Genomic DNA, 57,671 nt, shown 5'->3' with positions numbered 1-57,671 from the left:
CGGTCCCAGATCGCCCCAGCCGTCGGGGCCGGGCGATAGAGGTGTCAGCGCCCCGTCGTTGGGGTCCGGCTCCACGAGCACGTTGTCGGCCAGCCCGCAGCCACCCACGAACGCCCGCACATTGGCCAGGCCGTTGGAGTAGGTCGGGTACTCGCGAATGACCCCGGCCACCATCGAGGCGACGAACACGCACACCATGAAGCCGGCCGCCACCGGAATGGGAGCGGCGGTCAGTGCCCGGGCTACCCGGCCCTCGCCGCGATCACGCGGTGCGAAGTGCAGCCAGGCCGCCCAACCGGCTGCCACGGCGAACATGGCGAACAGGATTGTGCTGACGGTGATTCCGCCGATGCGCGGCATGTCGGCGTTGAACGGTACGCCGTAGCTGGAGACGTACCACCAGCCGTTGGTGGTGGCGAAACACAACGCCAGGATGAACAGCACCGCCGCCGCGAAGGCCATCCGGTTTCTCGACCAGCGCACCACTTGTCGAGATACCAGCACCGTGGTCAACGCCGCCATCGCCCCGGCCACCGCGGCGAACAGCCCGAAGTGGTGCACCCACTTGGTGGGCGCGAACATCAGCGAGAACATGGTCGCCAGGATCACGCCCATCAGCCGCCATACCGGGCCGCTGGCGACACCGGGAACGCGCTTGCGGCGCAACATGATGAACATCGCCGTGAACAGGCACAGCGCGCAGATCAGGAAACCGAACCGCCGCGACAGCGAGCCGTCGACGGTCGGCAGGATCAGGTAGTAGTAGCGCAGGTTCTCGGTGTACCAGGCCTGGCTGGGGCCGATCGCGGTGCGAACCCGGGTGGCTTCCAGCACGGTGCGGATGGTCTGGTCGGAAAAGACGACGGTCAGGATCACCGCACCGGCGGCCAGCAGCGGTGCCACCAGCGGCCAGGTGCCGTGAATGCGGTGGCGACGCACCAGGATCCGCAGCAGCGGCCGGCCACCGGCCAGCAGCGCGGCCACCGCGATCAGGCCGGTGGGCTGAATACCCAGGGTGAAGGCCGCACAGATGATCGCCAGTGCCGCCGGGGTCAACCGGCTGGAGATGATCGCCCGCTCCACCAGCACGTAGGTGATCAGCGCACCGACCGCGATGATCCCCTCGGGGCGCAGGCCGTTGTTGAACGGCATCCATGCCGCCAGCAGCACCAGGCCGGCCGCCCACAGCGCGGGCTTGCTGGCCGCCACCGCTGGACCGAACCGGGGCAGCACCTCGCGGCTCAGCAGCAGCCAGCACACCAGCCCGGCGACCAGGTCCGGCAGCCGGATCCAGATGCTGGCGTCGGACACGTGCGTCATCAGTGCCAGCAGGTTGTAGTACCAGCCGAACGGGTCCTCCGGGCTGCCGAACCAACGGAAGTAGTTGCTCATATAGCCGGCGTGGTCGGCCACCCGGGCCATCCCCAGGATGTAGCCGTCGTCGGAGGAGTTCGCGCCGATCACGTACCAGAGCAGGAACCCGAACACCACCGCCACGTCGGCCAGTGAGAAGAACCGCCAACGGCTCGGGATCAGCCGGTGCATCCGGTGGCCGTCGAGCCGGTCCAGGCGCCACAGCGCCAGCACCGCGATCACGGTGGCCAGGATGGCCACATAGATCGCGGCCCGCTTCAAGGGGGTCGGCTTGGTGGAGAACCGGGTGTCGATGTCGGCGGTCAGCTCCAGGCCTGTCGGGGCGGGACCGGCCAGGTCGGTGAACACGCCGACGATCTGCGGGCGAAGGTTCGGGTCGGGCCAGCCGTAGCGCTGGGTGATCCCGCCGATGGTGGCGAACGTTCCGGCGTGCGACGACGTGACCTCGATGTCGGTACAGCCAGGCCCTTCCACCTTGGCCCGCGGTGCGGTGGCCAGCACCACATTGCGGTCGGTGACGTCCACCCGCTTCTCGGTGACGGTGATGAACAGCCCGTTGAGCGCGGCGTCCTTGCCCTTGGCCGGCGCGGTGGCCAGCAGCGTGCCGCCCTCGGCGGGCAACTGGCGCACCAGCGCGCACGGCGCCTTCACCGACATCGAGATCGGGGTCTGCGAGATCAGGGGGGCGGTCACGCTGCCCAGCTCGCCGTGCTGGGGCCAGTTCAGCGTGGCGGTGGTCTGCACCACCGGCAGCAGCGGAGTGGCCACCGACAGCAGGAAGCCCACGAGGCCGGCGACGACGGCCACCCAACGGGTCAGTTTGAGGTCACGGTCGGTCAGAGGCGGCGTCATGGCAGTGCTCGAATCGGTCCGGACCGGCTCCAGCCGGTAACAGTGACGGTGCCCTGCTCGATGACGGCGTCGGGCGCGTCCTTGGCGGGGATCAGGCGGTGATAGGCCTCGACCGCACCCCAGTCGCGATACCAGTCATTGCGCAGGTAGGTCGGGAGGGTGGTGGTCCACAGCATGGCCTGGGTGATCATGAACGGTCCACCGTCCTCGGCGGACTGCCACAGGTTGGACGACGCCGCGGTCTGCTTGTGATCGGGCATGATCCGGTACTCCGGCAACTCGGCGATGCCCAGGTGCTCGGCGAACGGCCGCTGGCACGGGAAGTTCGCCGCGACGGCGATGTCCATCAGCACCGGGGTCTGCGAGCCCATCAACTCGGTGATGGTCTTGACCACCGGCACCCGCGGCGGGGTGAAGGCGATCCACTGCTCGGTGGACAGGTTCGGGTCGTTGGCCACGATGCGCACCACGTCGGTGCCCGGCGGCGCCCAGGCCAGCGGGAAACGCAGGTTGCGCCAGGAGTTCTGCGGCCCGATGTCGATCGGTTCGGTCTGCCCGAGCGCCTTGAACGTGCCGTCGGGGTTGCTGGTGCCCCACTCCAGGTTCAGTGGCTGGCCGTAGTCGAGCTTGCCGTCCTCGCCGTGCGACCAGATGGCTCCCGCGGCGGTGACCACGACAATCGGGGCCCGGGTGGCGGTGCGGTCGGGTTCGGGCAGTCGGTACCAGACCGAGGTGGCGTGCGCGGCCACCTGTTCCTTGTAGGAGCCGAGCACCGGGGTGACGGCCGGGTCCAGGCCGAACGGCAGTGCCACCCGGGAACCGTTCACCCCGTCGGGGGCGTCGTCGGGGATCTTGCCGCCGGCGGTGCCCGCCGCGTCGCTCTGGTTGGCGCTGGGCTTGTTCGGGGAGGCGTCCGCGTTGGGCACCCCGGGCTTGGCGATCACGGCCAGCGAGGTGAGGTCCTCGTCGACGGCGTTGGGGTCGAAGCCGTACGGGTCGGAACCGCCGAGCGGGCCGAGCTCGGTGTATTTCTGGCCTGGCACCGGCTGCAGCAGACCCGCGTTGACGTCGGGTTCGGCCAACACGTCGTCGGCCATGGCACAACCGGCCAGGCCGGACGTGATGGCGTCGGCGTTGGCCTTGGCGGTGGTGTAGGCGGGGTAGCGCCCAGCGGCGGCCTTGGCCATCGAGCCGACCATCAGCAGCACCATCAGGCTCGCGACGATCAGCAGCGGGGTGGAGGCCAGAATCCGGTTACGCCGGTTGGGAGTCACCTCGGTGTGCCCGGTGTAGTCCAGCCGGAAGTGCTGCCAGCCGGCCAGCAGGCCGGTGGCGATGGACGCAGCCAGGAACATCGACGTCACCGGGCGGCTGGCGATCACCGGCGGGATGTCGAACCACGGCACCCCGTAGCCGCCGACGTAGAACCAGCCGTTCACCCCGGAGGTCGCCACGGCCACCAGGAACAGCAGCGCGGTCACGTACAGGGTCATGTTGCGTCGGCTGTGCAGCCCGACCCGGGCGAAGGTGAACGCGGTGAGCGCGGCCAGCGCACCGGCCAGCCCGGCGAACCCGCCGAACTGCACCGCCCACTTGGTGGGGGTGAACGTCAGCAGCAACAGGCCCACCGCGGTCGACCCGATAAGCCGCCAGGCCGGGCCGCTGGCCACCCCGTTGATCCGGCCGCGCCGCAGCAACACCACCAGCATGGCGAACATGCAGAAGAGCAGCACCAGCACGGCGAACCTGCGGGTCAGCGAGGCGTCGACGTTCTCCTCGACGGTCAGGAAGTAGTACCGCAGGAACTCCTGGTACCAGGCGATGGTCGGGCCGACTACGTACTTGATCCGGGCCGATTCGGCGACCGCGGCCAGGGTCTGAGACCGGCAGACCACCACGGCGATCACCGATGCGGCTGCGGCCAGCACGGCCAGCGGTGCGAGCAGGCCGTCGGTGGCCCGCCGCTTGCGGATCACCGCCTCGATGGCCCGGGAGCCGGTCAGCAGCGGGGCCAGTGCGATCAGTCCGTGCGGAGCCAGCGTGACGGTGAAGACCGCCACCACGATCGCCAGCGCGGTGGGCACCAGTCGGCGGGTGGCGATGGTGCGTTCCACCAGCACCCAGACCAGCAGAGTGCCCAGCGCGATCAGGGGCTCGGGGCGCAGGCCGTTGTTGAACGGCAGCCAGGCCGCCGCGAACATGGCCGCGGCGGTGAACACCGCCACCCGGTTGCCGGACAGCCGGCCCAGCCGGGGCAGGATCCGGCGGCTGATGATCAGCCAGCAGGCCATGCCGGCCAGTGTGGCGGGCAGGCGCATCCACACCCCGGCCGTGCTGATCGTGCTCAGCTGGCCGAGCAGCGACGGGTACCAGTCGAATGGGGCCTCGGTGGCGCCGAAGAATCGGTAGTAGTTGGCCACGTAGCCGGCGTGCGCGACGTTGCGGGCCATCGTGAGGTTGTAGCCGTCGTCGCTGGAGATGGCGCCGATGACGTGCCACAGCGCCAGGGCGGCCAGTACGCCGAGGTCGGCCAGCCAGGTGATCGGGTTGGCCCGCAGCCAGTGCCGCCAGCTGCGCGGGGTGCGGTGAGTTTGGCGGCGGTCCAGGACCGCCAGCGCCAGGATTGACGCCAGTGCTGCCAGCACCCCCAGCGCCATGACCGCGGTCTTGAGCGGGGTGGGTGCGGTGATGAACCGGGTGTCGACGTCGATGCGGGCGCTCAGGCCGGGCTGCGGGCCGATCTCCAGTTCGGTGAAGACGCCGCCGACCTGCGGTTTGTTCTCCGGCGGCAGGGTGCCGGCAGCGCCGGGGATCCCGACGAAATCCGCGCCGACCTCGCCGGCGTTGGCCCATAGGTGCAGTTGGCTGCAGTCGGCGATCTTGGCGCGGGGGGCAGCCGCGGCCACGTGGTCGCGGTAGGCGGCGAACACTGCCGTCTTGTTGGCCCGCACGAACAGGCCGTGCGCGGTGGCGTCGACGCCGCCGGCTGGCACGGTCGAGAGCACCAGGCCGCCCTTTTCGCCCAGGGTGGCTATCGCCGAGCAGGGAATCGTGATGTCCAGGCTGCGTGGCGCACCGGACACCAGGGGAGCGGTGACGTCGCTGACGTGGCCGTCGACGTTGAGCCCCTGCGGCCAGGCGATGGTGGCGGTGGTCTGTTTGACCGGGAGCAACGGGGTGATGCCGCACAGCAGCACGCCGGTGACGCCGGCCACCACCGCGATCAGCCGTGCGATCCGATAACGCTGCTTGGGCTGGTCGTAGGTGGAGGACACGAGCCCTGATGCTATGCGACGGGGCGGGCGCCTCGGCGGACCCCGTCCCGCCCGTCTCGGAACCGCGACATCGCCCATCCCGCGAGCGGGACATATGTGCTTGTTGCCCGCCTACGAGCGACAGGGTGCGTTATGTCAGGTTGGGGACGGGGGCTGGGGATGGCCGGGCGCAAAGCCCGCGGCCTGAGCGCGCAGCGCCATCACCCGCTGGTGAATCCGGTACTCGGTGCTGCGCGGCATCGACGCGGGCCCGTAGCGGCCCCGGCCGCGCCGGAACGCCCGGCCGCGTCCACGCTCCCAGCGCAGGGCATCCGAGATCGCCTTCGATGGCCGCCCCGGGACGCCGAAGCCCCGGGAGTCCAGCTCCGCGGCCAGTTCGCCGATGCTGCGCGTCCCGTGATGCAGCAGATAGTGGGTCAGTACGTAACGCAGCTCGATGCCGCGCAATGATCTCCGGTTCGTCATGCGGCGAACCCTGGCACCGCGGTCCGACACGGCCGGCAGTTGTCGCTCAAAGGCGGGCAACTGCCACATCCCTCCAGTCCGGTGACGGGTGGGGCGAGTGAGACGCGTGACGGAAATCAGTGCCGCAACGGCGCCGGGCTCCACAGCCCGGAACGCACGGCGGTCCCCAGATCCAGCTGCGCCGGTGTGGCCGCCGGGTAGTACGGCGTCAACTGCTGCAGGGCACCCCAGTCGCGGAACCAGTCGTGGTTCAGATAACTGGGCACCGTGGTCGCGCGCACCAGCAGCTCGGTGATGCCCAAGGGACCGCCACCGTTGTTGTCCATCACCGGGGAGTTCGCCTCGGCGCCGAACCGGTCCGGCAGGATCCGCCATTTCGGCACTTCGGTCACCCCGTTCTGGTGACCGAACGGCCGCTGGCAGGGGAACGCCAGGCCTACCAGCCAGTCCAGCAGTACCGGATCCGAGGAGCCGACCGCTTCCTGCAGGGTGCGCAGCTGCGGCACCCGCGGCGGCGTCACCGCGATCCAGTGCTGCGGGGCCAGGTCGTCGTCGCGGACCACCAACCGGATACGGGTGGCCTCAGGCGGGATCGCCGACATCGGCGCGCGCAGGTTGCGCCATGCCGGGACCGCGCCGATGTCACCGAACTCCACGGTGCCGCTGGCTTTATGCGACGGTCCCAGCTTCGCCTCTCCTTCGTCGAGGCTCGCTGAACCGCCGGGCTTATCGTTCGCGGCGCCGGACTCGGTGGCCCACTGCGCAGTGACCTCGCCGCGGTCGAAGCGGCCCGCGGCCGTCACCACCAGCAGCGGCCCGGCGTTGGCCCGGTCGGCGGGCAGCCGGTACCAGGCCGAACGCAGCAGCGCGGGGACCTGAATGCCGGGGCGCCAGCTGCCCAGCACCGGCACCCGGGCCGGGTCCAGCTTGTAGGGCAGCCGGGCTCGAGAGCCGTTCACACCCTCGGCAGCAGTGGTGCCACCTTCGGTACCGGCCTCGCCCCCGGCGGTCTGTGCGTCGTCGTCGGCCAGCCGGCCCAGCCCGGGCGGGCCGATCACCTGGTCGGCCGAGACGTCGGCGGGAATCCCGTTGGGGGTGAACCCGACCGAGAACGTCGCGCCGAGGGCGTCAGCGACCGGAGCATCGATCGGGGTGAGCATCCCGGCGGTGGGGTCCTGCTCCACCAGCACGTCGTCGGCCAGTCCGCAGGTCCTGCCGGAACCCAGCACCGGAATCGCGGCCAGGTTGGAGCGGCCCACCGTCCAGGCCGGGTATTGGCCGAGCATCGAGGCGGTCAGCGACACCACCTCGAACACGATCAGCACCCAGGAGGCGATGGCCAGCGGGTAGCCGGACAGCGCCGTCCAGCGCGGCGGCCGCTCGGCGCCATTGACGAAGTGGAACCAGGCCGCCACCAGCGCCGCCACTACCGTCAGTGCCACACCCATGGTCGCGAACGCCAGGTGCCACTTGGGGAAGGCGTTCGACCACGGCACCCCGAAGTTGGAGACGTACCACCAGCCGTTGACGCTGGCGAACGACAGCGCGGTGATGAACAGGACCACCGCGGTGAACAGTGTCCGGTTGCGCCGGGAGTGCATGGCCGCGGCACCCACCGCGACGGCGGCCAGCGCCCCCACCGACCCGGCCAGGCCGGCGAACACACCGAAGTGATGCGTCCACTTGGTGGGCGTGAACATCATCGCGATGAACGAGATGATGGTGATCCCGATGATGCGCCGGCTGGGTCCGGCCGCGGTGCCGGGAATCCGGCCCTTGCGCAGCGCCATCGCCACCGAGACCGCCAGCGCGACGCCCAGTGCCAGCACCGGGAATCGGCGCGCCACCGAGCCGTCGGGGGTGGCCAGGAACAGCCGTTCGTAGCGGACGTGCTCCTCGAACCAGGCCAGGCTGGGCCCGACCGCGGACTTCAGCGTGCTGGCTTCGATCTCGCCGGCCAGGGTCTGGTCGCGGAAGATCACGATCGCGGTGATGCTGACCGCCGCGGCGATCGGCGCCAGTAACGGCGTCAGCCCGAACTGCTTGGAGCGCCGATGCAAGATGGTGCGCAGCGGCCCGATCGCCACCAACAGCGCACCGATCGACGCGATCCCGGTCGGGCCGGAGAACAGCGTCATCGCGCCGATGATGCAGGCGATCGCCAGCGGCAGCAGCCGGCTGGTGGCCACCGCCCGCTCCACCGAGCACCAGGTCGCCAGGATGCCCAGCGCGATGATCGGCTCGGGGCGCAGGCCGTTGTTCAGCGGCAGCCAGAAGGCCAGGAACATGCCGGCCGCGGTCCAGGCCGCCGCCCGGCTGTGTTTGACGGCGTGGCCCAGGCGAGGGATCACCTCGCGGCTGATCAGCCACCAGCAGGCCAGCGCCATGCCCAGGGTGGGCAGCCGCATCCAGATGCTGGTGGTGGACACCTGCGACCACACCGCCAGCAGGTCGTAGTACCAGCCGAACGGCGCCTCCGGCGTACCGAACCAGCGGTAGAAGTTGGCCATATAGCCGGCGTGCTCGGAGATCCGGGCCATGGTCAGGATGTAGCCGTCGTCGCTGGTGTTGGCGCCGACGAAGTGCCACCAGACCAGCACCAGCGTGACCAGCGCGTCCAGCGGTGAGGCCGACCACCAGCGGGCCGGCAGGAAGCGCCGGTGCCGGGTGCCGTCGGCGGTGTCCAGGATGTGCAGGGCGATCAGCGCGACGATCGTCAGCGTTACCCCGAGGATCATCGCGGCCAGCTTGAGCGGGGTGGGTGCGCTGGAGAACCGGGTGTCGACGGTGGCGGTGAAGTCCAGGCCGGCCGGTGCCGGGCCGGCCAGGTCGGTGTAGACCCCGACGATCTGCGGGCGGAAGTCGTATCCGCTGCGGGTCCCGGTCAGCGGGGAGCCGGGCTTCTCGGCGTGCGGTCCGTATTTGAGGCCGACGAACTCGGCGGTGACCCGGTCGGCGTGTGCGGTGAAGGTCAGCTTCTGGCAGTCCGGGCCGAGTACCTGGGACAGCGGCGCCACCACCACCGGCACGTTGCGCACCACCAGAACCAGGTCGTCGTTGACGAGTTCGATGAGCAGTCCGCGGTCGACGGCCTTGGGGGCCTGTTTGGGCACCGTGGACAGCAGCACCGACTTGGCGGGGGTGAGGCCCGCCGCGGCCTGGCACGGCACGCTGATGTCCAGGTCGGTGGCGACGTAGCCGATCAGTGGTGCCTGCACACTGGCCAGGACACCGTTCTGCGGCCAGTTGAGTTCGGCAGTGGTCTGTTTGACCGGCAATAGCGGGGTGAGGATCGCCAGTAGGGTGCCCAGCACGCCGGCGACGACGGCGACGGCCCGAGCGATCCGGAAGTCGGCGCGCGTATCGGTCACGGACAGATGCTATCGGTGCGGCCGATGGCGTCCGTCAGGTGCGGATGGCAAGCACGAACGGGCCGATCTTCTGCACGTGGAATTGCGGCCCGGCGAACAGGGCCGCATCGAGCTCTACGGCGTAGCGCCGGACGTTGGGATGGTTGGGGTAAACGTCCTTGGCCAGCCGCAGCGTGTAGGTGTCTCCGGCGCCGGGGCGCATCAGAAACACCGTCGGCGCCGGCCATGCCAAGTCGTCGAGTGCGCGGGTGAACTGCTCCGAGGTCTCGAGCTTGGACCAGGCCTCGATCGCGGCGGCGCGCGCGGAGAACTGTGCCAGCGGGTTGGCGTAGTGCGGCGTCAGCCCCTGGAAGCCCCAGTAGGGGTAGTAGGACAGGAAGCTGTAGTCGGCGGTGAGCACCACCGTCTCGTTGCGAGCCTTGCCGGTGGCCCGCGTGATGGCTGCGTCGACGGCCTCGTAGTACTTCGCGGCGCCCGGAGCGCGCCGGTCGCCGCGGTCGCCGTGGCCGTCGGTGTCGGTGTAGGCGACGGTGATGTCGGGCCGCAGCACCTCGGGGATGTCCTGGCTGAACGCGAGCGCCCCGGCCAGCCCCACCGCGGTCGCGACCGGGTACACGATGGTGTGCCAGCCCTGCGCGGCCCGGCCGAGCGCCTGGGCGCCCTCGACGAAGCCGAACACTCCGGCGGTGGCCAGCAGCACCGTCAGCGTCGGCTGGAGCCGGAAGCTCAGCAGGGTGGTGAGGGCCAGGGTCGACAGCATCGACAGCAGCGACCACAGGTACACGCCGACGACGCCGACGGCCAGCGCCCCGGCACGGGTTGACTTGGTGGCCCGCGCCACCAGCCACACCGTGCCCAGCAGACACAGCGCGCCGAGCAGCGTGAACTGCAGCATCGGGAAGCTCAGCTCCGCGCCGTCGCCCGGCAGGTAGTGGAAGGCGCTGCGGGACTCGCCGGGCGGGCGGTACAGCGCCCGCCGCAGGTAGGGCGTCCAGGTGATCGACGCGATGGCAACGGCGATCACGCCGATCACCGCCAGCCGCCCCAGCGGGCCGAGACTTCTCCGGGCGACAGCTGCCACCAGGGCCATCAGGATCACGGTGAACGCGGTGTAAGCCACCAGCAAGGTGTAGAAGGTCGCGGCGAAGCCGAGGAAGATGCCGGCGCCGATGACCGCACCCCAGCCGCCGCCGCGCTGGCCGGCACGCAGGCCCGACCAGGTCAGGATCAGCACCGGGGGCAGCAGCACGGTGATCATCGCCGCATAGGGCTCCGGGGAGCTGTAGGCCAGCGTCACCGCGGCCCCGGCGATGGTGACCAGCAGTGCGTACTCGAAGCGGATCAGCTTGTTCCACAGCACCAGCGCTACCGCGACCGCCACGGCGATCGAGGTGATGGCCCACGGCTTGTACATCTCCCAGGCCGGCAGGCCGGTCCAGGCCGCGGCCCGCCCGCCGAGCCAGAACCAGCCCGGCGGGTAGAACGGCGGCAGCCCGAGGTAGGTCATGTCGGCCAATGCGGGACTGTCGGTCAGCCGGGTCAGGTATTCGGTGCGGAACTGCTGGTCCACCGAGATCCCGAACAGGTAGAGCTTGGTGGCCCCCAGCGGCATCGCCAGCGTGACCACCGAGAACGCGCTGGTGAACACCACCGCGGCCAGCCAGCCCAGCGCCTGCCGGCCGCGTCGCCACAGCACGGCGGCCGCGGCCAGCCCGGCCAGGCAGCAGACCTGCCCGACGGTGGTCAGCGCATGCAGTTGGTTCGATGACGGATACGCGGGCCACTGCACCCGGGCGATCGCCATCAGCGCGACCACCGCGACGACGACGGCCAGCGCGGCGGCCAGCATCATCTGGGCCACCGTGTTCAGCGCATTACGCACGGTCACCACTAGTCCCAACTGTTACCAGGAAACAGATATATGTCGATTGCCCGGCTTTGAGCGACAACCGTTGTCGCTCAAAGCCGGGCAACGCACCGCAGCCTTCCCCCGCGTGACGTGTGTGACGCACGAGACCGGCGCGGCTCATCGGCTAGATCGGCAGCCGGCGGAAGATCGCCCGCGGGACGTGCCGAAGCACCATCATGACGTAGCGGAACGCCCCTGGCGCCCAGACGATCTCCTTGCCCTTGGCGGCCGCGGCCACCGCCAGTTCGGCGACGTCTTCCTTATCGACGGTCAACGGGGCTTCCTTGACGTGCGCGGAGAACCGGGTGCGCACCTGGCCGGGCCGGATCACCAGCACCCGCACCCCGTCTTCGCGAAGCGCCTCGCCCAGGCCGAGATAGAAGCCGTCGAGCCCGGCCTTGGTGGAGCCGTAGACGAAGTTGGTCCGGCGAACCCGCTCACCGGCCACCGAGCTCATCGCGATGATCTGCCCGAAGCCCTGGGCGCCCATCTTGCCTGCAAGCAACACGCCCACCGAAACCGCTGCGGTGTAGTTGATCCCGGCGACCTGCACCGCCTTGGCCTGGTTGTGCCAGAGCTCCTCAGCGTCGGCGTCCATGCCGAACGCCACGATCGCCACATCTATATCGCCGTCCGAGAACGCGGAGTCGATCATCGCCGGGTGGCTTGCGGTGTCCAGCGCGTCGAAGTCGACGATCCGCACCGACTTGGCGCCGGCCGCCTCCATCGCCGCCACGGCGCCGTCGCGGCCGGGGTCACCGGGCAGGCAGGCCAGCACCACGCCGGCCGAGGCGTTGCGCAGATAGCGCGCACAGATCGCCAAACCGATCTCGGACGTGCCGCCCAGCAGCAGAATCGACTGGGGATTACCGGTCGCGTCGAACACCATCTAGAGCAGCTCCAAACGTCGGGCCATATCGGAGGCGAAGATCCCGTCGGGATCGACCTTGCGTCGCACCGCGATCCACTCGTCGATACGCGGGTACATGGCGTGGAAATTCTCCGCGGTGGTGCGGGAGTCCTTGGCGGTGTAGAGCCGGCCGCCGAACTCCAGCACCCGGCGGTCGAGGGAGTTGAGCAGCTCGTTGACGCCGGGTTTCATCGGGAAGTCCAGGCACACGTTCCAGCCGGGCATCGGGAAGCTCAGCGGCGCTTCATTCCCCGGTCCGAACAGCTTGAACACGTTGAGCGCCGAGTAGTGCCCGCTGGCCTGGATGTCGATGATGATGCTCTTGAACTCCTCGACGGCCTCGGTGGGCACCAGGAACTGGTACTGGGCGAAGCCGGCCGGACCGTAGCCGCGGTTCCACTCACCCAGCAGATCGAGCGGGTGATAGAACTGCGTCAGGTTCTGCACCTTGCCGCGATAGTGGCCGCCGCGGCGGTAGTACAGCTCGCCGATGGCGCTCAGGCTCAACTTGTTCATCAACCCGTTGGGGAAGATGTCGGGCACCGTCATCAACTGCGGTGCGTCGAACTTCAGTGGATTGCGGGCCAGCTTGGCCGGCAGCTCGTCGCGCAGGGCCAGGCGCCCGCGGGTGATGGTGGCGCGGCCCAGTTTGGGCAGCGGGCTGATCGCGTCGAACCACGCACTGGAATAGGTGTAGTTGGCTTCGCTGCCGTCGCTGTGAAAGGCGATGGTCTCATCAAGAGTGGCGGTGTTGTCGCCGTCGTTGATGAAGTACGCCGTCTCGGTCGGCGTCATGGCAATCGTGGCGCGCAGGATGATCCCGGTCAGGCCGTTGCCGCCGACGGTGGCCCAGAACAAGGCAGCCTCGGGGCCGTCGGGAGTCAGCTGGCGCACCGAACCGTCGGCGGTGAGCAGCTCCATGGACACCACGTGGTTGCCGAAGCTGCCCTCACTGTGGTGGTTCTTGCCGTGGATGTCGCAGGCGATCGCCCCACCGATGGTGACCTGGCGCGTCCCGGGCAGCACCGGCACCCACAACCCGAAGGGCAATGCCGCCTTCATCAACTGATCCAGGCTCACCCCACCGTCGACGTCGACGAGACCGCGGTCAGCGGAGATCGAGTGGATCCGGTTCAGCGCGGTCATATCGATCACCAGACCGCCGCCGTTTTGGGCGTTGTCGCCATAAGAACGGCCCAGGCCGCGGGCGATCACGCCGCGACTTCCGTCGTCGGCCGAGCGAGCCACCGCCTTGGCGATGATTTCGACATCCGGGGTCGACAACACCTGCGCCACGCTCGGCGCGGTGCGGCCCCAGCCGGTGAGGCGGCGCGTTGTGGTCTGCAACTCGGTGCTCAACATCGCACATGAGGGTACCGCCAACGCGCCGGATCCCGGTTCAGCGTGACTAATGCGATCTGTCCCGCTACGATCGCGCAATGCCTGAGACTTCTGCGAGCGAATCCTCCTCTGCCAAGCCCAAGACCGCGGGTTTTCCGCAATCTTCCACCTCGTCGTCGGCAATGTCGGTGCCCACGATCGCCGCGCTGGCGCTGGCCGTGATCGGCATCGTCTTGGCCATCTTCGGCTGGTTCCACCCGTCGACGAGCCAGAAGTTCTCGGACGACCAGCGTGCCGACGCCAAGGGCAAGATCTGCGAGGCGCAGGGCGTCGTGCGGCAGGGCACCCAGTTCAACACCAACCTGCAGAACCCGGTCCCGGGTGACCTGGCCGGTGACCTGGCGGTGGGCACCAACGCGCGGCTTTCGCTGTTCGCCGGTGGCGCCTTCCTGCACCAGAACCTCGAGGCCAACCCGGCCACCCCGGCCGACCTGTCGAAGGCCGTTGGCGACATGGCCGACACGCTCGAGGCACTGAGCATCAACTACCTGGCTGGGCACTCGCCCGAGGACGCCGTCCAGCAGCCGCTGCGCGACCAGCTGCGCGGTCAGATCGACGTCCTGGACAACCTCTGCCAGCAGCAGTAATTCAGCAGCAGTAAATCCGTTCGATCCGTAGGTGCGCTGGGCGATGTCAACGACAGAGCCCAGCGCATTTACGTTGGTGGACCTGCTTGCGCAGCAGGCCGGCCGCCACGACGACAAGGTCGCCTTCCGGTTCTGCCCGGAGGGCGACGACGAACACGACCGGCTGACCTATCGCGAGCTGGACCGTCGGGCCCGGGCCGTCGCCGCCGGTCTGCAGCAGCACGGCGCGGCGGGCCAGCGAGTATTGATCTTCTGCCGCCCGGGCCTGGACAGCATCGTCGCCTTCTTCGGTTGCCTGTATGCCCGCGCCATCGCGATTCCGGTGGACGCGCAGTGGAGCTCGGCGCGGATCGAGGCGATCGTGCCCGATGCGCGCGCCGAAATCGCTTTGGCCACCACGAAAACCCAGGAGGGGATCCGCGCCGCGGCGGACCGCGCAGCCCAGACGGCGGGCTTAGCGCCGCTGCAGTGGTTCGCCACCGAAGAATTGAGCGGCGACGAGTCCGCTGCCGACCGTTGGGCGCTGCCGCCGGTGACCGCGGCGACCGTTGCGGCGATTCAATACACCTCGGGAACCACCAAGGCGCCCAAGGGTGTGGTGCTGACCCACGGCAACTTCATGCACAACCTTCAGACCGTTCGCCAGGCCTGGAACCCCGCGCCGGACAACCCGGTGTTCCATCGCCCGGTGGGTTCGGTGACCTGGCTGCCGCAGTACCACGACCTGGGCCTCATCGGCGGTGTCCTGATGACGCTGTACGTCGGGACGACCACGGTGGTGATGTCGCCGGGCGCCTTCCTGATGCGCCCCATGCGCTGGCTGGAGGCGATGTCCCGGCACGGGGCCGTCATCTCCGGGGCACCCAATTTCGCCTACGACTGGTGTGTCAAGCGCAGCACGCCGGCCGAGCGCGCGGCGCTCGATCTGTCCAACTGGCAGGTCGCCCTGAATGGCGGCGAACCGGTGAACCCCGAATCGTTGCAGGCATTCTCGGAGGCGTTCGCGCCGGCCGGGTTCGCCCCCGAGACGTTTCTGCCGGTGTACGGACTGGCGGAGGCCACGCTGGGAGTGTCCGGCGGATCGGATTCGCCGCTGCCGGTGGTCGTGCACGTCGACCGCGGGGCACTCGGTGAAGACCGGGTCGTCGAAGCGGCCCCGGATGATCCGGTCGCAGCCGCGGTGGTCGGATGCGGGCAGCCGCGGGGCGGCCAGCGGGTCATCATCGTCGACCCGGAAACCCGAATCGAGTGCGACGCCGACGGAGTCGGGGAGATCTGGGTCGCCGGACCCAGCGTCGGGCAAGGATATTGGCGGCGCAGCGCGGAGACCGAGCAGACCTTCGCCGCACACCTAGCCGACACCGGAGTGGGTCCCTTCCTGCGCACCGGGGACCGCGGATTCCTGCACGACGATGAACTGTTCGTCACCGGTCGCTGTAAAGACCTGGTCGTGCTGGGCGACGTCGTTCACTACCCCAACGACATCGAGCGCACCGTGCAGGGCTGTGACTCGCTGTTGCTGCCCGGCCGCGGCGCCGTGTTCGCGATCACCGGCGAGCGCGGGGACCCGTTCGCCTGCGAACGGCTCGTGGTGGTCCAAGAGGTGCAGCGACACCGGATGACCGACACCGATACCGACGGTGTTCTGAGCGCGATCCGCGACGCGGTCCTGCGCCACCACCGGACCGAGGTGCACGACGTGCTGCTGGTCAGGCCGATGAGCATTCCCACCACCTCGAGCGGCAAGATCCAGCGGGCCGCATGCCGGGAGAAGTTCAGCGCGGGTGAGCTGGCGGTCCTCGCCCAGTGGAATGCACCGCGCCCGGTCGTCGACCCGGGAACGGCCGCCAAGCAGCAGATGGCGCTCGGCCTGGCCCGGTTCGTGGGCAGGCTGGCACGCCAGCGCCGCGAATCGGACTAAGCACCGGCGCATCGAGGGCCCCGCGGGGGGCAAGTTGACGGTACCGCGGGTACCGTCCAGCAAACCCGTCTTGCTTCGTCGGATCGACGAACACCTCCCGCGCCGTCGGTGACGGCAGCAAGCCCGACGAGCGGTGCCGGAACCGCGGCCCTCGGTGCCATGACGAACCTCAGGGTGCGCGCGGGCGTGGCGGAATGGTCAGTAACTCGTTGGCGGACAGTTGTCCACCGAGTTTCCCGTGGTGATGCCTGATCTCTCAGGTTGCCCTCAGTATTTATCGCTGGATAGGCAAGTGCGCATGTTGCCGGAATGTGCCCTGTTCGCCACCGCTCGGTTTGGGCGTTAGGGTGTCATCCACCCCCGACCCGCCAATTCTGACTGCAGGCGTTGTCAAAATATGACTACGCATGTTGTCGCCTTGAGCAGGCATGATGCCGCTATCAACAGGGCTGTTGTGAAATGCAATCACAAAATGTTGTCAATTCTCTGACTACGTCTGTTGTCGTTATTTTGACTACAAACGTTGTCTTTCGTCAATCGGGGAATTCCATCTGTGAGCCTGAGAGTTCCCTATTTGAAATGTGACGCTTCTCATGTACTGTCGCGAAAGTTTGATCCTCCGAGATGGAAGAAACTCCCGATGCAGCAGTTACTTCGTCCCTACGCCACGACGGGCGTCGCCCTGGTAGGTGCCGGTCTCGTCAGCGTCACTGCTGTGCCGATCCCGCAGGTGAGCTTGCATACCTCGCCGGCGCCACGGCCGGATCTCGCGCCGGTACAGCAACCGTCGAACCTGCGGTTGATGGCCAACACGTCCGACGTGCTGGTCACCTGGGATCAACTGTTCAGCAACACGGCCGCCAACCTGGCCAACCTGGGCCAGCACGTGGACTCCGGGATGCTGCCGTCGGAGCTCGGGCTGCTGTTGTCGTCGGTCGCACCGTTCGTCACGGTCGCCAACGCATGGAACGAGATCTGGGCCGCGATCGCCATCGACCCGGCGAACACGCTGAGCATCCTGTTCAACGCACCGGCCACCCTGCTCAACGCCTGGCTCAACGGCACCAACACCATCGAATTCTTCGGGATCACCGTCCCGGCGTTCAACGGCCTGCTGGCGGGTCCGCAGTCCTTCGATCTCGAGATCACGCTCAGCCAGGTGCTGGACACGGTGAACCTCGGCGAGAAGAGCCTGACCACGATCCTGTCCGGAATCGGGATCGGCGACCTGCCGATCGGGTCGATGCTCACCAGCCTGCTCGACGGGGTGGGGCTGGGCGATCAGACCCCGCTGGATCTGATCAACGCGATCGGTATCGGGTCGCAGTCCGCCGCGCAGCTCGCCACCGGACTGCTCGACGCCATGGGCCTGGGGCAGAAAAACCTGATCGACATCCTGGGCAACGTCGGCCTCAGCGACGAGTCGGTGGCGGATCTGGGCACGAAGGTGCTCGATGCGATCGGCATCGGCAATCCGACGCTCGGCGATCTGCTGGGCAACGTCGGCCTGGCCGACCAGTCGGTTTCGGGTGCGCTGTTGGCGGTGCTTGACGCGGCCGGCATCGGCGACCCGACGGTCACCGGCCTGCTCGACCAGCTCGGCTTTGCCGACCAGCCGGTCTCCGACCTGGCCGCCAGCCTGCTCGACGGTCTTGGCCTGGGTCAGCGGACCCCGGTCGACCTGCTCAACTCGCTGGGCCTGGCCGACCTGTCGATCGGCGACATCCTGCCCAAGGTGCTCGACGCGCTGGACCTGGGTCAGCGGACCCCGCTGGACCTCATCGACGCGATGGGCCTGGGCGACGTGAGCGTGGGCTCGCTGGCCGTCGACTTCCTCGGCGGCGCCGGCCTGGGCGACGCCACCGTCGGCGATCTGGTCAACGCCGCCGGCCTGGGCGGTCTGACCATGCAGAACATCGTCGACGCCGCCCACCTGGGCAACGTCTCGCTGGGCACCATCTTCAGCAACCTCGGCTTCGGCGGCCTGACCCTGAACAACCTGATCTGGGCCACCGGCGGTGACACCGTGGCCGACAAGATCGGCGGCCAGGGCATGATCGGCGGGCTCAACGCCACCACGATCAACAGCATCCTGGCGGACCAGGGCATGGCCGATCAGACCATCGCCCAGCTGCTCGGGCCGATGGCCGACCAGAAGCTCAGCGATCTGATCGAAGCCAACCTCTCGATGACCCTGAGCTCGGTGCTCACCGGTATGGGCATGAACACCCAGACGCTCGACGAGCTGGTCGCCAGCTTTGGTCTGGACAACTCCAGCCTGGGCCAGCTGCTCACCGACATGGGGCTGAACGACACCACCCTCAACGAGATGCTGGGCAACCTGCTGGGCACCGGCACCTTGGGCCAGCTGCTCAACGACGCGGGTATCGGCAACCAGCATCTGAGTGACCTGCTCGACGGCATCTTCAGCGGCCAGACCTTGGGCTCGTTGCTCGGTACCACCGACCTGGGCAACACCCACCTCGACGCGCTTCTGCACAGCCTGCTGGGTGACATGTCGCTGGGCTCAGTGCTGGGCGGTCTGGGATTCGCCACCACCGACTTGGACACGCTGGTCGGCGGCTTCCTGGGCGGACAGACCATCGCCGATCTGCTGAGCAGCTTCGAACTCGCCACCACCGAGCTGGACGAGCTGCTGGGCGACCTGTTCGGCGACGGAACGTTGAACTCGATGCTCACCAACATGGGCCTGGGCAGTGACACCCTCAACGACCTGCTGGACCAGTTCGGCCTGTCCGACATGGTGCTCATCAACACCCATCTCGGCGATTTCGGCGGATTCTTCGCCTCGCTGTTCGGCGGCGTGTAACCGCCCCCATCCACCGAATCGACTCGGAGAAACCTGATGCTGCAGACCCTTCGCCCCTACCTCACGCCCGGGATCGCCGTCGTCGGCGCCGGTCTGATCGCCGTGGTTCCGTCGGTTGCACCGATGCCCGCCGCCCCGACGTCCTTTGCTGCGCAGCAGCACTCGGTGACGCTGACCGCCGACCCGGCGAACGACGTCACCGGCCTGCTGACCAGCTGGGGACTGCTGCCGACGATCACCGTCAACGCGGTACCACTGCCGGCGCAGATCAACATCGAGCTGGGTTCGACGCTGCACAACCTGCTGGCGATGATCGGCCCGTTCATCACGCTGAACAACGCGTGGAACGACATCATGGATCAGCTCGCCGCCGACCCGGGCAACGCGTTCATGATCCTGCTCAACGCGCCGGGCACGCTGATCAACGCCTTCCTGTTCGGCACGGCGGGCATCGACGTAGCGGGAATGAACATCCCGCTGTTCAACGGGCTGTTCGTCGCACCACACACCGCGACCGTTGACCTGCAACTGGGCCAATTGGTGGACCTGGCCGGCGTCGGAAACACGACGCTCGGCGACGTGCTCGGCCAGTTCGGCATCGGCGACGAATCGGTGGAGGGCCTGCTGACCGGCCTGCTCGACAGCCTGGGCTTCGGGCACCTGAGCGTCACCGCGCTGCTGTCCGAATTCGGAATCGGCGACCAGCCGATCGCCGATCTGGCGGCCAACCTGCTGGACGTGATGGGCATCGGGAACCCGACGATCTCCGGCCTGGCTGACCAGGTGGGGCTGGGCGACAAGTCGATCGCCGAGGTGCTGACCGGCCTGCTCGGTCAGGCCGGCATCGGCAACCCGTCCCTGGCCGGCCTGCTCGACCAGTTCGGCCTCGGCGACCAGACGGTGGGCGAGTTGGCGACCGGACTGCTGCACTCCGCCGGGATGACGGACACCAGCATCACCGGACTGCTCGGCCAGCTCGGCGTCGGCGAACTCACCCTGGGCGACGCGCTCAAAGACCTCGTTCACACCACGGTGGGCGGCGACGCGACCATCACCGATCTGCTCAGTCAGTTCGGTGGTGCGGATATGACGCTCGGCAGCGTGATCAACCCGCTGCTGGACGCCTCCGGTTTCGGTGACCAGAGCCTCGCCGAGCTGATCGACAGCCTGCTGGGCGGCATGTTCGGTGGCGGCGGCGCCGGCAGTATGACCGTCGGCGACCTGGTGATCGAGATCCTGCAGGGCGCCGGCTACGACATGTCGCTGTCGGAGTTGCTGCAGAACGCGGAGATGGCCGACATGACGCTGGGTGACCTGCTCGAAGGCACCGAGATCGGCGACCAGAAATTCACCGACCTGCTGACCCAGGCCGGGATGGGTGACAAGACGTTGCTCGAACTCGCCGACGGCGCGATCCCCATCCCGGACGTCACCTGCCCCCTGCTGCCGGGGTTGTACAACGTGTCCTGCTACCAAACCCTCAACAGCTTGATGGGGCCCAACAGCCTGCTGGAGACTCTGCAGCGGCTGTACAGCGCCGGCGCCCCGAACCTAGGCGTGGCGCCCGGTACTCCACTGTCCGACATCACCATCGGTCAGTTGCTGGGGGCGACCGGCGTGGGCGGTGAGAAGCTCAGCGAGCTGCTCACCGGCCTGAATCTGAGCACCCCCTTCGACACCGTCATGCACAACCTCGGGCTGGACAACGTCACGCTCAGCGACCTTCTGAACAACGGCTTCTCGAGTCTGATGAACATCTCCGTGATGTCGATGCTCAGCTCCTGGGGTCTGAACAACCTGAACATCGACACTGTGATCGACCGGTTGGGCTTGGACGTCACGATCAACGGGCTGCTGACCAGCCTCGGCCTGAACAACGTCGACATCGGCGGCCTCCTCGATCACGTACTGGGTGGCATGACGCTGGGCTCGATCGCAAACGACTTGGGTCTGAACAACATTCACCTGGACGGGTTCTTGGAGAGCCTGCTGGGCGGCGCCAAGGTCGGGGACCTGCTCGACGACCTGAACCTGAACAGCGTCCACCTGGACGAGATTCTGCAGCGTCTGCTCGGCGGCGTCACCCTCAACGACATCGCCAGCTCGCTGGGCCTGGGCGCCGTCACCATCGACTCGTTGGTCGCCAGCCTGGGCCTCGACGGCCTGACGGTCAACGACGTGATCGACGACCTGGGCCTCGGCGGCCTGGACCTCGACGGCCTGCTGGCCAACATGGGCATCGCCGGCACCGATCTGATCTCCGTCAGCATCGGGCAACTCGGCGGGTTGTTCGGCTTCTAGGCCGGTCGCAGACGACCTCGGCAAAACCAACACTTCACGAAAAGCAAGGGCGGATAACAGCAATGGGTGGCAAGCGCGACGGTGTGGAACGGCGGACGGCGAACGCAGCCGGGGCGCGTCGGCGCAAACGCATCGCCGGTGCCGGAACCGCGGTAGGTGCATTCCTGGCATTCGGGATGACTCCGCTGTCCATCGCGCCGTCGGCCCATGCCGACGAGCTGGACTGGGTCTCAGACCTTTTCGGCGCCAGCCTGGGCGATGCCTTCGCCACCCTGGGCGACTCCTCGTCGTGGCAGACGATCTTCGATGCCGACTCCTGGGCGCCGCTGTTCACTCAGCTCGACACCGGCTGGGACGCCGCGCTGGTCCCGATGTCCGCAGCGGCCAGTGACCCGTTCGCGGACCTGTTCAACACCCTGTTCTACGAGCCGATGCACACCGGCATCGAGAACTGGATCGACAGCCCGCTCGGCCTGCAGGTCAACGGTGCGATCAACAGCATGTTCGGGGTGTACCTGATCGGTAACGGTGCCGACGGCACGGCCGACAACCCTGACGGCGGCGACGCCGGCCTGCTGTTGGGAGACGGCGGCAACGGCTTCGGCTACAGCGGTAGCGGCGGCAACGCCGGCTGGTTGTTCGGCAACGGCGGCAACGCCGGCAGCGCCGGTGACACCGGGGCCGGCGATTCCGGGGCCGGCGGGCCCGGCATGGTCACCTTCGCTGCGCTGGCCGGTGACCCGGCTCCGATCAACGGCGCGCCCGGAGTGGGCGGCGACGGCGGCGGCCTCTTCGGCCATGGCGGCAACGGAACCGACGGTACGGCCGGGCAGTTCGGTGGCGTCGGTGGCGCGGGCGGCGCGGGCGGCGCCGGCGGGTTCTTCTTCGGCAACGGCGGCAACGGTGGCAACGGCGGTGCCGGCGGTGACGGCACCGCTGTGCACCTCGACGGCGGGGCCGGGGGGGCCGGCGGCGTCGGGGGCCGGGGCGGGCTGTACTTCAGCAACGGCGGGGTCGGTGGCGCCGGTGGTGCCGGGGGTGACGGTTTCACCGGTAGCCGGGACGGCGGCAACGGTGGCGCCGGTGGCGCCGGCGGTGTTGGTGGCGGTGGCGGCACCTTCTTCGGCAACGGCGGGTCCGGCGGTACAGGCGGTCTCGGCGGCGACGGCGGGAGCGGCGCGGCGGGTACCGACGGCGCACAGGGCACCTTCACCGGCGCCGGCAACGGCAATGGTGGTGCCGGGACCAACGGCGGCGTCGGTGGCGTGGGTGGCAACGGCGGTGTGGGCGGCGACGCCGGGGCGGGTGGTCTTTTCGGCTCTGCGGGCCACAGCGGATCGGGTGGAGCCGGCGGTGATGGCGGCGCCAGTGGTGCCGGCGGCAACGGCGGCAACGGTGCGGCCGGAACCGCCGCACACGTGGGCGGCGGCAACGGCGGCCGCGGTGGCGAAGCCGGGATTGCCGGCGGCGCGGGCCGGGGCGGCGCGGCGGGCAGCGGCTCCGGCGGCGTTGCGGGCGCGGCGGGCAGTGCCGGCGAATCGGCCACCGTCAGCGGTAACGGCGGTAACGGTGGCGCCGGCTTCAGCGCGGTCAACCCGGGCCAGGCCGCCGGTAACGGTGGTCGGGGCGGTGACGGCGGGTCGACCGGCAACGGCGGCAACGGTGGCGTCGGCGGTAACGGCGCCACGGGTGCCCTGGGCGGCAACGACGTCAACGGCAACGGCTTGCAGGGCGGCGCCGGTGGTGTCGCCGGTAACGGTGGTGCCGGTGGTGCCGGTGGATCGGTCTCGGGTAACGGCGGCGCCGGAGGCGCGGGCGGTGTCGGTGGCGCCGGCGGCGCCGGCGGGACCGGAGAGACCGGCGATGCCGGGCAGAACGCGGCGGCCGGAAGCGGTGGTGTCGGCGGGACCGGCGAGAACGGTGGCAACGGCGGCAAGGGCGGGATCGGTGGTCTCGGCGGCAACGGTGGCGCCGGTGGTACTGCGGCGCACGGCAGCTCGGGTGCATTCGGTGCGGGCGGTGTCGGTGGTGCCGGTGGTGCCGGCGGTGACGCGGGCGACGGTGGTCAGGGCGGCACGGGTGCTGGTGGTGGCAAGGCCGCCGCGGCCGGCGCGGGTGGCCTCGGCGGTAACGGTGGTTCGGTGGGCGCCGGCGGTGCCGGTGGCGCCGGCGGTCTGGGTGCCGGCGGTGCGCATGCGGTTGGCGGCAAAGCGGGCGCGACGGGCACCGGTGGCGACGGCGGCGTGGGCGGTACCGGTGGTGCCGGGCAGCTGCTGGCCAATGGCACGGTCCAGGCCGGTGGCGTGGGCGGTCACGGCGGTAACGCGGGCGCGGTCGGCAACGGCGGTGCGGGCGGTACCGGTGGTGCCGGGGCGACGGGTGCTGCCGGGATCACCAGCGGTTCGGGTAACGGCACCAACGGTGCGACCGGCGGTGTCGGCGGTGCCGGTGGCGTGGGCGGTGCCGGCGGTTCGATCTCGGGCAACGGCGGCGTCGGCGGTGCCGGTGGCGTGGGTGGAACCGGCGGTGCCGGTGGCGCCGGCTCCAACGGAATCGACGGCGTGGATGCGGTCGCGGGAAGTGGCGGCAACGGCGGCGACGGCGGCAGCACCAGCAGCGTCGGCGGTAACGGCGGCAGCGGTGGTATCGGCGGCGCCGGCGGTGCGGGCGGCACCGCGGCGCACGGCTCCGCGGGCGGCCAGGGCGTCGGTGGCACCGGTGGTGCCGGCGGCGCGGCGGGCAACGGCGGCACCGGTGGTGCCGGCGGCGACGGTGCCGGTGGCGGCGCCAATGCAGTGGCCGGCCACGGCGGCAATGGCGGTAGCGGCGGCACGGCAGGTGGAGCCGGAAACGGCGGCGACGGCGGTATCGGTGCCGGCGGCCAGGCCGCCAGCGGAGCCGCGGGCGCGGCGGGCAGCGCGATCGGCGGCGTAGGCGGCAACGGCGGCAACGGCCAGGTGTTGGCCGATGGCACCGTCCAGGCCGGCGGTGCCGGCGGCAACGGCGGCAACGCGGGTGCGATCGGAACCGGTGGCGCGGGCGGCAACGGTGGTAGCGGCGCGGCCGGGGTGACCGGCGGCCGCGACGCGAGCGGCAACGGACTGACCGGCGGTAACGGCGCGTCGGGCGGCGTCGGCGGTCAGGGGGGCGCCGGCGGCACCCTCTCTGGCGACGGCGGTGCCGGCGGCCGCGGCGGCGCCGGTGGCGCGGGCGGCAACGGCGGGAGCGGCGGCTTCGTGACCCCCGGCAGCGGCGCGTCCGGCGCGGCCGGTGGCAACGGTGGCACCGGTGGCACCGGCGGAGCCGGGGGCCTCGGTGGTGCCGCGACCGACGGCAACGGTGGTGCCGGTGGTCAGGGCGGCACCGCGGGTGCTGCCGGCAACGGAGGCAACGGCGGTGTGGGCACCGGTGGGGGTACCGGTGCGACCGCCGGCAGCGGCGGCAATGGTGGCAGCGGCGGCGAGCGCGGCACCGCGGGTGCCGGTGGCGATGGCGGCACCGGCGCGGGATCCGGCCACAACGGCGCAGCCGGTGCGGTCGGCGGTATCGGCGGCGGCGGTAACGGTGGCGAAGGCGGCCGCGGCGGCGACGGTCGCGAACTGTCCGACGGCACCATGCAGGTCGGCGGCGCAGGCGGCCAGGGTGGCAGCGCCGGGTCGATCGGTAACGGTGGCCGCGGTGGTGATGGCGGCGCGGGCGCCAGCGGTGGGACCGGCTCGGTCAACAGCGTGAACGGCGCCAACGGTGCCATCGGTGGTGTCGGCGGCGCCGGCGGCAGCGGTGGCTCGATCGCCGGCAACGGCGGCGCCGGCGGCGTCGGCGGACATGGCGGCAACGGCGGTAACGGTGCCATCGGCCTGACCGGCACCGCGGGCACCGATGCCGCGGTCGGCAGCGGCGGCAACGGCGGCAACGGCGGCATTGGCCTCGACGGTGGCAACGGCGGGAACGGCGGCGTCGGCGGTCAGGGCGGTCTGGGCGGCAGCGCGGTCAACGGGGCAGCAGGCAAGGCCGGGATCGGCGGGATCGGCGGCAACGGCGGCAACGCCGGCCACGGCGGCGACGGTGGTGCCGGTGGCCGCGGCGCGGGCGGCGGCTTGAACCTGGTCGCCGGCAACGGCGGCGCCGGCGGAAGTGCTGGCAGCGCCGGCCAGGCTGGGGCCGCAGCGCAGGGCGGCCTCAGCGGCGACGGTGCCAGCCAGCGTGCCGGTGGTGTGGCGGGCGCGGCGGCGGTCGGCGGCGGCAACGGTGGTGCCGGTGGCGACGGTGGTGCCGGTGAGGTGCTGTCCAACGGTGCTTCCCAGGCCGGCGGTAACGGTGGTGCCGGCGGCAACGCGGGCGCGGTCGGAACCGGTGGCGTCGGTGGTGACGGTGGCGCGGGCGCGACCGGGAACGCGGGTGTCACGGACGCCGGTGGCGACGGAAGCAATGGCGGGGACGGCGCGGCCGGTGGAAACGGCGGGGTCGGCGGCGCAGGTGGCACTACCTCCGGCAACGGTGGCGCCGGCGGCAGCGGCGGTGCGGGCGGCAGCGGTGGTGCCGGCGGCAACGGACTCGTCGGCACCGCAGGGACCACCGATGCCGCGGGGCAGGGCACCGACGGCGGCGACGGTCGCGACGGCGGCAACGGCGGAGACGCGGCACACGGTGGTAACGGTGGTGCCGGCGGCACCGCGGTGAACGGTAACGCGGGTGCGGCCGGGGCCGGTGGGGTCGGTGGCACCGGTGGCGCGGCCGGTAACGGCGGGACAGGCGGTCGGGGTGGCGACGGGGCCGGCGGTGGCCTTGACTTCGAGGCGGGCACCGGTGGCAACGGCGGCGACGGCGGGGCGGTCGGGCAGGCCGGCCTCGGTGCCGCCGGTGGCACCGGCGCCGACGGCAGCCACGCCGCGGATGGTGCGGACGGCGCTGCGGGCCACTCCAACGGCGGCGCGGGCGGCAACGGTGGCGCCGGCCAGATCCTGTACGACGGCACCCTGCAGGTCGGTGGCCAGGGCGGTAACGGCGGCAACGCCGGGACGGTCGGCACCGGCGGTGCGGGCGGCAACGGCGGTGCCGGTGCTACCGGGGCGGCCGGGGTCACCGATGCCTCCGGCACTGGCACGCACGGTGGCAACGGTGGACTCGGTGGCAACGGCGGGACCGGTGGTGCCGGCGGCACCGTGGCCGGTGATGGCGGCGTCGGTGGTCAGGGCGGCGCGGGCGGCACAGGCGGTCTCGGTGGTGCCGGGCTCAATGCGTCTGTCGCCGGCCAGAACGGCGGCAACGCCGGTGACGCCGGCAACGGCGGTCAGGGCGGCGTGGGCGGTCAGGGCGGCACCGCCACCAACGGAACCGGTGGTGCCGGTGGGCGCGGCGGCGCCGCGGGTGACGCCGGCACCGGTGGCCAGGGTGGCCAGGGCGTCGGCGGTGGCGCCGCGGCAAACGCCAGTAACGGCGGCAACGGCGGCACCGGTGGGGAACGCGGCACGGCCGGGCAAGGCGGTGCGGGCGGGGCCGGTAGCGCGGGCGACGGCGCGCACGGCGGTGTCGGCGCGGTCGGTGGCGGCGGTAACGGCGGTAACGGTGGCGCGGGCGGCAACGGAATCGGCGTGATCAACAACGCCGGTCAATCCGGCGGCAACGGCGGCCTCGGTGGTGCGGCCGGTAGCAACGGCAACGGCGGAGACGGCGGCGCCGGCGGTAAGGGCGCGGTGGGCACCAACCCGGCCGCACCGACGGAAGGCGGCGCGAACCCGTTGGCCGGCAACGGCGCCGGCGGATCGGACTGCGGCAGCACCGCGGGCACCAGCTCCTGCACCGCCGGAGTCGGCGGCAACGGCACCGCGGGTAACAGCGCCAACAACGGCGGGCACATCCAGGACGGCGGCAACGGTGGCACCGGCGGCCGGGGCAACACCGGTGCGTGGTTGGGCCAGACGGCCACCGGCGGCAAGGGCGGCAACGGCGGTAGCGGCGGGGTTTCCGGTGACGGTGGCGACGGCGGTACCGGCGGCTACGGCTACGTCGGTGGCAGCTCCAGCAGCGCTCACGGTGGTACCGGCGGAAACGGTGGCGACGGTGGCAACGGTGTCAGCGGTGTGACCGGCGGCAACGGCGGTGCCGGCGGCGCCGGTGGTGCCGGCGGGTCGATGTCGGGTGTGGGCGGTAACGGTGGCGTCGGTGGCGCGGCCGGCAACGGCGGCGACGGCACCGTCGGCGGCGATGGTGGCGATGGCGGCAACGGCGGGCAGGCCTACATGTCGGCGCCGGTCGGCGGCACCTCCGCGGTCGGCGGCCAGGGCGGTAACGGCGGTAACGGCGGATACGGCGGGAACGGCGGATCCGGTGGCATCGGCGGCCAGGGCGGTGACGCGGGCGCGGCCGGTGCGGACGGTGCCGGTCAGGCCGGCGTTGGCGGTGCCGGCGGCAACGGTGGTTCCGGTGGTCAAGGCGGTAGCGGCGGCGACGGCGGCGACGGCGGCAACACCAGTCGCGGCACCTCCTTCGGCAGCCAGACGGCCGGCCAGGGCGGGACCGGTGGGACCGCCGAGGCCGGCGGAAGTGGCGGCGCGGCCGGCGGGGGCGGCGCGGGCGGCCAGAACGCCGACGGCTCGAGCGCATCCAGCGGTGCGGGGGGCACCGGCGGGACCGACGGCGACAACGGCGCCGCCGGCAGTGGCGGATCGACCGGCAGTACCGGCTAAGACGTCCGCGGCATTGGTCAACGAATCAACCATTCCTGCTTAAGTAATGAGGTACCCCCTGTGATTGGTAAGCGCCACAAGGCAACTCGGGCTACTCGTCGGCTATTGGGTGCGGGTTCGGCGGCGGCGGCATTTTTGGCGTTCGGTGTGACGCCGTTGGTGTCGGTGCCGGCGGCGCAGGCTGATGGTGAGTTTGATTGGCTGCTGGATGTTTTCGGTTCGGGGGCGTGGTCGGCTGCCGAGGAGGATGCCTCGGCGGGCTTTGACTGGGGGTCGTTGTTCGACCCGTCGTCGGCGGGGTTGGCTGGTGGTGATGCGTTTGATCTGTCGGCGTTGGTGCAGGCGTACATCTATACGCCGTTGCACGCGAGCATGGTCGATTGGCTTGAGAGCCCGTTGGGTGTTCAGGTCGGTTCGTTTGTCAATGACACGTTCGGGTTCGGCTCGATCATCATTGGTAATGGTGCTGCTGGTGTTGCCGGTGTTGATGGCGGCAATGGTGGTGCGGGCGGTTGGTTGTTCGGTGATGGTGGTGCTGGTGTCGCCGGTGGTGATGGTGGCGCGGCTGGGCTGTTCGGCAATGGCGGGGCCGGCGGCGCGGGTCTGGCGGGCTTAGCCGGCGGCGACGGTGGTGCCGGTGGTTCGTGGATGGGCGTCGGCGGTGTCGGCGGTGTCGGCGGTGACGGTGGTGGCGCCGGCGGTAATGGCGGCGACGGCGCAGGTTGGCTGTTCGGCTCCGGTGGCGCCGGCGGTGCCGGCGGGATCGGTGCGGCCGGTGCGGCGGGTCTGACTGGTGCTACCGGTGTCTGGGCTTCGGGTGGCAACGGCGCCGTCGGCGGCAACGGCCTCCTCGGCGGTAACGGTGGCAATGGTGGTGCCGGCGGTAAGGCATCGGGTTTCTTCGGTAACGGCGGCAGTGGTGGTGTCGGCGGTGTCGGTGGTGTGGGCGGTAACGGTGGCCGGGGTGGTGACGGTGCCGTTGGTGACTGGGATGTGGCTGCCAGCAATGGAAATGGTGGTGATGGTGCTGGTGGTGGTGACGGCGCCAACGGTGGCCAGGGCGGTCAGGGTGGTCTGGCAGGTGCGGGCACCAGCTGGGGTTCGTCGGGTGTCAACGGCCTGGGCGGTCAGGGTGGTGCCGGCGGCAACGCCGGGATCGCCGGCGATGGCGGCGCTGGTTTGGACGCGGACAGTGAGCACCCCGACGGCGGCGATGGTGGCAACGGTGGGGATCCCGGCGCGATCGGTCACGGCGGTCAGGGCGGCCTGAATGGGGGGTCGACCACCGAGCATGCGGCCAGTGGCGCCGATGGTGTGGCGGCCGGGCACGGCGGTAACGGTGGTAACGGCGGCGACGGGTTCGACGTGGCGGCCTACAACGCCGCCCACGCAGGCGAACTGGGCTTCAAGGCGCTGAGCATCGCCGGCGGCAACGGTGGCAACGCCGGCGACGCCGGACTGGTCGGCGACGGCGGCACCGGCGGCAACGGTGGCAATGGCGGCGCTGGCGGTCCCGGCGGCAACGGCGGCTGGTCGGGCGGCAAGGGCGGTACCGGCGGCGACGGTGGCAACGGCGGCAACGGCGGCGCTGCCGGCGCACTGAGTGGCAACGGCGGACTGGGTGGCAACGGCGGTCTGGGCGGCGACGGCGGGCACGGTGGAAACGGCACCGGCGCCAACAGCAATGCCGGCAGCGGCGGCGACGGCGGCAAGGGCGGCATCGGCGGCCAAGGCGGGGCCGGACAGACGGGTGAGACTGGCAGCTACCTGACCGGTGACGGCAACGGTGGCAACGGCACCAACGGCGGTGCCGGCGGAACCGGCGGCGACGGTGGCAAGGGAGGCGACGCGGGCACCGCCACCGGCACCGGCACTCTGGGTGCCAACGGCAACGGTGGCGACGGTGGCCAGGGCGGCACTGGTGGCGCGGCCGGCGACGGCGGCCGGGGATCGGACGGCGACGCTTCAAACATCGACGGCGGCAACGGCGGTAACGGCGGCAACGTTGGAATCGCGGGTGCCGGTGGCAACGGCGGCGCGGCCGGATCCGGTGGCCTGGGCGGCAACGCCGGCGCGCAGGGCGCGGAAGGCGACGCGCCGACTGTCGGGGGCAACGGCGGCGACGGCGGTAACGGCTTGGCCTCCTCGACCGAGGGCGTCGCCGGCGGCGCGGGCGGCGCGGGTGGCAACGGCGGCGACCACGGCAACGGCGGGAATGGCGGCGACGGCGGCAACGGCTTCACCGGTGCGGCCGGTGTGAGTGCCACCACCGCGGGCGGCTCCGGCACCAGCGGCGGCAACGGTACCGACGGTGGTGCGGGTGGTGCCGGCGGTCTGGGCGGCGCGATCAGCGGCGACGGTGGCAACGGCGGTCTGGGTGGTGCCGGTGGTTCCGGCGGCAACGGTGGGGACGGCCTAACCGGTGCACAGGCCACGGTGGCCGGGGCGAACGGCAACAACGGTGGCTCCGGTGGCAACGGTGGCAACGCCGGCTCCGGCGGCGCCGGCGGTAACGCCGGAGGCACGGCCGGCGGTTCAGGCAACACGGGCATCAACGGCAGTGGCGGGTCCGGTGGTTCCGGTGGCAACGCCGGCACGGCGGGTAACGGCTCGGACGGTGCAGCAGGCAACGCCTCAAACATCAACGGCGGCAAGGGCGGTAATGGCGGTGACGCCGGTGCTGCCGGAACGGCGGGTCAGGGCGGTGCGGTCGGGACCGGGGGAACCGGCGGCAACGCCGGGGCCGGCGGCGACGCCGGCGCGGCGATCACCGGCCCAGCCGGCAATGGCGGCAACGGTGGCGCGGGCTACAACGCGGCCGGCGACGCCGGTGCTGCGGCCGGAACCTCCGGGGGTAACGGTGGGGCCGGCGGTGACGGCGGCAACGTCGGTAACGGCGGCAATGGCGGTGTCGGCGGCAGCGGCAAGTCCGGCGTCGGCACCGCCGGCACAGCGGGCACGGCCGGCACCCCCAACGGCGGCGCGGGCGGTACCGGCACCGACGGTGGCAATGGTGGCAACGGCGGGGCGGGCGGAACCGGCGGTGCGCTGGCGATCAACACCGCGGGCAACGGCGGCATCGGTGGTGATGGCGGTGCCGGCGGCAACGGCGGTAACGGCGGCAACGGATTCAGCGCGACGGCGGCCGGCGCCGCGGGTGGCAATGGTGGGGCCGGTGGCGAGGCCGGCTCCGGCGGCCACGGTGGTTCCGGCGGCAACGCCGGAACCGCGCAGTCGGGCACGGTGGTCGGCGCCAACGGCAATGGCGGCCAGGGCGGTAACGCCGGCAGCGCCGGCCAGGGCGGCAACGGCGGCCGGGGCGGCGACGGCAATGCCAGCACCCCGAACGGCGGCCACGGCGGTAACGGCGGCGATCCGGCCAACATCGCGGGTAGCGGGGGGGCTGGCGGCGCAGCCGGCAGCGTCGCGGGCGGCGGTGGAACCGACGGGTCCGGCGGCGCAAGCGGAACTGCGACAGCGGGCGCGTCCGGCAATGGCGGCGCGGGAGGAAACGGCTACAACGCGGCCGGTGACGCCGGCGCGGCGGCAGGAGCCAACGGCGGCAAGGGCGGTGCCGGCGGTGACGGCGGTGCGATCGGCAACGGCGGCAACGGCGGTGCCGGCGGCAACGGCAAGGTGGGCGCCGACGGTTACACGGCCCCGAACGGCCAGGCGGCCGGCGGCGGTACCGGCGGTACGGGTGCCAATGGCACCCAACCCGGGCAGGCCGGCGGAAACGGCGGCCGGGGCAATGACAACAGCTGCGCAAAGTTCTTCGGCTGCGGCGACTTCTACGCCGGCGGTGGAGGAAACGGCGGCAACGGGGCGCAGGCCGCGGACGGCGGCAACGGTGGTGCCGGCGGGGATGCGTATGCCAATGCCGGCGGCACCAACGGCAAGGCCCACGCCGGCGACGGTGGCGACGGCGGTGACGGTGGTATCGGCGCGAACGGCGCGAACGGCGGTAGCGGCGGCGCCGGCGGTGCCGGCGGCAAGGGCGGCTCGATCTCCGGTGACGGCGGCAACGGCGGTGCCGGCGGCGCAGGCGCCAACGGCGGCGCCGGTGAGAAGGGCGGCGACGGCGGTGATGGCGGCAAGGGCGGCTATTCGCAGAACCGTCAGGGCTCTGGCTACGTCTGGGGCGGCAACGGCGGTGATGGCGGCACGGGCGGCGGGGGCGGCAATGGTGGCGACGGCGGTAACGGTGGTGCCGCTGGCGCGGCGGGCGTCGCCCTCGGCTCTGGCAGCTCCGGCGCAGCCGGTGCCAGTGGCGGTGCGGGCACTGGGGGCGCGGCCGGTGCTGGTGGCGCCGGCGGAGCGCGTGGGGAAGGCGGAACGACCTCGCCCGGAACCGTCGGCTCCTCCAACGGTTCCCCGGGGCAAATCGGAACCGGTGGCGCGGGAGGCACGAAGGGTAACGACGGCGCCCATGGCTAGCCACGTTCTCCCGCATGCATTTTCGCGGCGTTTCCTTTTGCGTGGGAACGCCCTTTCGCGCCGGTTCGCCGACGTCGAAAACTCAACCAACCTCATCCCGAACTCAGCAGATAGGCGTCGTTCCCATGGCTCGTAAACGTCGTAACACAGGTCAATACGTCAACCGCGGCAATGCATCTCGCCGAGCAGTCGGTGCCGCCGGAGCCGCCAGCGCGTTCCTGGCGTTCGGCATGGCCCCGCAAGCGCAGGCCGACTTCGATCTGGACGACCTGTTCGACCCGAGTACCTGGGCGCCGCTATTCGAATCCAGCACTTGGGATTCAGGTTTGAACTGGGATCAGCTGTTCGCCGGTGACGAGCTGGCCAACGCACTGACCGCGGGCTCGGCGGCCGACACCGGCAACCTCACCGCCATAGTCGACCAGTGGTTCTACACCCCGATGCATAGCGCGATGGTCGACTGGATCGAGAGTCCGTTCGGAACCCAGGTCAACGACTTCATCAACAACACCTTCGGCTTCGGCTCGATCATCATCGGCAACGGTGCTGCCGGTACCGAACTCAACCCCAACGGCGGCAACGGCGGCTGGTTATACGGCGACGGTGGCGCGGGCTACGACGGCTCGCTGACCGGGGTGGCCGGCGGCAATGGTGGCGCGGCCGGGATGTTCGGCAACGGCGGTGCCGGCGGCGACGGCGGAGCGGGCTTCGACGGCGGCACCGGTGGGGCCGGCGGCAGCTGGAGCGGTATCGGCGGCGTCGGCGGTATCGGTGGTGCCGGTGGCGACGGCGGCAACGGCGGGGCCGGGGCTGGCTGGCTCTTCGCTATCGGTGGTGCCGGCGGTGTCGGCGGCGACGGACTGGTCGGCGCTGCGGGCGCGGTCGGAGTCGCCGGTGTCGATGGCGGTAATGGTGGTGTCGGCGGCAACGGCGGTGTAGGCGGCAACGGTGGAGCCGGCGGCGCTTCCAAGGCAATCATTTTCGGTGCCGGCGGTAGGGGCGGCGCGGCCGGTGACGGTGGCACCGGCGGTGTCGGTGGTGCGGGTGTGGCCGGCACTGACGGAAACGACGGCGAGACGGGCACCTTCGCCGGCGGCGGTAGCGGCAACGGTGGCGACGGCACCGACGGCACCGACGGTGGTAACGGCGGCACGGGCGGGAACGGCGGTGCGGCCGGCACGGCCGGTGCCGGCGGGAAGGCCAGCTCGTGGTTCGGCAGCAACGGCACCTTGGGTGCCGGCGGTCAGGCGGGCAACGGCGGCAACGGCGGGGCCGGCGGCGTTGCCGGACTCGGCGGCAATGGTGGTGCGGGCGCGGCCGGCACGGCGTCGAACCTCAACGGTGGCGCGGGCGGTGACGGCGGCGACACCGGCACGGCGGGCGCCGGCGGTGCGGGCGGACAAGCCGGCGGTGCCGGAGCAGTAGCCGGTCAGCAGGGCATCAACGGTGCCGACGTGACCGGCGTCGGTGGCAACGGTGGCGTGGGCGGCGACGGCTATAGCCCCACGACCGCAGGCGAATCGGGCGGCAACGGCGGCGCGGGCGGTGACGGCGGCGCCTACGGCAACGGTGGAGCGGGCGGTAACGGCGGCAACGGGTCGACCGGCATCGCCGGCAGCGACGGCAGCGTCACCAACCCCGACGGCACCGATGGTCACACCGGCGGAAACGGTGGCACCGGTGGCATCGGTGGCAAGGGCGGTTCGATGGCCGGCAACGGCGGAACCGGCGGTCGGGGCGGCCACGGCGCGGACGGCGGCGCAGGCGGCGACGGTGTCGTCGGCGCGACCGGTTCGTTCGACAACGGCGGCACCGGCACCGGTGGCAACGGCGGCGACGCGGGCAGCGGCGGCACCGGCGGCAGCGGCGGCAACGGTGGTGCGGGCGGTACGGCGGCCCATGGGGTCGCGGGCTCCACCGGGGCCGGGGGCAACGCCGGTAGCGGCGGTGACGCCGGCAGGGCCGGCGACGGTGGCGCCGGCGCAGCCGGCACAGCAGCGCATCGCGACGGCGGCGACGGCGGCGACGGCGGGAACACCGGCACCGGCGGCAGCGCCGGCAACGCGGGCACCGGGTCTCACACCGGCGCAGCGGGTTCGGCCGGGCACGCCGCCGCGATCGGTCAAGGCAACGGCGGCGCGGGCGGCGCCGGATTCAACGCGACCACCGCGGGCGACTCCGGCGGCAACGGCGGCGTCGGCGGTGGCGGCGGCGATCGCGGCAACGGCGGAAACGGTGGCGCCGGTGGATCCGGCGCGGACGGCACCAACGGGGTCGTCGGCAACGCGGTGAACCCCGACGGCGGCAACGGCACGGTCGGCGGCAGCGGCGGCATTGGTGGCGCGGGCGGTAAGGGTGGTTCCGAGGCCGGCAATGGCGGCGCCGGCGGTGTGGGTGGTGCCGGGGGCGCGGGCGGCAACGGTGGCAACGGCGTGACCGGGGCCAACGCCAGCACGGCCGGCGGTAACGGCGCGAACGGCGGCGACGGCGGCGACGGCGCCCTCGGCGGCAACGGCGGCGCGGGCGGCGCTGGCGGTTCGGCCGCACACGGTACTTCGGGGGCCAACGCTTCCGGCGGTGCCGGCGGTCGTGGTGGTGACGCTGGGGCGGCCGGCAATGGCGGCGCCGGCGGCAACGGCAACGCGGCGCACATCGACGGTGGCAACGGCGGTGACGGCGGCGATGTGGGCGCCGCCGCCGCGGGCGGCAATGGCGGAGCCGCCGGTGGTGCCGGGGCGACGGTCGGCGCCACCGGCGCACACGGCGCCGAGATCGTCGGGGCCTCCGGCAACGGCGGCCAGGGCGGCGCGGGATTCACCCCCACCGCGGCAGGGCAATCCGGCGGCGACGGCGGCGCGGGCGGTAACGGCGGTGCTCACGGCAACGGCGGTAACGGCGGTGCCGGCGCGGCAGGCTCTGCCGGAACCAGCGGGCCAGTCGGAAACAACGGCACCCAGGGCAGCGTCAACGGCACCAACGGCGGACAGGGCGGTTCGGGAGGCAACGGCGGCAACGGCGGTGCCGGCGGCACTGGCGGCTCGCTGAGCATCAACACCGCCGGTAATGGCGGTATCGGCGGTGCGGGCGGCGCCGGTGGCAATGGTGGTGTCGGTGGGAAGGGCTTCACAGCCACGGCGCCCGGTGCCGATGGCGGCAACGGCGGCAAGGGTGGTCAGGCCGGTTCTGGCGGCGTCGGCGGTGCGGGCGGTAACGCGGGTACCGCGGCCAACGGAACCGTGGGCAACAACGGCAACGGCGGGGCCGGCGGTAACGCCGGCGATGCCGGAGCGGGCGGCAACGGTGGCGATGGCGCCGCCGGAAATGCGTCCAACCCCAATGGCGGCAACGGGGGCCAGGGCGGCGACCCTGGCAACGTCGCTGGGACCGGTGGCGCCGGCGGCACGGCCGGCGCCACCTCCGGCGGCGGCGGAATCCACGGCGGCCAGGGTGCCGACGGCGTCTCGGCGACCACGGTGTCGGGTAACGGCGGCAACGGTGGGGCAGGTTTCAGCCCGACCAGCATCGCCGACAACGGCGGCAACGGTGGCGCCGGCGGCAACGGTGGTGCGGCGGGTTCGGCCGGCAACGGCGGCAACGGTGGTGCCGGCGGTGCGGGCGCGACCGGAGTCGGAGGAAATGGCGCGGTCGGTACGGCAGGAACAGCCGGCGACCCGAACGGCGGTGCCGGTGGTTCCGGCGCGGCCGGCGGTAATGGCGGTGCGGGCGGCGCCGGCGGTGCCAGTGGCCTGCTGGGCGTCAACCACGCCGGCAATGGCGGCGTCGGCGGCAATGGCGGCGACGGTGGTGCCGGCGGCACGGGCGGTGCCGGGTTCAACGCGACGACGCCCGGCGCCAACGGTGGTGACGGCGGCAAGGGCGGTCAGGCCGGTTCCGGTGGCACCGGTGGTGCCGGCGGCAACGCGGGTGTCATCAACGGCGCGGCCACCGCGGGTGTCAACGGCAGCGGTGGTGCCGGTGGTAACGCCGGGACGGCCGGGCAGGGCGGCAACGGCGGCAACGGTGGCAACGGGGATGCCACGAACCCCAACGGCGGCAACGGCGGTCGTGGTGGCGATGCGGGCAATGTCGCCGGCACCGGCGGTGGCGGCGGCGCCCGTGGGACGGGCGGCACCGGTGGTGTCGACGGAGTGACCGGCGCCAACGGCACGGCGGTGAGCGTGGCCTCCGGCAACGGCGGCAACGGCGGCGCCGGTTTCAGCCCGACCAGCGTGGCCGACAACGGCGGCAATGGTGGCGCCGGCGGTAACGGTGGCGCGGCGGGTTCGGCCGGCAACGGCGGCAACGGTGGTGCCGGCGGTGCGGGCGCGACCGGCGTCGGTGGCACCGGCGCTGTCGGCACCGCGGGCACGGCCGTCGACCCCAACGGCGGTGCCGGCGGATCCGGTGCGGCCGGCGGCAACGGCGGTAAGGGCGGCGCCGGCGGTGCCAGTGGCCTGCTGGGCGTCAACCACGCCGGCAATGGCGGCGTCGGCGGCAAGGGTGGCGACGGTGGTGCCGGTGGCACCGGTGGTGCCGGGTTCAACGCGACGACGGCCGGTGCCAATGGCGGTGACGGCGGCAACGGTGGTCAGGCCGGTTCCGGTGGCACCGGTGGTGCCGGCGGCAACGCGGGTGTCATCAACGGCGCGGCCACCGCGGGTGTCAACGGCAGCGGTGGCGCCGGTGGTAACGCCGGGACGGCCGGGCAGGGCGGCAACGGCGGCAACGGCGGCAACGGGGATGCCGCAAACCCCAACGGCGGCAACGGCGGTCGTGGTGGCGATGCGGGCAATGTCGCCGGCACCGGCGGCGGCGGGGGTGCGCGCGGTACCGGCGGCACCGGCGGCGTCAACGGAGTGACCGGCGCGAGCGGTACCTCCGCGGTCGGCCCATCCGGTAACGGCGGCACCGGTGGTAATGGATACAACGCGGCCGCCGACCCCAACGCGGCGGCCGGCGCCCGCGGCGGCGACGGCGGCAAGGGCGGCACCGGCGGCTCGGTCGGCAACGGCGGCGACGGCGGCGCCGGTGGTACCGGTGCGGCGGGTCAGGCCGGCGGGAACGCCGCCAACGCCGGAGGATCCGGCACGGCCGGACTCACCGGTGGTGCCGGCGGCAACGGTGGTGCGGGCGGCAACGGCGGTGCGCTGTCCGGCGCGGCCGGCAACGGCGGTGTCGGCGGCAAGGGCGGCGTCGGCGGTGCAGGCGGTAGCGGTGCGAACGGCTCGACGGGCATCACTGCCCCCGACGGCGGCGGACTCACCGGTGGCAAGGGTGGCAACGGCGGCAGCGGGGCCATCGGTGGCGCCGGTGGGGTCGGCGGCAACGGCGGCGTCGGCGGCACCGCCACCGACGGCAGCACCGGCAGCCACGGTGCCGGCGGCCAAGGCGGTGCCGGTGGCCAGGGCGGCAGCGCCGGCAACGGTGGTACCGGCGGCACTGGTGCCGGTGGCGGCACCAACGCGGCCGCCGGAAACGGTGGCCAGGGCGGCAACGGCGGAAACCGTGGCACCGGTGGGGCCGGCGGTCTCGGCGGCGACAGCGGTAACGGCCAGCTTGCCTCGAGCGGAGCGGGGGGCGCGACCGGAGCCAGCGGCGGTAACGGAGGTAACGGCGGCGTCGGCGGTAACGGCCAGGGCACCGTCAACGGTGCTGCGCAGATCGGTGGAATCGGCGGCAAGGGCGGCGACGCCGGAACCGTTGGCAACGGCGGGACCGGTGGTGCCGGCGGCAATGGTGCGGTCGGAACCGCCGGCTACACCCCCCCGACTGGCCAGGCAGCCGGCGGCGGTACCGGAGCCAACGGCGCTAACACCACCCAGGCCGGTCAGATCGGTGGTGCCGGTGGCACCGGATCGTCCGCGTCGTGCGCACTGTTCTTCGGCTGCGGTGACATCAACGCCGGCGACGGCGGTAACGGCGGCAACGGCGGCCAGGCAGCGGCCGGCGGTAACGGCGGCGCAGGCGGTGGCGCCAATGCGCAGACCGGCGGAACCCGCGGCTACGCCTACGGCGGCGACGGTGGCAACGGCGGCAACGGCGGAGACGGCACCAACGGCACGGCCGGGGCCAGCGGCGGCGCCGGTGGCGCCGGCGGCAAGGGCGGTTCGATCGCCGGTAACGGTGGTGACGGCGGTCTCGGCGGCCTGGGCGGGAACGGTGGTGCCGGCGAGAACGGTGGCAACGGCGGCGCCGGCGGTGGCGGCGGTACCGGTGAGAACCACCAGGGCACCGGTTACGCCAAGGGCGGCGACGGTGGCGACGGTGGCACCGGCGGTAAGGGCGGCAACGGTGGCGCGGGCGGTAGCGGCGGCGTCGGTGGCGCGGCGGGGACTGCGCAAGGCATCGGCGCCAACGGGAACACCGGTGTGGGCGGCGCGGGAGGCACCGGCGGTGCGGCCGGTTCCGGAGGTGCGGGCGGCACCGCCGGGGCGGCCGGATCGGCGTCCGCGGGCGGTGCGGTCAGCGCGGACAAGGGCGCCGCGGGCCAGACCGGCACTGGCGGCGGATCCGGAACGAGGGGCACCGATGGCGCTCACGGCTAAATCCCTTGCAGGCAAGCGGTTATCCGGCCCGGCGCACAGCGCCGTGGCCGGAGAACCGGGGCCGCACGCCGTGTCCTCAGCGGCTGCATCCCCAACCCAGTTGCCCAACTAACTCGACTCACCCAGATACCAGATAGAGGTCATCCCCATGGCTCGTAAGCGTCGCAGCGCAGCACTGCACGGAACCCGCGGCAGCGCAGGGCGTCGGGCGGTCGGTGCCGCCGGTGCGGTGAGCGCCTTTCTGGCACTGGGGATGGCGCCACAGGCGCAGGCCGACTTCGGCATGGAAGACCTGTTCGACCCGAACGCCTGGGGGCCGTTGTTCGACGGCAGCACAGGCGATTTGGGCTTCAACTGGGATCAACTGTTCGCCGGCGACGAGCTGAGCGCCGCGCTGAGTGCGACCTACGCCGATCCGGGTTCAGCGGCGGCGATGCTGGGTGACCCGTTCGGCATCACCGGATTGCTGGGCCAGTACCTGTTTGAGCCCATGCACGCCGGAATGGTGGCGTGGATCAACGACCCATTCATCGGCAAGCCGGTGGATGACTTCATCAACACCTGGTTCGGGTTCGGCTCGATCATCATCGGCAACGGCGCGGCGGGCACCGAGCTCAATCCCGATGGTGGCAACGGAGGTTGGCTTTTCGGAGACGGCGGTGCGGGCTACGACGGTTCGCTGACCGGGGTTGCCGGTGGCGACGGCGGCACGGCCGGGATGTTCGGCAACGGTGGTGCCGGCGGGGCCGGTGGCCTCGGCTTCGACGGCGGTGACGGCGGCAACGGCGGCAGCTGGATCGGCGTCGGTGGGGCCGGTGGCGCTGGCGGGGCCGGCGGCAATGGCGGTGACGGTGGCGCCGGGCTGGGCTGGATCTACGGCATCGGCGGCAACGGTGGGGCCGGCGGGGACGGTCTGGCCGGGATCGCCGGTGCGATCGGCGTCGCCGGTGTTGATGGCGGCAACGGTGGCGCGGGCGGCAATGGCGGCGCGGGCGGCAATGGCGGGGCCGGCGGGGCGTCCAAGGCGCTGCTGTACGGCTCCGGCGGTCAGGGCGGCGCGGCCGGAAACGGTGGCACCGGTGGTGCCGGCGGCCAGGGCCTGGGTGGCGAGGACGGCACCGATGGAGCGGCTGGCACATTCGCCGACGGCGGCTCCGGCAACGGTGGCGATGGCACCGCGGGCTCCAACGGCGGCAACGGCGGGGCCGGTGGCAACGGCGGCGCGGCCGGGGTGGCCGGGGCAGCGGGTGTCACCCACGCGCTCTTCGGCTCGGATGGCAATACCGGTGCAGTCGGCCACGGTGGCGCCGGTGGCGCCGGCGGCGCCGGCGGTGATTCCGGGGTGGGCGGCAACGGTGGCGCGGGTGCGGCCGGGACGGCGGCCAACCCGGACGGTGGCGCCGGCGGTAACGGTGGCTCGACCGGCACGGCCGGCGTCGGCGGTGCGGGCGGCCAGGCCGGCGCCGGTGGCGTGGAGGGCCAGTCGGGTAACGGCGGCGAGGCCTCGACCGGTGCCGCATCCGGCGGCCGAGGCGGCGACGGTTATGACGCCGCCGCAGACCCGAACGCTGCAGCGGGAACCGCCGGCGGCAACGGCGGCAAGGGCGGCAACGCCGGCGACAACGGCAGCGCGGGCATCGGCGGCAACGGCGGCAACGGTGCCGCCGGAGCTGCCGGAACCACCAGCACGGCCGAGGGGCTGGACGGCACCGCCGGCACCGACGGTGGTGCCGGTGGCAACGGCGGCTTGGGTGGCCTGAACTCCGACGGAATCACCTACGCCACAACAGGGGTCGGCGGCGATGGTGGTGCCGGCGGTCAGGGCGGCCACGGCTACACCGGCTTGAGTGGCGCGATTGCCGGCGCGGACGGCGAGAACGGCAGCAACGGCGGTGCCGGTGGCAACGGCGGTGCCGGGGGCACTGGCTCGGTCGCGGGCCAGCAGGGTGCCGGTGGTGCCGGGGGTAACGGCGGTAGCGGCGGCGACGGCGCGGCCGGGGATGCGGGCATCGACGGCACGTCTGCCGACCACGACGGAACGGCCGGCGGCGACGGCGGCAATGGCGGCAACGCGGGCACCGGTGGTGCGGGCGGCCAGGGCGCAGGCGGCACCGCGGCCAGCGGCAGCGACGGCACCGCGGGCCTCGGCGGCAACGGTGGCAATGGCGGCAACGGCCTCGCCGGAACGGACAGCACCCAGGCGGGTATCGACGGCACCGCCGGCGGCAGCGGTGGTGTCGGCGGTAACGGTGGGCAAGGTGGTCTGCTGGCGGGCAGCGCCACCGACCGTGCCGCCTCCGGTGACGGAGGCAATGGTGGTGCCGGTGCCAAGGGCGGCAACGGATTCACCGGCGCCGACGGCGCGACCCCGGGCGCCGATGGAGTGAGCGGCACCAATGGTGGCGCCGGGGGTAACGGTGGCGCCGGCGGTAGCGGCGCGACGGCCGGCCAGCAGGGCGTCGGCGGCGTTGGTGGCAATGGCGGTAGCGGCGGCAATGGTGCTGCCGGTAGTGCCGGTACCGACGGCATTGCGAACAGTCACGATGGCACGGCCGGCGGCGACGGTGGCAGCGGCGGCAACGCGGGCATCGGTGGTGCGGGCGGTCAGGGCGCCGATGGCACCGTGGCCGGCGGCAGCGACGGCACCGCCGGCCTCGGTGGCAATGGCGGCAAGGGCGGCAACGGCCTTGCGGGTCTGGACGGCGCCGGGCCGGCAGTGAACGGCACCGCCGGTGGCAATGGTGGCGCCGGCGGTAACGGTGGGCAAGGTGGTCTGCTGGCGGGCAGCACCACCGACCGTGCCGCCTCCGGTGCCGGTGGTGACGGTGGTGCCGGTGCCAAGGGCGGCAACGGATATACCGGGTACAACGGTCTCACCCCGGGTGCCGATGGTGGCAGTGGCACCAAGGGTGGTGCCGGCGGCAACGGCGGCGCCGGCGGGACCGGCTCGAGTGCCGGCCAGCACGGTGCTGGTGGTGTCGGTGGCAATGGTGGTAGCGGCGGCAATGGTGCTGCCGGTAGTGCGGGTACCGACGGCACGTCGGCCAACCACGACGGCACAGCCGGCGGCAACGGCGGCAGGGGCGGCAACGCGGCACTCGGTGGCGCAGGCGGCGAGGGCGCAGGCGGTATCCACGCGGCCAACGGCACCAACGGCACCGCGGGCCTCGGCGGAAACGGCGGCCAGGGCGGCAGCGGCCTGACCGGAACCGACAGCACGCAGGCCGGTGTGGACGGCACCGCCGGCGGCAGTGGTGGTGTCGGCGGCAACGGTGGGCTAGGCGGCCTTCAGGCGGGCAGCACCACCGACCGGGCCGCCTCCGGTACCGGCGGCAATGGTGGTGCTGGTGGTAAGGGCGGCAACGGATTTACCGGTGCCGACGGCGCTACCCCGGGTGCCGATGGTGTCAGCGGCACCAACGGCGGCCAGGGCGGTAACGGTGGCGCCGGTGGTACCGGCTCGACGGCCGGCCAGCACGGCGCCGGTGGCGTCGGCGGCAACGGCGGCAGCGGCGGTAAGGGTGCGGCCGGCAGCGTGGGCGCCGATGGCACGTCGGCCAGTCACGACGGCACCGCCGGCGGCAATGGTGGCAATGGTGGTAACGCCGGCGCCGGAGGCACCGGTGGTCAGGGCCCGAGCGGTGCTGCGGCCAGTGGCTCGAACGGCACCGCGGGCGCAGGTGGCAACGGCGGGTCCGGCGGTAAGGGCATCGACGGCACCAGCAGCACGGCAGCGGGTGTGGACGGAACTGCCGGCGGAGCTGGTGGTTTGGGCGGCAACGGTGGTCAGGGCGGTCTGCTCGCGGGCAGCACCACCCAGCACGCGGCGTCCGGTACCGGCGGCAATGGTGGTGCTGGTGGTAAGGGCGGCAACGGATTTACCGGCGCCGATGGCGCTACGCCGGGTGCTGATGGTGTCAGTGGCACAAATGGTGGTGCCGGCGGTAACGGTGGCGCCGGTGGTACCGGCTCGACGGCCGGTCAGCACGGTGCCGGTGGTGTCGGTGGCGATGGCGGTAGCGGCGGTAAGGGTGCGGCCGGCAGCGTGGGCGCCGATGGCACGTCGGCCAGTCACGACGGCACCGCCGGCGGCAACGGTGGTAACGGCGGTAACGCTGGCCTCGGTGGTGCGGGTGGTCAGGGCCCGAGCGGTGCTGCGGCCAGCGGCTGGAACGGCATCGCTGGCCTCGGTGGCAATGGCGGGTCCGGCGGTAAGGGCATCGACGGGACCAGCAGCACGCAGGCGGGTGTGGACGGAACTGGCGGCGGCGCTGGTGGTTTGGGCGGCAACGGTGGTCAGGGTGGTCTGCTCGCGGGCAGCACCACTGCGCACGCGGCGTCCGGTACCGGCGGCGACGGTGGTGCTGGTGGTAAGGGCGGCAACGGATTTACCGGTGCCGACGGCGCTACCCCGGGTGCCGATGGTGTCAGCGGCACCAACGGCGGCCAGGGCGGTAACGGCGGCGCCGGTGGTACCGGCTCGACGGCCGGCCAGCACGGCGCCGGTGGCGTCGGTGGCAACGGCGGTAGCGGCGGTAAGGGTGCGGCCGGCAGCGTGGGCGTCGATGGCACGTCCGCGAATCACGACGGCACCGCCGGCGGCCAGGGCGGTAACGGCGGCAACGCCGGCGCCGGAGGCACCGGTGGTCAGGGCGCAAGCGGTGCTGCGGCCAGCGGCTCGAACGGCACCGCGGGTGTCGGTGGCAACGGTGGGTCGGGCGGTAAGGGTCTCGACGGCACCAGCAGCACCACAGCGGGTGTAGACGGCACCACCGGTGGCAACGGCGGCTCGGGCGGCAACGGTGGCCAGGGCGGTCTGCTCGCGGGCAGCACCACTGCGCACGCGGCGTCCGGTTCCGGCGGCGACGGTGGTGCCGGCGGTAAGGGCGGCAACGGCTACACCGGCTCCAGCGGCGTTAACGCCGGCGGCAACGGTGAATCCGGAACCAACGGTGGACAGGGCGGCAACGGTGGCTCCGGCGGCACCGGTGCCACGGGCGGCGCCGGTGGCAACGCGGGCAACGGCGGCGTCGGCGGCAACGGCGGCAACGGAATCGACGGCGCCAACGCCGCGACCGCCGGTACGGACGGCCAGAACGGCGGCACGGGCGGCAACGGCGGTCAGGGTGGTGCCGGCGGCCAGGGGGGCAACGCCGGTACCTCGACCTCCGGCAACGCGGCCGCCAACGGAAACGGTGGCAGTGGCGGGCGCGGCGGTGACGCGGGCACGGCCGGCAACGGCGGCAGGGGCGCCGACGGTGACGTCACCAACCCCGACGGCGGCAGGGGCGGCACCGGCGGCGAGGTCGGCACCGCCGGCAACGGCGGATCGGCCGGGTCGCACGGCAGCGGTGGTGCCGGCGGCACGAACGGCGCCACCGGGGCTGGTGGCACCGCGATCACCGGACCGGCCGGCAACGGCGGACAGGGTGGCAACGGCTTCAGCTCCACCAGCTCGGCTGAGAACGGCGGTGACGGTGGCAACGGCGGCGAAGGCGGCGCCGGCGGCTCACACGGCAACGGCGGCGACGGCGGCATGGGAGGTGCGGGTGCCACCGGCGTCGGCGGTACCGGTGCCGCCGGCACCACGGGAACGGCAGCTCAACCCGACGGCGGCGCGGGCGGTTCCGGTCTGTACGGAGGCAACGGCGGCAAGGGCGGCGACGGCGGTGCCAGCGGCAGCCTCGCAGCCAACCACGCCGGCAACGGTGGCGCCGGCGGAGTCGGTGGCGCGGGTGGCAACGGTGGGACCGGTGGCGCCGGCTATGACGCCGCCACCGACCCCGACGCGGCGGCCGGCACCAACGCCGGTAATGGCGGCAATGGCGGTGAGGCTGGATCCGGCGGTGCGGGCGGCGCCGGCGGTAACGCCGGTGCGGTCAACGGCGCGGCCAGCGCGGGTGCCAACGGCAACGGCGGCAACGGCGGGAACGCCGGCGTCGCGGGCCAGGGCGGCAACGGCGGCAACGGTGCTGACGGCAACGCCACCGCCCCGAACGGCGGCAACGGCGGAAACGGGGGCGACCCGGGCAACGTTGCCGGCACTGGCGGCGCCGGCGGCGCGCACGGCACCGGCGGAAGCGGTGGCGTCGACGGTACGAACGGTGCCAGCGGCACCCCGGTCACCACGGCGTCCGGCAACGGTGGCAACGGAGGCAACGGCTACAACGCCGCTACGGACCCCGCCGCCGTTCCGGGCACCAACGGCGGCGCCGGCGGCGACGGCGGCAACGGTGGCTTGGCCGGCAACGGTGGCAACGGTGGAACCGGTGGCAGCGCGGCTACCGGTGTGGGCGGCGCCGGTGCGGCCGGCACGGCCGGAGATGCCCTCAACCTCAACGGCGGCAACGGACTTCAGGGTGATTCCGGCGGCGACGGCGGCACCGGCGGCAATGGCGGCAATGGTGGCCTGCTGAGCGTCAACACCGCGGGCAACGGAGGTGACGGCGGTGTGGGCGGTGATGGTGGTGCCGGCGGCACCGGCGGCGCCGGCTACAGCCCGACCGCTGCCGGAGCCAACGGCGGCGTGGGCGGTAACGGCGGCGAGGCCGGCTCGGGTGGCACCGGTGGTGCCGGCGGCAATGCCGGAACCGCGCAGAACGGCAGCGTGGTCGGCGCCAACGGCAACGGCGGCAAGGGCGGCAACGCCGGCAGCGCCGGCCAGGGTGGCGACGGCGGCAGGGGTGCCGACGGCGATGCCACCACCCGCAACGGTGGCGACGGCGGCAACGGCGGTGACGCCGGCAATGTCGCGGGCACCGGCGGTCAGGGCGGCGCAGCCGGCACCACGATCGGTGGTGGTGGTACGGCCGGCGGATCCGGCGCCAGTGGCACCCCGGCGGCCGGGCCGACCGGCAACGGCGGCAACGGTGGCGACGGCTACAACCAGCCTGGAACCGGTGACGGCGGCCAGGGCGGCGCCGGCGGCGACGGCGGCAACATGGGCAACGGTGGCGACGGCGGGCGCGGCGGCGACGGCAGTGCCGCCGCCGGCGGATAGGCGTCAGGTCGTCGAGTGAACGGATGCCCGCGATGAGAACGCTGCCCTGGGATGCCAGGGCAGCGGGGCCGAGCACCTGTCAGCACAGGAAGCGCTCCGTACCCCGAGCTGCGTCCATCCGGTTCCGGATGGCTCAGGTAAGTACCGCGAAGACATGGGTGGATAGCTCGACGCCCCGCGGATTCTCCGTGGCGGATCGATCTCCGATCTGACTGTTGCCGCGCGGCAGGCGCGGCGATAGCCGAGCAAAAACATCACAACCATCCATCGGTCCATGCAGTGGGCCACCGTTTGAGAACTTGGGGCAGTACATGACTGGAAAGCGTGAGAGCGCACGGCAGACCGGAGCCGGGCGGCGTACAGGGGACTCGCGTCGTCGAGCGCTGGGTGCGGGTTCGGCGGCGGCGGCATTTTTGGCGTTCGGTGTGACGCCGTTGGTGTCGGTGCCGGCGGCGCAGGCTGATGGTGAGTTTGATTGGCTGCTGGATGTTTTCGGTTCGGGGGCGTGGTCGGCTGCCGAGGTGGATACCTCGGCGGGCTTTGACTGGGGGTCGTTGTTCGACCCGTCGGCGGGGTTGGCTGGTGGTGATGCGTTTGATCTGACGGCGTTGGTGCAGGCGTACATCTATACGCCGTTGCACGCGAGCATGGTCGATTGGCTTGAGAGCCCGTTGGGTGTTCAGGTCGGTTCGTTTGTCAATGACACGTTCGGGTTCGGCTCGATCATCATTGGTAATGGTGCTGCTGGTGTTGCCGGTGTTGATGGCGGCAATGGTGGTGCGGGCGGTTGGTTGTTCGGTGATGGTGGTGCTGGTGTCGCCGGTGGTGATGGTGGCGCGGCTGGGCTGTTCGGCAATGGCGGGGCCGGCGGCGCGGGTCTGGCGGGCTTAGCCGGCGGCGACGGTGGTGCCGGTGGTTCGTGGATGGGCGTCGGCGGTGTCGGCGGTGTCGGCGGTGATGGTGGTGGCGCCGGCGGTAATGGCGGCGACGGCGCAGGTTGGCTGTTCGGCTCCGGTGGCGCCGGCGGTGCCGGCGGGATCGGTGCGGCCGGTGCGGCGGGTCTGACTGGTGCTACCGGTGTCTGGGCTTCGGGTGGCAACGGCGCGGTCGGCGGCAACGGCCTCCTCGGCGGTAACGGTGGCAATGGTGGTGCCGGCGGTAAGGCAGCGGGTTTCTTCGGTAACGGCGGCAGTGGTGGTGTCGGCGGTGTCGGTGGTGCGGGCGGTAACGGTGGCCGTGGTGGTGACGGTGCCGTTGGTGAGTGGGATGTGGCTGCCAGCAATGGAAATGGTGGTGATGGTGCCGGTGGTGGTGACGGCGCCAACGGTGGCCAAGGTGGTCAGGGTGGTGTGGCCGGTGCGGGCACCAGCTGGGGTTCGTCGGGTGTCAACGGCCTGGGCGGTCAGGGTGGTGCCGGCGGCAACGCCGGGATCGCCGGTAATGGCGGTGACGGAGCCGAAGGGACAGCGGGCAACACCGGCGGTGGGCGCGGCGCCGACGGCGGAAACCCGGGCGCGATCGGTCACGGCGGCGAAGGCGGCCTGACCGGTGGGTCGACCACCGAGCATGCGGCCAGTGGCGCCGACGGTCAGGCGGCCGGGCACGGCGGCAACGGTGGTAACGGCGGCGACGGGTTCGACGTGGCGGCCTACAACGCCGCCCACGCAGGCGAACTGGGCTTCAAGGCGCTGAGCATCGCCGGCGGCAACGGCGGTCTTGGTGGCAACGCCGGCGCGGTCGGCGACGGCGGTACCGGCGGCAACGGCGGCAACGGCGGGGACGGCGGTAAGGGCGGCAACAGTGGTGTGCTGCTGGAGAACGGGCACGGCGGCAAGGGCGGTGCCGGCGGCAACGGCGGCAACGGTGGCGCGGGCGGCGCCGGCGGCTGGGAGGCCGGCCAAGGCGGTGCCGGTGGTACCGGCGGCAAGGGTGGCGCCGGCGGTGTCGGCGGTGACGCGCTGAACCCCAACTCCGGAACCGGTGGTGACGGTGGTGTCGGCGGCCGGGGCGGTCTCGGTGGTGCCGGCGGCGCCGGATACACCGGCGCAGCTGGCGTTCAAGGCGTCAACGACGGTGCGGGTGAGAACGGCGGCAACGGCGGTGCCGGTGGTACCGGTGGCGAGGGCGGCGCCGGCGGTAACGCGGGCAACGGCGCCACCGGCAACGGTGGCAACGGCAATGGCGGTGCCGGCGGCAAAGGCGGCGACGCCGGCGCTGGGGGCGACGGCGGCCGGGGCGCCGACGGCGACGCCACCTACCTCGACGGTGGACAGGGTGGCAACGGCGGCAATGCCGGTATCGAAGGTGCCGGTGGTGCCGGCGGTAGCGCCGGAACCGGCGGTAACGGCGGCACGGCCGGACTGCACGGAGTCGGCGGCAACCAGGTGACCAGTGGCGGAAACGGTGGAAACGGCGGCGACGGCTTCACCTCCACGGTGGCCGGCGCCTCCGGTGGTAACGGTGGCGCGGGTGGCGACGGCGGCAACCTCGGCAACGGCGGCAACGGCGGTGCCGGTGGCAACGGTGTGGCCGGCACCAACGGTGTCGGGACCGACGCCGGCGGCAACGGCAACTCCGGCATCAGCGGTGGTTCCGGTGGCTTCGGCGGCAAGGGCGGCAACGCCGGCACCGGCCTGAGCACCCTGACCGGCGGCACCGGTGGTGCCGGAGGTTCGGGCGCCGACGGTGGCGACGGCGTGGCCGGTGCGATCGGCGCTGCCGGTTCGTTCACCTCCGGTGACGGAAATGGCGGTGCCGGCGGCAACGCCGGGACGGCGGGCAACGGCGGCAGCGGCGGCAATGGCGGCGCGGGTGGCAGCAACGGCGACGGCAGCTCGGCCGCGACCGGAACGGGCGGCAACGCCGGCAGCGGCGGCGCGGGTGCCCAGGGCGGTGACGGTGGCGCGGGTGCCCACGGCGACGCAGCGCACCTCAATGGCGGCAACGGTGGCCGTGGTGGCGACTCCAGCCAGGGCGGTGCCGCGGGCACGGCCGGCACCGGCTCCACGACGGGCAGTGCCGGATCCCAGGGCGCGGGTGTCGCCGGCCCGGCCGGCAACGGCGGCCAGGGCGGTGACGGCTTCACCTCCAGCACGGCCGGCGAATCGGGCGGCAACGGTGGTGCCGGTGGTGACGGCGGCAACCTGGGCAACGGTGGCAACGGTGGCGCCGGTGGCGACGGTGTGGCCGGCACCAATGCCGTCGGCACCGACGGCAACGGCAATGGCAACTCCGGGACTGCCGGTGGCTCGGGTGGCACGGGAGGCAAGGGCGGCAACGCCGGTACCGGCTTGACCTCGTTGACCGGCGGCGCCGGTGGCAATGGTGGATCGGGCGCCGACGGTGGTGACGCTGCGGCCGGCGTGACCGGTGCGGCCGGGTCGTTCGCCACCGGTGACGGCAACGGTGGCGCCGGCGGCAACGCCGGGACGGCCGGCGCCGGCGGCAGCGGCGGCAACGGCGGTGCGGGTGGCACCAACGGCAACGGCAGCTCCGCTGTGGCCGGAAGCGGCGGCAACGCGGGCAGCGGTGGTGACGGCGCCGCCGGCGGAAATGGTGGCGCCGGTGCCAACGGCGATGCGAACAACCTCAACGGCGGCAACGGTGGCCGCGGTGGCGACTCCAGCCAGGGCGGCGCCGCGGGCACCGCCGGTACCGGTGCGTCGACCGGCGCCACCGGATCGCAGGGTGCCGGGGTCAGTGGCCCGGTCGGCAACGGCGGCCGCGGTGGTGACGGCTTCACCTCCAGCACGGCCGGCGCGTTCGGCGGCAACGGTGGTGCCGGTGGTGACGGCGGCAACCTCGGTGACGGTGGCGACGGTGGTGCCGGCGGCAACGGTGTTGCGGGCATCGACGGCGTCGCCGCCACGGCCGCGGGCGACAACGGCACCAGCGGTACCGACGGCGGGTCCGGCGGCAACGGTGGTGCGGGTGGCCTCGGCGGCTCCCTCTCCGGTCATGGCGGCAACGGCGGTGCCGGCGGTGCGGGCGCCCAGGGCGGAAACGCGGGAGCCGGCGCGGCCGGGGTGAACGGCAGCTACCTCAACAGCGGTGACGGTTCTGGCGAGAAGGGCGGCGACGCCGGTGTCGCCGGCAACGGTGGCCGGGGCGGCAACGGCGGTGCGGCCGGCGGTGTGGCCGCGGGCGGCACCGGAGCCGACGGCGCGGTGGGCGCGGCCGGGTCCGGCGGGGCCGGCGGCGACGGCGCAGCCGGTGGTAACGGCGGTGACGGCGCGGCCGGCGACGCGACCAACCTCAACGGCGGCAACGGCGGAGCCGGGGGCAACTCGAGCACCGGTGGAAACGGCGGCGCGGTCGGCACCGGCGCAGGCGCGGCGACCGGCGGAACCGCCGGCAGCAGCCCGACCGGCCCGGCCGGCAACGGCGGCGCGGGCGGTTCGGGCTTCACCAATGCGGCCGGCGTGGGTGGCGACGGCGGTACGGGCGGCGACGGCGGCAACATCGGCAACGGTGGAGCGGGCGGCTCCGGCGGCAACGGCGGCAACGGCATCGACGGCGATCAGGGCACGCTGGTTGCCATCAGCGGCACCGACGGCACCGCGGGTTTCCACGGCGGTAAGGGCGGCGACGGTGGTGTCGGCGGCTCGGCGTCCGGCAACGGTGGCGCCGGTGGCGTCGGCGGTGCCGGAGGTAAGGGCGGGTCCGGCGGTGACGGCCTGGCCGGCACCAGCGCCACTCTGGCAGGCGGTGCCGGTACCGATGGCGGGTCCGGCGGCAACGGCCAGGCCGGTGGCTATGGCGGGGCCGGCGGCAACGGTGGCGCCTCCGCCCACGGGACCGCGGGTGCCAACGGCAATGGCGGTGCGGGCGGAGCGGGCGGTAACGCCGGCACACCCGGTGACGGCGGAAACGGCGGCGACGGTGACGCGGTCACCATCAACGGCGGCAACGGCGGTGCGGGCGGTAACGCCGGCACCGCGGGCAGCGGCGGCGCCGGTGGGGCGCACGGCACCGGCGGAACCGGCGGCACCAACGGCGGCGACGGGGCCGACGGCACCGGGGTCACCGGTCCGGCCGGCAACGGTGGCACGGGCGGCAACGGCTACAACGCCGCCAACGACGCCGGCGCGGACGGCGGCACCAGCGGCGGCAACGGTGGAGCCGGCGGCGACGGCGGCAACATCGGCAACGGTGGCAATGGCGGCGTCGGCGGTGACGGTAAGACCGGAGTCGGCGGGACCGGTGCGGCCGGCACCGCGGGCACCCTCGCAGCCCCGAACGGCGGTGCCGGTGGCCAAGGCCTGGCCGGCGGCGACGGCGGCAAGGGCGGCGCGGGCGGCAACGGCGGTTCGCTGGCGGCCAACGTCGCCGGCAACGGCGGAAACGGCGGTAGCGGTGGAGCGGGCGGCGCCGGCGGCACCGGCGGCGCGGGATATGACGCCAGCACCGGATCGGTGGCCGGCGCGAGCGGCGGCAACGGCGGCAACGGCGGCGAAGCCGGCTCCGGCGGCACTGGTGGGTCCGGCGGCAATGCCGGCACCACCAGCCACGGCACTGCCGGCACCAACGGCGATGGCGGCAACGGTGGCAGCGCCGGCACCGCGGGCGAAGGTGGCCAGGGCGGCAACGGTGCCGCCGGCGACGCCAGCACCCCCAACGGCGGCAACGGCGGCAACGGCGGCGACCCGGGCAGCATCGCCGGCACCGGCGGCAGCGGCGGCGCGGCCGGAACCACGGCAGGTGCCGGGGGCACCGACGGGACCGACGGCGCGAACGGAACGCAGGCCATCGGCCCGTCGGGCAATGGCGGTAACGGCGGCGACGGATACGACCCGTCCCAAGACCCGAACGCGGGAACAGGTGCCTCCGGTGGTGCCGGCGGCACGGGCGGTAACGGCGGCGCGATCGGTAACGGTGGCGACGGTGGTGCCGGCGGCAGTGGCACGGCCGGGGTGGCCGGCCTCAGCGCTACCGTCGCGGGCGACTCCGGTCTCCAGGGCCAGGACGGTGGCGCGGGCGGCAACGGCGGCGCGGGCGGACTCGGCGGAGCCCTGTCCGGTAACGGTGGCGTTGGCGGCGCCGGTGGATCGGGTGCCGACGGTGGCCAGGGCGGTAGCGGTATGAATGGTGCTGCCGGCGCGGTGGCCTCCGGAATCGCCGGGCAGGCCGACAACGGTCAGAACGGTGGCGACGGTGCCGTGGGCGGTAACGGCGGTAACGGTGGTAACGGCGGAGTCGGCGGAACCGCGGCCAACGGCAGCACCGGCAGCCTCGGTGCGGGTGGCAACGGTGGCAACGGCGGAGCCGGCGGCTCCGCGGGTAATGGTGGCGCCGGCGCGAACGGCGATGCCACCAACCCCACCGGCGGTGACGGTGGTGACGGTGGCGACGTGGCCTACCCGGGCGCTGCGGGCGGCAACGCCGGGACCGGTTCTGGCAACGCCGCGGCCGGCAGTGCGGGCAGCGTGCCCGGTGGTCCGGTCGGCAACGGCGGGAACGGCGGTGACGGCTGGGACAACACCGGAACCTCCGGAATCGGCGGTGCGGGTGGTGCCGGTGGCGACGGTGGCAACCTGGGCCTTGGCGGCGACGGCGGCCACGGGGGTGACGGCCCGAACGGATCAGGCCCCAACGGCTGATCCTGGTTGGACAGACCGACGCGGCCACCCCGGGAACGGGGTGGCCGCGTCGCTTTTTTGGGCGGGAAAGCGGGAGATGGAGCGCACAGGTGAAGCAGTGTTACTGGACAGTAATTAGGTCATAGGGACTCACGGGTGGCCCCGAAGTTCCGACCTGGGCCGCCGAAACCCTGTGGCGAGGTTCCGTGGGCGAGGCCGTCGGCCTCATATCCACCGTCCTGTCGGGGTCGTACCAGGCGCTGCTGCGACGGCGCAGGCACCGTCGCGCCATGGGAGGCGTTTCCCAATCGTGGGCGCCAGGCCGCCGAGGCTACGCGGCCGCCGGTGACCTGCACCTAGTGTTGCCCGGCGCCATGATCCGTGGCCGCTGACCCCCCACCGTCGCCTCGGCAGCCTCTAGCGGACGTCTGTCCGGAGAATTCGCCCAACGCTAACGCGTTGCTGGACCTTTGCGGGCACGATTCCTTTGTCAATGCTGTGAGCAACCCATCAAGCTACCCCGCGGCGGGGGTCGGCGGGGGATATCGGGCGAACTCTCACAAAAGTGCAGGTCACAGGCATATTAAATACGCGGACATGTCCACTCTTCCGGGAAAGGCGACCGTTTCTCTCGGCGTCGGAAGCCTGCTCGAGATTAACTTGACCCGCTTCGGGCGCCGGCTGGCCGCTAATCCTGAGGAAACTTCGCCTGGACTTTGCTTGCTACTCATGTAGCCTTTGAGAAGTTTAGTCCTCTAACGTGGAAGAAAATTCCAATGCAGCAGATTTTTCGCCCGTACGTCACCAGTGGTATCGCGGTGGTCGGCGCCAGTGTCGTCAGTGTCGTCTCGGCGCCGATTCAGGCCTCTGACATGGCATTATGGCAATCCGATCTGCCTGCGTCGCCCGTCCACCTACCGGCCCTGCGGCTGGCGGCCAACACGTCCAATGTCCTGGTCACTTGGAGTGAGCTCTTCAGTAACACCAGCGCGAACCTGGCCAACCTGGGCCAGCATGTGGACCCTGGTTCACTGCCGTCTGAGCTGGCTCTCATGTTGGCATCGGTCGGGCCGTTCATCACCGTCGCGAACGCCTGGAACGAGATCTGGGTCGCGATCGCCGCCGACCCGGCCAACACCCTGAGCATCCTGTTCAATGCGCCGGCAACCCTGCTCAACGCGTGGCTCAACGGCACCGACACCCTCACCGTGCTGGGCGTCACCGTGCCGGCGTTCAACGGACTTCTGGCTGATGCCCAGCCCTTCGACATCGAGCTGAAGCTCGAGCAGGTGCTCGACGCTGCCCACCTCGGCGACAAGAGCCTGACCGACATCCTCAGCGGAATCGGGATCGGCGACGTGCCGGTCGGATCGATGGTGACCAGCCTGCTCGACGGGGTGGGGTTGGGCCAGCAGACTCCGCTGGACCTGATCAACGCGATCGGCATCGGCGCCCAGCCTGCCGCGCAGCTCGCCACGGGACTGCTCGACGCGATGGGTCTGGGGCACAAGGACCTCATCGACATCCTGGGTGACCTCGGCCTGAGCGACCAGTCGATGGCCGGCCTGGCCACCACGATGCTGGACGCGATCGGGATCGGCAACCCCACGCTGGGGGACCTACTCGGCGATGTCGGACTGGCCGACCGGTCGGTGTCGGGGGTGCTGGCCGCGGTGCTCGACGCCGCCGGCATCGGCGACCCGACCGTCGCCGGCTTGCTCGACCAGATCGGCCTGGCCGACGAGCCGGTCTCGGGTCTGGCCACCGATCTGCTCGATGCGCTGGGCCTCGGCCAGCAGACACCGGTCGCGTTGTTCGACGCCTTGGGCCTGGGCGACCTGACCGTCGGCGACATCCTGCCGACCGTGCTCGACGCGCTGGGCCTCGGACAGCGCACGCCGGCCGACTTGATCGATGCGATGGGACTCGGCGAGGTCAGCGTCGGGTCGCTGGCCGCTGACTTCCTCGGCGGCGCCGGCTTGGGTGACACCACCGTCGGTGACCTGCTGAACGCCGCCGGTGTGGGCGGGCTGACGGTGCAGAACATCGCGGACGCCGCTCAGGTGGGCGAGATCTCGCTGGACAAGATCTTCAAGCGACTGGGCTTTGGCGACCTGACCCTCAACGACCTGATCAAGGCGACCGGTGGCAAGGCCATCGACAACAAAATTGGTGGCGAGGGCATCGTCAGCGGGTTCAAGGACCAGACCATCAACAGTCTGCTGGCGGACCAGGGCCTGGGCAACCAGACCCTCGCCCAGCTGCTCGGGCCGATGGCCGACGAGAAGCTCAGCACGCTGCTGCAGGACAGCCTCTCGATGAGCGTGACCTCGTTGCTGACCGGCTTGGGCTACAACGACCAGACCCTCGACGACCTGGTCGCCAGCCTGGGCCTGGACGACACCAGCCTGTCCGCGCTGCTGTCCGACCTGGGCTTGAACGACATGACCCTCGACCAGATGATCGGCGACCTGCTCGGCACCTCCACCCTGGGGCAGCTGCTCGACGACGCCGGACTGGGCAACCAGCATCTGGGCGAACTGCTGGACAGCATCCTGGGCGACCAAACGCTGGGCTCACTGCTGGGCAGCACCGACCTCGCCGACACCCACCTGGACACCCTGCTCAACAACCTGCTGGGCACCATGTCGCTGGGCTCGGTGCTTGGTGGATTGGACTTCGCGCACACCGACCTTGACGCACTGGTCGGCGATTTCCTCGGCGGCCAATCCATCAGCGACCTACTGAGCAGCCTCAGTTTGGCCACCACCGACCTGGACAGCCTGTTGGGCGACCTGTTCGGAGACGGCACGTTGAACTCGCTGCTCGATGCCATGGGCCTGGGCGGCCAGAGCCTGAACGACCTGCTGGACCAGCAAGGCCTGCTGGATCTCGTGCTGATCAACGCCCATATCGGCGATTTCGGGGGCTTGATCGCCTCGCTACTCGGCGGCGCGTAGCCGACCCGCCCAGGAATCGATTCGGAGAACCTGATGTTGCAGACCCTTCGCCCCTACGCCACCTCCGGGATCGCCGTCATCGGTGCCGGCCTGATCGCCGTCGTTCCGTCGACCGCGCCCCTGCCCACCGCGGCGATGCCGTTCACTCAGCAGCACCAAGTGGCACTGACCGCCGATCCAGCCGCCGATGTCACCGGCCTGCTGACCGACTGGGGGCTGATGCCGACGATCACCGTCAGCTCGCTGCCGCTGCCGGCGCAGGTCGACATCGAGCTGGGTTCGACCCTGCACACCCTGCTCGCGATGATCGGCCCGTTCATCACTGTCTCCAACGCGATCAACCAGATCACCGCCGAGCTCGCCGCCGACCCGAGCAACGCCTTCATGATCCTGCTCAACGCGCCGGGCGCGATCATCAACGCTTTCCTCTACGGCACGGCCGGCGTCGACGTGGGCGGCGTGACCATCCCGCTGTTCAACGGACTGCTGGTCGCGTCGCACACCGAGCACGTCGACCTGGAGCTGGGCCAGCTGGTCGACCTGGCGGGCGTCGGCAACACGTCGCTGGCCGACCTGCTCGGCGAATTCGGGGTAGGCGACCAGCCGGTCGCCGGCCTGTTGACCGGCCTGCTGGACACCCTGGGCTTCGGCCACATGAGCATCACCGGGCTGCTCGAGGAGTTCGGGATCGGCGACCAGTCGGTGGCGGGTCTGGCGGCCAACCTGCTCGACGTGATGGGCATCGGCAACCCCACGATCTCCGGTCTGGCCGACCAGGTGGGCCTGAGTGACCAGTCGATCGCCGACGTGTTGACCGGCCTGCTCGACCAGGTCGGCATCGGCAACCCGACCCTGGCCGGACTGCTGGACCAGGCGGGCCTGGGCGACCAGTCGGTGGGCGAGCTGGCCACCAGCCTGCTGCACTCGGCCGGGATCAGCGACACCACCGTCGCCGGCCTGCTGGGCCAACTGGGGATCGGCGACCTCACCCTCGGCGATGCGCTGAAAGATCTGGCCCACCTCGCGGTCGGCGAAGACGCGACCATCACCGATCTGGTCAGCCAGTTCGGCGGCGCCGACCTGACGCTCGGCAGCATGCTGATGCCGCTGCTGGAGGATGCCGGCTTCGGCCAGCAGAGCCTCGCCGAGCTGATCGAGAACGTGGTCGGCGAGATGTTCGGCACCGACAGCGGTACCGACATCACCATGGGCGACCTGGTGATCCAGATCCTCAACAGCGCGGGCTACGACATGACACTGTCGGAGATCCTGGCGAGCTCCGACATGAGCAACCAGACGCTGGGCGACCTGCTCGAAGGCACCGATGTCGGCAACCAGCGATTCACCGAAATTCTGACCGAAGCCGGGGTCGGCGACCAGACGATACGCAAGCTCGCCGGCGACAAACTGCCCACCCCCGATATCACCTGCCCGTTGCTTCCCGGCCTGTACGGCGTCTCCTGCAACGACACCCTCAACGACTTGATGGGCAAGAACACCCTGCTGCAGACCCTGCAGAACCTGCACAGCGACGGTGCCGATGGCGTGCCCAAGGGCACCTCGCTGGCCGACATCACCCTGGGGCAGCTGCTCGGCGCGACCGGGCAGGCCGACGAGAAGCTCAGTGAGATCATCACCGGCCTGCACCTGTCCACGCCGTTCGACAGCTTCCTGACCAGCCTGGGCCTCGGCGACGTCGACCTGATCACCGCGCTCAACAACGCCTTCCCCGACCTACTGAACACCTCCCTGGTGTCGGTGCTCAGCTCCTGGGGGCTGAACAACCTGGGGCTCGACACCGTCATCGACCGGATGGGCCTGGATGTCACGGTGGGGACGCTGCTGGGCCGACTGGGCCTGGACAACGTCGAAATCGGCGGTGTCATCGACCACGTGCTGGGTGGCATGACCCTCGGCTCGATCGCAAACGACCTGGGCCTGAACAACGTTCACCTGGACGGCTTCTTGGAAAACCTGCTGGGCGGCGCCACGGTCGGCAGCCTGCTCGACGGCCTGGATCTGGACAACGTCCACCTCGACGACGTGCTGGAGCGGCTGCTCGGCGGCGTGAGCGTCAGTTCGGTCGCCAACATGCTCGGCCTCGGCAACGTCGACCTCGACTCGCTGATCGCGGGCCTCAACCTGGGCGACCTGACGGTCAACGACCTGGTCGAGGCCTGGGGGCTGGGCGCCCTCGACCTGGACGGCCTGCTGTCCAACATGGGCATCTCCGGCGCCGATCTGGTCAGCGTGAGCATCGGAGCGCTCG

Annotated in this window: 18 protein-coding genes (2 of these 18 cut by a window edge); 11 read left to right on the top strand and 7 right to left on the bottom strand. The window is 72.0% G+C overall.

What is annotated here, in order from left to right; genetic code table 11:
* The 7 genes from ACKY0W_RS21110 to ACKY0W_RS21080 all read right to left on the bottom strand — a co-directional run.
* Positions 1-2,226, bottom strand: partial view of an arabinosyltransferase domain-containing protein gene (locus tag ACKY0W_RS21110; RefSeq protein WP_409435668.1) — the 5' portion only. 963 nt of this gene lie to the left of the window's left edge; the window shows 2,226 of its 3,189 coding nt (coding positions 1-2,226); the start codon lies at positions 2,224-2,226; the stop codon falls past the left edge of the window.
* Positions 2,223-5,501, bottom strand: coding sequence for an arabinosyltransferase domain-containing protein (locus tag ACKY0W_RS21105; RefSeq protein ID WP_409435667.1), 3,279 nt, complete (start codon positions 5,499-5,501; stop codon positions 2,223-2,225). Before ACKY0W_RS21105 ends, ACKY0W_RS21110 begins: the two co-directional genes overlap by 4 nt.
* Positions 5,502-5,636: 135 nt before the next feature.
* Positions 5,637-5,966, bottom strand: coding sequence for a hypothetical protein (locus tag ACKY0W_RS21100; RefSeq protein ID WP_409435666.1), 330 nt, complete (start codon positions 5,964-5,966; stop codon positions 5,637-5,639).
* 116 nt (positions 5,967-6,082) lie between these two features.
* Positions 6,083-9,343, bottom strand: coding sequence for an arabinosyltransferase domain-containing protein (locus tag ACKY0W_RS21095; protein ID WP_409437879.1), 3,261 nt, complete (start codon positions 9,341-9,343; stop codon positions 6,083-6,085).
* Between the two features lie 28 nt (positions 9,344-9,371).
* Complete coding sequence (locus tag ACKY0W_RS21090; RefSeq protein WP_409437878.1) at positions 9,372-11,189, bottom strand: galactan 5-O-arabinofuranosyltransferase; 1,818 nt, start codon at positions 11,187-11,189, stop codon at positions 9,372-9,374.
* A gap of 181 nt (positions 11,190-11,370) precedes the next feature.
* The gene (locus ACKY0W_RS21085) at positions 11,371-12,135 is read right to left on the bottom strand and encodes a decaprenylphospho-beta-D-erythro-pentofuranosid-2-ulose 2-reductase (protein ID WP_409435665.1); all 765 of its coding nucleotides are present in this window, start codon (positions 12,133-12,135) and stop codon (positions 11,371-11,373) included.
* Positions 12,136-13,518: an FAD-binding protein gene (locus ACKY0W_RS21080; RefSeq protein WP_409435664.1), complete on the bottom strand. Its 1,383-nt coding sequence runs from the start codon at positions 13,516-13,518 to the stop codon at positions 12,136-12,138.
* Between the two features lie 77 nt (positions 13,519-13,595).
* On the opposite strand from ACKY0W_RS21080, the gene ACKY0W_RS21075 reads away from it, so the two are divergent.
* The 11 genes from ACKY0W_RS21075 to ACKY0W_RS21025 form a co-directional block, all read left to right on the top strand.
* A complete protein-coding gene (locus ACKY0W_RS21075) occupies positions 13,596-14,144 on the top strand; it encodes a hypothetical protein (RefSeq protein WP_409435663.1) in 549 nt (182 codons plus the stop codon).
* 43 nt (positions 14,145-14,187) lie between these two features.
* A complete protein-coding gene (locus ACKY0W_RS21070; protein ID WP_409435662.1) occupies positions 14,188-16,065 on the top strand; it encodes a fatty acyl-AMP ligase in 1,878 nt (625 codons plus the stop codon).
* Between the two features lie 640 nt (positions 16,066-16,705).
* Positions 16,706-18,895 (top strand): hypothetical protein, encoded by a 2,190-nt coding sequence (locus ACKY0W_RS21065; RefSeq protein ID WP_409435661.1) that lies wholly within the window; start codon positions 16,706-16,708, stop codon positions 18,893-18,895.
* A gap of 36 nt (positions 18,896-18,931) precedes the next feature.
* A complete protein-coding gene (locus tag ACKY0W_RS21060) occupies positions 18,932-21,196 on the top strand; it encodes a hypothetical protein (protein ID WP_409435660.1) in 2,265 nt (754 codons plus the stop codon).
* 62 nt (positions 21,197-21,258) lie between these two features.
* Positions 21,259-27,882, top strand: a complete 6,624-nt coding sequence (locus ACKY0W_RS21055; protein ID WP_409435659.1) for a PE family protein — start codon at positions 21,259-21,261, stop codon at positions 27,880-27,882.
* A gap of 60 nt (positions 27,883-27,942) precedes the next feature.
* On the top strand, positions 27,943-32,319 hold the full coding sequence (locus ACKY0W_RS21050) for a PE family protein (RefSeq protein ID WP_409435658.1): 4,377 nt from the start codon (positions 27,943-27,945) through the stop codon (positions 32,317-32,319).
* 125 nt (positions 32,320-32,444) lie between these two features.
* Positions 32,445-38,864 carry a PGRS repeat-containing protein gene (locus ACKY0W_RS21045; protein WP_409435657.1) on the top strand — a complete coding sequence of 2,140 codons (6,420 nt, stop codon included), beginning with the start codon at positions 32,445-32,447 and terminating at the stop codon, positions 38,862-38,864.
* Positions 38,865-39,012: 148 nt separating this feature from the next.
* On the top strand, positions 39,013-45,864 hold the full coding sequence (locus tag ACKY0W_RS21040) for a PGRS repeat-containing protein (RefSeq protein WP_409435656.1): 6,852 nt from the start codon (positions 39,013-39,015) through the stop codon (positions 45,862-45,864).
* Positions 45,865-46,175: 311 nt separating this feature from the next.
* Positions 46,176-52,463 (top strand): PE family protein, encoded by a 6,288-nt coding sequence (locus ACKY0W_RS21035; protein ID WP_409435655.1) that lies wholly within the window; start codon positions 46,176-46,178, stop codon positions 52,461-52,463.
* 755 nt (positions 52,464-53,218) lie between these two features.
* Positions 53,219-55,402, top strand: a complete 2,184-nt coding sequence (locus ACKY0W_RS21030; protein ID WP_409435654.1) for a hypothetical protein — start codon at positions 53,219-53,221, stop codon at positions 55,400-55,402.
* Between the two features lie 33 nt (positions 55,403-55,435).
* Positions 55,436-57,671: the 5' portion of a hypothetical protein gene (locus tag ACKY0W_RS21025; protein ID WP_409435653.1), read on the top strand. Its footprint extends 20 nt past the window's final position; 2,236 of the gene's 2,256 nt are visible here — the first part of the coding sequence; it begins with the start codon at positions 55,436-55,438; its stop codon lies off the right edge, out of view.

The organism is Mycobacterium sp. SMC-14, from assembly GCF_046250075.1.
Classification (GTDB): domain Bacteria; phylum Actinomycetota; class Actinomycetes; order Mycobacteriales; family Mycobacteriaceae; genus Mycobacterium.
The sequence above is the reverse complement of the archived record's forward strand: the minus strand, read 5'-3'. Positions and strand labels throughout refer to the sequence as shown.

Coding starts and splice junctions, on each gene's coding strand:
- ACKY0W_RS21100 (WP_409435666.1), bottom strand. CDS start 5,966: ATGACGAACCGGAGATCATTGCGCGGCATCGAGCTGCGTTACGTACTG.
- ACKY0W_RS21090 (WP_409437878.1), bottom strand. CDS start 11,189: ATGATGCTGGCCGCCGCGCTGGCCGTCGTCGTCGCGGTGGTCGCGCTG.
- ACKY0W_RS21085 (WP_409435665.1), bottom strand. CDS start 12,135: ATGGTGTTCGACGCGACCGGTAATCCCCAGTCGATTCTGCTGCTGGGC.
- ACKY0W_RS21080 (WP_409435664.1), bottom strand. CDS start 13,518: ATGTTGAGCACCGAGTTGCAGACCACAACGCGCCGCCTCACCGGCTGG.
- ACKY0W_RS21075 (WP_409435663.1), top strand. CDS start 13,596: ATGCCTGAGACTTCTGCGAGCGAATCCTCCTCTGCCAAGCCCAAGACC.
- ACKY0W_RS21070 (WP_409435662.1), top strand. CDS start 14,188: ATGTCAACGACAGAGCCCAGCGCATTTACGTTGGTGGACCTGCTTGCG.
- ACKY0W_RS21065 (WP_409435661.1), top strand. CDS start 16,706: ATGCAGCAGTTACTTCGTCCCTACGCCACGACGGGCGTCGCCCTGGTA.
- ACKY0W_RS21060 (WP_409435660.1), top strand. CDS start 18,932: ATGCTGCAGACCCTTCGCCCCTACCTCACGCCCGGGATCGCCGTCGTC.
- ACKY0W_RS21055 (WP_409435659.1), top strand. CDS start 21,259: ATGGGTGGCAAGCGCGACGGTGTGGAACGGCGGACGGCGAACGCAGCC.
- ACKY0W_RS21045 (WP_409435657.1), top strand. CDS start 32,445: ATGGCTCGTAAACGTCGTAACACAGGTCAATACGTCAACCGCGGCAAT.
- ACKY0W_RS21040 (WP_409435656.1), top strand. CDS start 39,013: ATGGCTCGTAAGCGTCGCAGCGCAGCACTGCACGGAACCCGCGGCAGC.
- ACKY0W_RS21035 (WP_409435655.1), top strand. CDS start 46,176: ATGACTGGAAAGCGTGAGAGCGCACGGCAGACCGGAGCCGGGCGGCGT.
- ACKY0W_RS21030 (WP_409435654.1), top strand. CDS start 53,219: ATGCAGCAGATTTTTCGCCCGTACGTCACCAGTGGTATCGCGGTGGTC.